We start from the raw sequence: 57671 nt of genomic DNA, 5'->3' as shown, positions 1-57671 counted from the left end.
CTCACCCGAAGACATGATTTCGTCTAGAATCTTTGCGATCCGTTTTTCCGCGTTCTTAATATCCGAACGGGTTTGGCGACTGAATAACCAAGAGAACCGAATGAGGATAGCCCACCCTAAGAATGGAAACTTAAGCTTGGTCTTGAACTTCGGGGAGGGTATTTCCCTCAGCTCGGACTTCGCGTGGACGGTTCCGTCGTAAATATGCTCGGCGGTTCGCCTAGCTCTGGACATGTCGCTGGAAAAACAACGATGCCACTGCGTTCCACCGAGATCCGTAGATCCCATTTCAATATCGGCGAGGTCGTATTCCTGAAACCATTGCGTCACTTCGTCAGCGCTGAATCGTCTCCCCTTCGGATACTCTTTCTTCACTTTAAAATGTCTGACTAAGCCGATTTTCACGATTATCATCCTTTATACAGACATGTGGGGAAGCAGAAGCTCCGAAATCCTACTGAACTGACCGTCCCAGATTTGATATTTGCAGATCACCTTATCCGTATCCGGCGAACAATTGGAATGGATATAACAGCCATCGATCCCTGCCCGACGCGCTCCTTCGATATCGGTTGTGGAGTCGTTTCCTATCATAATCGCCGAAGATAGGTCTGCTCCATATTCACGAACGAGATACTCGTAAAATAACTTGTCCGGCTTGCAGATTCCCGCTTCCGAGGAAATCGCAATCCCATCGAAATAATCATATATCCCTAGTAAACGCAACTCCGCTTCTATGAACGTCTTTTGCCCGTTGGAGAGCAAATACACTTTTTTATGATTAGCTTTCAAACTCTTCAGCAAATCTTCTACGCCATCATACAAAGCTAATCTTCTGATGGACAGCATCCGGAACCACCGCACCGTCTCTTCCGCCCAGGCCGGGGTCGCTGCGCCCCCTCTTCTACGGGCCATCTCCGTAAATGTCTCATGCATGTCGAAATCGGGATGCTCGCATTGGATTCGGGGCGCAGCCATCTGCCGCTTAATCTCTGCCTGAAAATCTTGCGCCAGCTCCTCAGGCTTAGCAGGCATACCGTTGTACTGGAAATGTAAGCTAAGCCGTTCCCACAGCTCCGGTGAATCCTCATCCGTATGGATATCGATCAATGTCCCGTATAAGTCGAAAATATAGGTATTATAGATATTCGATCTTCCTTTCATCTTCCTCATGGTTTCAAGTTAAGGCCTGCAGCCGTATAATCGCCTGAGCCCTATCAACGACCTCTAGCTTACTGTAGAGAGTGCTGATATAGTTCCTCGCCGTCCCCTCGGCAACGTGCAACGTTTCGGCAATTTCGCGGTTATTCAAGCCCTGCATGATCAGCCGAGCGAGTTCCTCTTCTCTATCGGTAAGGTTGATATTGTCCGATTTGGATATATGCCTAATCGCATATTCCTCCGTCATCTTGTTCATCCTCACTGCCAACTTGGCTGCGACGGGAGCCGGAAGAATAAACTGCCCGGACACCGTATCGCGGATGGAGGCGATCATTTTATCCCCATCCATATCCTTTAGCATGTAGCCGTTTGCCCCGTTGGCCATAACCTCTACGATGTAATCGGTATCGATAAAAGTGGTCAGCATCAAAATGGAGGTTTCGGGACAGCTCTGCTTGATTCGTTTCAGTGCGGCAATTCCGTCCATGATAGGCATCTGAATATCCAACAGGACAAGATTGGGGTGGGAAGCTTCCGCCATCTCGCAAGCTTCCAGCCCGTTCTTGGCTACGCCGATCACTTCCATATCGTCTTCCAAATCCAGAATCATTCTGAGACCTTCCCGCGTCAGCATCTGATCGTCGGCGATCACTATCGTGATTTTCTTCATTCCGAATCCCCCATCCTTCGCATCGAATATGGCAAATCGATCCTTAGCAGGAAGCCTTCATTGGGCCGGGAGTCGATCGATAAACTGCCTCCGAGTTGTTCCACGCGGTCTTTCATCGCTTTCAAGCCGAAACCCATCGCAATCTCGTTATTGCTCTCCCCGTTATTCCCTAGCCTGAACCGCAAGATCGTTCCTTCCGAATCCAAGCTGAAGCGAAACTCCGTGCTACCTCCATGTCGTATTCCATTAGTCAGGCCTTCCTGCAAGGCATGGTAGATCGTCTTCTTCTGGGCAGTCGATAATTCGGGCAACCGATCAATCGCTGCATGAATGATTACGCCCGTATTCCGCTCCGTATCTCGAATCAATTGATTCAACATAGCTGCAAGGTCGGTATACTTGTCCTCCTTCAGCATATGGACGGAGCCGCGGATTTCGTTCAGGCTATGGCGGACGAGATCCTGCGCTTCCTGCAGTCGCATTGCGGCACTTTCCGCGTCCTTATGCATCAAGCGCTTCCCCGCTTCAATCTGGATAACCGTCGAAGTAAGCGTATGTCCGACGATGTCGTGGATTTCCTGAGCGATCCGATTCCGTTCCTCATAGACGGAAGCTTCGGCCAAAGCCGTCGACGTCTCGAGCATCGACCGCTCCAGGCTGCGCGTCCTCTCCTCCACCTGGTCTTCCAAACTATTCTTCAGCTCTTGAATGCCCGTGAACAGCTTGGCATTCGCGATAGAGATAGCGGATTGCGCCGCGAGCAGCTTCAAGACGTCCAACCTCTCCGACGTGAACACGTTAGGCGATAGCTTATTCTCCAAATAGAGCATGCAAATCAGCTTATTCTGATGCATGATCGGTAGGCAAAGGATGGATTTCACCCCATTGTTCCTCACGTACGGATTACGGACAAACATCCCTTCTTTGGCCGCATCGTGCAGAACGACTTGCTCTCTCGTTCTGATCGAGTATCCGACAATGGCTGCGGGCATCAAGTCATGTTGTTCAATCGGGATGGACTCGATCGGAATGGACCCGATATTAAGCTCCTCTGCCGTCCCGAACACTTCGACCGACCATCCTCCATCCTGTTCGAACAATAGCGCTCCGAAATCCGCCCCCGCATTATGAAGCATCGTACGCATCATCGTGTCCAGCAAGCTACCCATTTCCATTTCGCCGGACAACACTTGCGCGGACTGGGCCACGGACAAATAATCGATGCGCTCGATCCCCGACTCCCGCTTAATGTTCAGAAGATGGCCGTATTGTCGCTCCATATCGGCCGCTTTCACCGTTGCCCCCCATTGAAGATACGCATCATACGCTTCCGTTAAATAAATTTTCGCCAGATGCAGCTTGCCTTGACGAAGACCGTATTTCCCGCAGCATTCCGCGGCTATGGCTACATCATGGATAAGGCCGTAGGTTCGAGCCGATTCGATCGATTGGGCGTACAATTCTTCCGCTCGCCGGCTTTTCCTCTTTAAGCGGGCCATTTCGGCTAGGATAAGCAGGTATTTATGCCGATAGTTTTCGGGGCAGCGCTTGGCGTATACTTTTGTGATTTTCAGAGCTTTACGCATTCGTGACCAGTACTCCCGTTGTTTCTTGGCAGGAAGCTCCTCATAAAGCTGCGCCCAGACAAGCACCTCGTAGGTGTATTGATGAGCACTATCAAGTGCGTTCGTACGCGATGCCATAATCGCCGCCGACTTCTTCAACGCCTCGTTCGCTTCTTCATACCGACCTAAGATATAACCCGTGATATAGCGATACCCGCAGACCATTTCCTCGATCAATTGGGTGTTATCGCCTTGAACCGATTCACCGTAATCCGGCTTGCTTACATCCTCGATCGGGAACGGATCTCCGGGCGCACGATTTCCCGCGAGCCGCTCATAAATCGCGATGAATACAGTCGCCTGCTTCCATAATAACTCGTTGTTATGGCGGCGAAACTCTCCGGAGTACGCAAGCAATCTTTCGTAGATTTCCCTAAGCGGACGGCCGAACAGAAACATCGAACCGCAACTAATTAGCACGCTCTGATTCCCTTGCCACAGATCGCCCGACTCCAACCCGACTTTACCGGCATGTTCGCTGAACATATCTAGCAACTCCGGTTTATATTTGCGCCAACTGTCGTGACATAGCGAGAACGAGGTAAGCGTCTTAACGTGCAAACCCGGATACGGTCTGGATAAATCATAAGCCAACATGCCCCATTTGAATGCTTCTTCAAAGCGATGGAAGGTAAAGCACTGGTACATGGCATAACCGACAAATCCGATCGAAGCCTCGGGAGTCATCCCCTTATCCAACGTCATCTCGACCATCGCGAACGTAGCCGCGAGCCATTTCTTCTTATCCGTAAAGAACAAAGCATTGCTCGCGTGAACTAAAGTCGACATGGCTATCTTGCTAGCTTCGTTGGTCATGGGGGGCAAGCGGGTGATCGACTCGATCGTATGCTTGCGAAGCTTGCGGTTCAACCGAAGCCCTTGGCGCAGCAACTGAACCGTCTCGCGTTGAAACTTGATATTCAATAAATCCAGCGTTTGAAGTCCCAATGAGATGACTTCCGCGTAATTGTCCTGGCTGGCTTCCAATCGAATCATCAAGTTGTAGACATGCGCTTTGTCCATATCGGAGGTCGCTTTCGTCAGCAACAGTTGAAACAATTCATTCGCCGCCTCGAAATGCGAGCATAGAAACTCCAGTTCCGCCTGCTCTCGGAATGCGCGAAAGGCGAGCGAATAGTCGCTATGCCAATCGACGTCGGCCAACAGATCCGCAGCGCGACGCATATATCCGAGCGCGGTCTCGTATGCGGTAGATTGCTTGGCTTTCAATCCCGCCAGCAAATTCAGGTCAGCCAATTCCAACCTTTGTTCCGGACGTTCAAGCCGATTCAATGCCCTGTTCAGATGGTTAACCACTTCGAACTCGTTAATGTCCCCGACCGTTCTCATACGTTCTGCCAGCGATGTACCTATTTGCAAATGAAAATCGGAACGCTCATCCTTATGAATCAGCGCGTAAGCCGCTTGCTGAATCCGGTCATGCTGAAATTTGTACTGTTTGTCGACCTCGCTAACGACTTGCAAGTATCCTTCGCGTACCGCGTAATCCAGAATGCCCGATAATTCGTCAACGGAGTGTTCGACAAAAGGGAGCAGGCTCTCCAATGCGAACGGGCTTCCTAAGAATGCGGCCCGACTCAGTGCTAGCGCGCTAGGAGCAGGCAGATGCTTAAGCTTCTCCGAAATATAAGCAGCGGCATTATCGGCAACGTTAGTCTCGGCTATACGCAATAAATCCCATTTCCATCGTCCGCTGAATTCATCGAACGCAACCAGTTTGGCCTCGAATAAATCTCGGACAATTTGCTTAAGAAACAGTGGATTTCCATCCGTTTTTTGCAGCAGGACCGAGACAAGATCGTCAGCATCCGCTTCGATGTCTCTCATAGCATCGCTTAGAATCTGCTTCAGATCCGCGGATACAAGCGGGTTTAGATGAATGCGGCTCAGTGTCGCGCCTCGCTCCGTCAATCGAGATTCCATATGGCTAAGCGAATGCGGCACCCTAAATTCCTCTTCCCGATAAGCCGCTATGACAAGCAAATGTTTCGTCTCCCAATCTTCCAACAGATGAACCAAGTATTGGAGCGAGGCTTCATCCGCCCACTGAAGATCGTCAAGAAACAGGACAAGGGGCCGTTCCCGGGACGCGAACAGCTGGAAAAACCGATTCAGAATGAGATGGAATTGACGTTGAGCCTCAAGCGGCGGCAACGCCTGTACCGGCGGTTGCGGTCCGATCAACAATTCCATCTTGGGAACCCGTTCGACCAGGATCTGCGCATAGCCCTCTAATGCGTCCAGAATACGTAACTTCCATACTTCGATCTGCAGCTTGCTCTCCGTCAATAGTTGACCGACCAATTCGCCTATCGCCTGAATCCATACGTCGTACGGTGGCGCAGCACGGTGGGGATCGAATTTCCCCATCGCGAACAACCCTGCGTTAGGCACCGCCTTGCGAAGGGTTTCCATGACGAAGAAGGTTTTTCCGATTCCCCCTCCGCCGCTGACTTCGACCAACTCCACGTTTCCTTCTGCCGATCGTCTCAGCGCGTCGAGAAGGCGTGCCTGCTCGGAGCTTCGACCGTAGAACAACGAAGGAAGGGTCAGTTGATTCGGAATGTCCTGCATGGCAAGCGGGAACGCTTCAACCTTCCCCATTCTTTCCAGCATGGCCAGACAAGTCTCCAGGTCCGACTTGAGTCCGTACGCGCTCGCATACCTAGCATCGGGGCTCTTCTCCATACATTTTCCGATAATGTCGGACACTGCCCTAGGAATGGAGGCATGCTTATCGTGCAGCGATTGAGGTGCGATAGCAAGATGATGGTAGACGATGTTCAATACGTCTTTTTGCTCAAACGGAAGGCTACCCGATAGCCATTCGTATATAGTAACACCTAGCGAATAGAAATCAGAACGATAGTCCTGAGTCACTCCGGTTCTGCCTGTCTGCTCTGGAGAGATATAAGGCAGGAGCGTATCCGGACGATCCGTTAGGGAAGACAACGGGCTCTTATCGGATTCAATAGAACAAAAGCGAATATCGATGAATCTGGCTTCGCAGGTTTCCGGATTGACGAGAATATGACTAGGCGTAATTTCATGGAGCGTAACTTTCTCACGATGAATCTGCATCAGACTGCCGGCAACGGCTATTGCCACGCGAAGAAGCTCGGCTAACCCCGCATCGTCTCCGCGTAAGCGCATAATTTGATCGAGCGTGTTCCCCCCGATATCTTGAAGAAGCAAGATCGGACGATCCGATTCCGTCTCCAGATCGTACGCTTCCAGCGCCCCCCTGCCGTCCAGCTTCCGAAGCATGTCGTACTGATGGCGAAAGGCCGAAACCTGTTTCTCGTCCGGATACGCGTCGCGCGTCGTCATGGCAATGACACTCAGCCGATCCTCGTAACGTTGCAACCGATATAAGCTGATATCCGCTTGGCTTCCGAGCCTCTCTACCGTTCGATAACCCTGCAATTCAAACATCATGTCAAACTCCCCGGCTGCATCGATTGTCGGATCTCTCATGATCAAGTCCTTTCGCTTATTATATCATCGGTACTAGTAAAAACGATCAACCTATTGCTCGATAAAAGAGGCTATTCCTCCGGTGACCGTTACGACACCTTAGAAATAACCTCTTCTATTTAATCCTTTTACTTACTCTCTTGCGCAAGCATCTTCAACAGAACAGTTACAGCCTCTGCTCTCGTCGTGGTGGCGTTAGGATCGAACTTGTTGCCGCCTTTGCCTTGCATAACTTCAAGCTTGGTTAACGCCCCGATTGCGCCTTTTGCCCATGAAGGGATAAGCTTGTCGTCTACAAAGCTTGTTGCTGTGTTCGCTTCAGCAGTCAGCTTAAGCGCACCGGCAACAATTGCTGCCATCTCAGCGCGAGACAGCTCTGCGTTCGGACGGAATGTACCGTCCGTGAAGCCTTTAATGATGTTTGCTTGCACCGCTTGCGCGATCGCTTCGCGAGCCCAAGCACCGATCTTCGCTTTGTCCGCGAAGCTTAGTTCCGCCGCTTGGCCTGTCGGCTTCAGCGCGTTGTTCAGCATGACCGCGAATTCGGCGCGCGTCACGGTCGCGTTCGGCTTGAACGTTCCGTCCGTATAGCCTATTACGATACCTTGCTTCACGGCTTCTTTAATATTCGCTTCCGCCCAGTGGCCGGAGATGTCGCTCAGCTTGACCTCTGCAGTCGGCTCTGTCGTTTCCGTCGACGTCGATTGGTCCGCTACCGGTAATCCCGTTTTCTCATCCACGACAAGCACCGCGAATTTCGTGAAATGATTAACATCAGCGCTGATGCGATCGCCTTTGATCTTGCCGCCTTCAACCTTCACCCACGTTTTCTTCGCTTCATCGTAGTAGAAGATCGCTACCGTTTGGCCGTGCTTTATTTTCGTAGCATCGAATTTCAACGTCAACGTGACCGGCTTGCCGAAATTTTCCGGGAAATTCTTCAGCACTTCATAGATCGCGCTGGCCGTAATTTCTTTATTGCCTAGCAGACCTTGCGCGTTCAGCACTTTTTCGATCGTCAGCTCCAATTGCTTGCTCGACGCATTGGCCGGAACGGAAATTTCGATATCGCCGTCCAGGCTCACCTCGCCCGCTCTACCGGCCGGAATGGTGATTTTACCGTTCTTGGAGGTGACCGGACTGGCTCCGCCACCGCCACCGCCTCCGCTCGAACTAGAAGGAGCAGACGCCCGATTTACCGTGACTGTATAGGTCGTGCCGCTGCCATCAACGGCGATGACGACAATTTCGACTTTATTAATCCCTACGTTAAGCGGAATCGCACTGCTTGTTACTCCGCTTGCCAAGTTAATCGGGCCAGTCACCAGCGTATTCGCGCTATTGTATACGTTCGCGGTCAAGCTGCCGTACTCCGCTTCTAGTACCGTAGCCTTTATGGTGGTGCTAGACACAGAGTAAGGTACGCTTGCCGTATAGGCATAGACGCTTCCGCTCACGGATTCACTTAATGTAACTCCGCTAAGGCTCAACGAACTCAAGCTTACTTTAGAACCTAACGTCGTAAAAGCAACCTCTTGTCCGTAGGTAATTCTGCCTTCGCTAATCGCATACGCCCGAACATGATAAGTCGAATTGGATTGAAGTCCGGTAAGATTAACCGTATAAGCTCCTATTCCCGCCGTTCCGGCTTTCACTTTAACATCACTATAAGTTGGATTAGCGTTCAAGGAATATACGATTCCTCTTTCCTCGATCGTGCCGTTCCCGGTGGAAGTAACATTACCCCCGGCAGTTGCCGTCATCGTAGTAACCGAACTTATATTACCGGTATCGACGGTTACCGTCGATGACGATGACGATGCTGTAATAAATCGATAAGTATTGGAAAAAGTATATTGGTTCCCATTATTGAAAGCGATGACTTTCCAATAATATTTCTTGCCTTCTTCCAACCCGCTCACGCTATAAGAAGTGTCCGTCAATCCTTCGGTATCAAGCTCCAATACCGATTTGAATTCAGCATCCTCTGCGATTAACAAGAAGTAACTGGCCGGATTACTCGAATTGCTCCATTGCAAGGTAACTTGGGTTGACGTGCCGGAACCATCCGCAGGACTTACAAACGTCGAAGGGCTCGGGAAGGAATTAGGGATTAACAATATAGGTTCATATTGAGCGTTCGCTTGTTTGATTAGTTCATAACTACCCGAACCATCCGGGGTAAACCGGATCGCCTGTTTCTCCGCCAAGCTTTTCTTCGAAGAGGAGTACGCAACCTCATCGTCGTCAGTCCACATTCCAATCCATGCACTGGAGCCGAATGCTCGATCGCCGGCGCCTAATGCAATTAAGTGTGGATATTGGAATTGAACGACATTCGTCGTTTCATAGAATATCACTTGGTATGTTCCAACAGGAGCGTCATTTATCGTCATGTTCGTGAATTGAATCACGAATTTCCGATAGGGCTCTGCTCCTACCGTCTTATAGATGACCTTGCTTGCTGAACTAAGTATAGGACCGTAATGAGGGGAGATTCCGCCTTCAGGATAATCACGATCGCCAAACAATAGCTCTCCGCCTGTCGTAGCATAAATCTCATCGTATTCCGTTCCAAAATACTTAAATTTGGAATTTGGACCGAACCCTATCGGAATGCCATCGGAAACATAGTCGCCCCAATCGTCGGATTCATAAAAATTCGCGACTTCCGTCCCGTTATCCAATGTCTCCACAGGCTGGTTCACGGGTTTCGGGCTGTCATCGGAAGGCACTACGAATCGATATGAATTTGAAAAGGTGTAACCATTGTTATTCTCAGCGGCGATCTTCCAATAATAGGGTTGACCTTCTTCCAGTCCGTTAACATCAAATGAATGCTGCTGGATCCCGTCTTGATCTTTCACCGCATGAATAAATTCGGCATCCTCTGCGATCAGCAGACGATAGGAAGTTGCCCCGTTCACGGCGCTCCATTGGAAAGTAATATTCGATGACACAAAAGAGCCATCTGCCGGGCTTACCGGCACCGGAGTTCCCGGATACAAATCGGGAATCAATAAAATCGGTTCATAGACGACGTTAGCATCATAAGCGGCATAGGCTTCTATGCCGGCTCTGTTAGTCGTCTGCGTATAACCATTCGATCCATCAGGCGTGAACCGAATCGCTTGCTTCTCCGCTAGGCTTTGCTCGTATTCGGAGTATTCAATGCTGACCGATGGACCGCTTATTCCAATCCATGCATCGGAACCAAATGCTTCCTCACCGTGAGTTAATCCTACAAGATTCGGATATTGAAATTGAATAGAATTATCCGATTCATTGAGTATGACTTGGAAGGTGCCAAAAGGAGTCGAGCTGTTTCTTTGACTATAGGTCATCATATTCGTATATTGGATCACGAATTTTCGATTATGCCCGTCCCCAATCGTCGTATATAAAACCTTGCTCTTGGTAGTCACATATAAGTCATCGTCGAAAGGAGCAATCTTTGTGGAGTTAGGGGAATCAAATCTTAAACTACCATTCGATGAAACATAAATTTTATTGTAGATATCCCCAAAGAAATTAAACGGAAACGGCAAATCGATCACATCCGCATCTCGATCGTCAGCATAATCAGCCACAGCTCCGCTACCATCTCGGAAAATCGCTTCCGTACCGCCAATCAACGTCTCTACCGGCTGATTCATTGACGTTAAAGATGACCCGCTTGCCGCAGAGACCCTGGATGGATTAACTCCCGTTACCCAGCTTGCCATTAAGACAAAAGATAGAAGTAATAGTAGAATTTTTCTCGAATCGTTTTTTTTCTTCATTGAAGTGTCTCCTTTTGTTTTTTACAGTCCCCTTTTCCAACGATACGTAGGACATCTATCCCACTATAGTTTCTATTGATCTCGGTATGTAGTGAGCGTTGTCATCTCTTTGTCATGTGACAAAGTGGATATTTCTTGCTATTTCGCCCATAAAAAAGAGGCTATTCCTTCGACTGTCTGTTCGACTGCCTTAGGAATAACCCCTTATTATGCAACCGTATTTCACTTCTTCAAATGATAGGGAACGGTTGTTACGATAACATTTTTACGATAGAGCAGGCGAGTACGGATCATTAAGCTGGTCTGGTTATGCAGGATATTATGCCAGCCTTTCTTGGGAATAAACTGCGGAATAATGACCGTAACCTGATAGTTCGACTCGCTCGCTTTGCGCTGTACGGTATCCACGAACTTCAACAAGGGCTGAATCACCGACCGATAGGGTGAATGCAATGTCACCAATCTCACGTCCGGCTTCCAGTTGCTCCACTTTTCTTCGAACAGAACCGCATCTTCTCTCTCGAAAGGGACGTAAACCGCGATAATCTGTTTGGCGGCGAGGGATTGAGCATAGTGAATGGACGACTCGACGACGTGCGTGATTCCGGCTACGGGCAAAATGATCACATTGCCTTCTATCGGGATTATGGGCTCGCAGGTTGTAATGCTTAACTGATCGCCGACGGATTCATAATGCTTCTTAATCCGGTGAAAAACAAAGATAATAAGCGGCAAGAAAACCAAGACCGACCAGATCTGCGCGAATTTCGTTAAGAAGAACATCAAGGTGACGATTAGACTGATCAGCGCCCCGATGGAGTTAATGATTAGCTTCGGAATCCAGCCCTTCGGCTTCTGGCGGATCCATTTGACGATCATGCCCGTCTGGGAGAGCGTGAACGGGATGAACACCCCCACCGCGTACAGCGGAATCAAATGCTCGGTTTGACCCTCGAATGCGATAATGAGAATAATGGATAAAATGCCGAGAATAATGATCCCGTTGGAATAGCCTAGCCGGTCTCCTCTAATCGTGAACATTCTGGGGATGAATTTGTCTTTGGCAAGATTAACCGCTAGCAAAGGGAAGGCCGAATACCCGGTATTGGCGGCAAGAATCAAGATTAAAGCGGTCGTGCCTTGAATGAAATAGTACATGAAGTTTCGTCCGAAGGTGTGCTCGGCGATCTGGGAGACGACCGTGACCTCGACTCTAGGCGTTATCCCGTAATCATAAGCCAGAAATACGATCCCCGAAAATAAGAGGGCCAGCAATCCGCCCATAGCCAGCAAGGTTTTAGCGGCGTTATTGGGGGCCGGGTGCTTAAAGTTCGGAATCGCGTTCGATATCGCTTCCACTCCCGTTAAGGCGGAGCTGCCCGAAGCAAATGCCTTGAGGAGCAAGAACAAGCTGATGCCCGCCACCGGCGTACCGAGCGGCGCATGCAAATCGGCCGGAACGTTGCCCGCGGCAACGTTGTATAGGCCTACCCCGATTAGAATAAACAAGGCCAGGACAAACAAATAAACCGGATAGGCTAATATCGAGGCGGACTCCGTGATTCCTCTTAAGTTCAAGACGGTTATAAGCAGGACAAAAATAACGGCGATCATTACTGTATGCTCATGCAAACTCGGGAAAGCGGAAGTGATAGCATCCGTGCCAGCCGACACGCTAACGGCTACCGTGAGGATATAGTCCACCAACAACGAGCCTCCCGATATCAAACCGGGATATAAACCAAGATTTTCCTTGGATACCACATAAGCTCCGCCTCCATGCGGATAAGCAAATATAATTTGCCGGTAAGACAAAATCAATGCCAATAACAACACCAATACGCCGACGGCAATGGGGATCGAATACCAGAAGGCTACGGCGCCGACCGTGATTAAGACCAATAAAATCTGTTCCGGACCGTAAGCAACGGATGATAACGCATCCGAAGAAAGGATGGCTAGCGCCTTAGCCTTAATCAGCTTCTGCTCGCCTAACTCCGCCGATTTCAACGGTCGCCCGATTAATAATCGTTTTATTAAAGATAGCAATTCTCTCACCGCCAAATCGAATTCCCATTAGTGATACTATTTCCACTTGCCCTGTTTTGAACCGCGCAAAAAAACCGCAGAGATCCCTCCCGCGGTCTGAATTGAACCGAAGTTGTTTCACCTCTCTAATAACGCTTACGAGGTTAGCTGGCGGATTCGGGCTTTTAGAGAATTAGCCCTACCATGACGCTTAGATCAGCATCACGGATTCACCCCAGGCGACGAACGAACGTCCGCCGAAGTTGGGTCCCCCGTTTTCCTTACGGAAACTCAGCGAGTCTTGATATAGGTCTTACAGGTTTGATCATATATCGCCTGATCGAATTGTGTAAAACAGGAAACTGCGCCTAAAAACATCAAAATTGACTATGTTTGAGTCATGAATGCGGATACATAGGGTCGGCTCGCGAGCAATTTGTCTAAATGATTAGTTATCACCGTTTCTTGAGTTATCGTCTCAGAAAAGCGAAAAAACCACACTCCGATGAGTGTGGTTTTACTTGGCAGGGACTATTTCGTAATAACGAGCTTACCGCCTGCAGCTTGGTCTGCGACTTGAATCAGAAGCTCGTCGGTTGACGGGTTATACAGCCAGCCTTCCGCACCGGCAGCTAACTGATCCGCCGTTAGGCGTTGCAATCCCTCTACTAAACTGGCAGTGAATCCACAACGACGGAACGAGAAGCGAAGCAGCTTGCGCGTAGGCTTAAACCCGCTCGCGGCGGCGTAACTCCAGTTCAATTCAATAGTCTTCGGACTTCCGACTACATTAAGGGACAACTCGGAATACGACCCCTGACGATAGTCGAAGCTAACGCCGTCATCTTCATATAGTGTATATGCGGTTTCGAAGCCGGTTGACGCTACGGCTCCGTAGATGTGGAACGTTACCGACTCATCCGACTCGTTATCGGCGCTTTGCTTAAGCGGTCCCTCGGCGAGGATCGCCCCTGCCCGAACGTACATCGGCATGATTTCGAGAGGAGCATGCGCCAGAATCGTCCGGCCTCCCTCGTGAACTTCTCCCGTCCAGTAGTCGATCCATGTTCCCGCTGGCAAATAAACGGAACGGTGATCGGTATCCGGGCGATATACCGGCGCGATCAAAATATCTTTCCCCAGTAGGAATTGATCGCATAGGTTCGTCACTTTCGGATCCGCCGGATACTCGAGCAGCAACGGACGAACGATCGGCAAGCCGGTCGTTGCGGCCTCTTGGAATAGATTATAAAGATGAGGCATGAAGCGGTAGCGCAATCCGATATAGTCGCGTACGATTGCCTCGGCCTTGTCGCCGAACGACCATGGCTCCTGACGAACGGTACCGATCGCGGAGTGGTTGCGGCAATACGGGAAAAACGCGCCCATCTGCGTCCAACGAACGAGCAATTCGCCCGAAGCGTGATGCGCGAATCCGCCGATATCCGGACCGGCGAACGGTATGCCGGACAATCCCATATTCAGCACCATCGGCATCGCCATCGCCATATGCTCCCAGAAGCTGCGATTGTCGCCAGTCCATACCGCAGCATAACGCTGAATGCCGGAATAGCCGGCGCGCGTAAGCACGAATGGCCGTTGTCCATCCAATTGGCGGCTAAGCCCTTCATAGGTTGCCTTGGACATCAGCATCCCGTACAGATTGTGCAGCTCTTCGTGGGTACGCGGCTTGCCATTGTTTCCGTGCATCGCATCTAAATCCATCGTCTTGCTCTCGTTGAACAAAGCCGGCTCGTTCATATCGTTCCAGATGCCTTGAATGCCAAGCTCCGTATAGTAGCGATGCAGATCTCCCCACCACTCCGACGTCCGGTCTTCGGTGAAATCCGGGAAAGCGCTTATGCCCGGCCACACTTCTCCTAGCACGATATCGCCTTCCAGCTTCTTAACGAAGTGGTTCTCCCGAACGCCCTCTTGGTACACTTTATATTTCGGGTCTTTCTTCACGCCCGGATCGACAATAGGGACGATTCGAATGCCTAATGATTTCAGCTCCGCCATCATCGCTTCGGGATCGGGGAAACGCACCGGATCGAAGGTGAATACGCGGTACTCGTCCATATAATGAATATCTAAATAGATGACGTCGCAAGGAATTTGTTTCGCACGGAAAGATCGGGCTAACTCCAGAACCTCTTGCTGATTCATATAGCTGTAACGAGACTGATGATACCCGATTGCCCATTTCGGCGGGAGATCGATCCGTCCGGTCAGTACTGTATAACGGGAGACGACATCTTTCATCTGCGGCCCGTTAATAAAATAGATATCGTATGCTCCTGTTGAACAAGAAATCGAGAATGTCGTGTCCGAAGCACGCATGTCGAAATCCGATCTTCCGGGGTTATCCAGGAAAAGTCCGTAGCTTTGCTCGCCATGCGTATGAATCAATAGAGGAATCGATTGATAGAGCGCTTCGATCTCGGGCACATGCGGCGCATACACATCCGTATTCCAGTTCGTATAACGTTCGCCGCGTTTGTCCAAGAAACCCGTCTTCTCGCCCAAACCGTAGAAATGGGATTCGTTAGGCATCTCGTAAGTGGCGCTTATTTCGCCTCGCGCATCCCAACTGACCGGATTCTGACGTGCAATCGTTTGCGCTTTGAGATCTTCGATCAAGAAGCTGCATTTGCTCTTGTCTACGATCAAGCGAATCGTGGACGTAACGAAGATGAATTTAGTGTCGTTCTCTTGCGTTTTAACTTCCACATCGCTTACTTGCGGCAATACCCCGGGTGTCGTGGAGAGATCCACTTGCTCGCCCTGAAATATTTTTATCCGGAATACATCGTCCGTCAGAAATAGGATGGCCGCATTTCCTTTGTTGCCTCGGCAAATGAACGTGTTCCCGTCCTGCTCGAGCGACTTAAAGTACCCGATGCTTTTCCGTAGCGCTTGTTCTTCCGATGACCCGAACTGATCGGGTCGTATTGCTGAACTTCCTTCCATGTCCTTTACCTCCGTGTGATTATGGAAAGAGGCGACTACCGATTACCCGGCGCGCGCCCCTTTCCATAGTTTACTATATTTGATTATACTTCTTTATTTTGTTTTTAGGCTATCCCATGCTTTTTGCAATCCATCGAACAGCGCATTTTTATCCGATTTACCAGCGACGTAAGCTTGAATTTGATTCCCGAATTCGTTCATGCCGCCATCCGGGAACTTATTGAAGTTCCAGCTAAGCGCTTTACCTTCTTGGCTGTATTTCACGACCTCGGCTCCCAGATCGCCTAAGTCTTCGCTTGTCGCTTCAATGCTCTTGAATGCCGGAATGAATTTGAAATCCTTCGCGATATATTTTTTGCCGATATCGGAAGTGACAAGCCAGTTGAGGAATTCTTTCGCTTCCGGTTTTACCTTGGAGTTCTTGTTCACGACCCAGTTGTTCGGAACGCCAACATACAATTTATCGTTGTCTTCCGCATTGTCGTTGATAGGCATTGGCAGAATTCCGATGTTCAGATCCGGGTTAATGCCGTCGATCTGTACTTGCGTCCAGTTCCCTTGTTGCGTCATCGCGGCTTCGCCGTTCGCGAATAGGGTCATCTCGGTGTTGTAATCCGTCGTTAACGGATTTTTGTTGCCGTATTTCAACGTCAGATCAACCAGCTTCGTCCATTCGTCGAAGGTCGCGTTGCCGGGAATTTTCTCCGTGCCTTCGTTTAGCCCTTTAATGAAAGCATCCGGATCCTTCTGATGCGCGAATGCTACGTTAATCGTGTGGTTCCCAAGAACCCATAGCTCTTGATACCCGTTCGCGAATGGCGTAACGCCGATCGCTTGCAGTTTCTTAGCCGCTTCTTCCAGCTGAGCTAATGTCGTCGGAGTTTCCGTGATGCCTGCTTTGGCGAACAGGTCTTTGTTATAGACGAAGCCGTAACCTTCCAGATTCATCGGTTGGCCGTAGATTTTACCGTCCTTGGTCATCGGCTCTTTCGCAACGTCTACTGTATCCGCCACCCATGGCTGATCGGACAAATCTTCGAGTTTATCGAACCAAGTTCCCAAATCCCTGTAACCGCCGTTGTTGAAAATATCGGGTTCTTCGCCGGAAGCGAATTTCGCTTTTAACGCCGCGCCGTAATCCGCGCCGCCGCCTACCGTTTGAATATCCAGCTTGATGCCGGGATGAGTGCTTTCATATTCCGCTTTAAGCCTGTTAAGCGCTTCGGCGATTTCGACTTTGAATTGGAAAATCTTAATCGTCTTCGTTGCCGCCGTACCGCCGGACTCGGCATTGTTGCCTTTGTTGTCGGCTTCTTTGGATCCGCAAGCGGATAAAATCATCGACAACGCGAGCGTCATCACTAGTGTAAGCTTGATGTTCCTTTTCATGGTGGAGCCTCCCTATTCTTCTGTGTAGTTGCTTAACGAAATCGTTTACTTCTTCATTGTAGAGCGTCTAATTCCGCTATAGTAGGCAGGATATTGATCAAACAGGTAGACGGGAGTGACCTCCTCTTAGCCCTTTACCGCACCCGCCGTAATGCCTTCAATGATGTATCTTTGCATGAACAAGAAGAAAACGATGATCGGCAGAACCCCCATGACAAGCGCAGGTAAAGCTAGATCCCACTGCTTGGTGTACTGTCCGAAGAAAGCAAAGGTAGCGATCGGAATCGTGCTAAGCTTACCCGACTGAAGGATAAGCGACGGCAACAGGTAATCGTTCCAGATCCAGAGCGTGTTCAGGATAAATACGGTTACGAGCATCGGTTTCATGAGCGGGAACACCACGCGATAGAAGACGCCGTAGGCATTCGAGCCATCGACCGTCGCCGCTTCCTCGATCTCTAGCGGAATCGATTTAACGAATCCGTGGAACAGGAAGACGGACATCGGTACGCCGAATCCCAGATAACAGATAATCAATCCCGGGATGCTATCCATAAGACCGATCGTGCTTGTCACCTTCACGAGCGGAATCATGATCGATTGGAACGGAACGACCATAGCGGCTACGAATATGACGAACAAAAATCTATTAAATCGGCTGTTATTCCGCACCATGTAATACGCGGCCATTGCGCAAATGACAACTAACAACACGTTGCTAACTACCGTAATAAGGACGGAATTCCAAAGCGCCGTCGGAAAATTCGTAATGTCGAAAGCGCGGGAGTAGTTGCCCCATTCAATGGATTTCGGCAGAGCGGCGGCGCTTGTGAGCAAATCCCCGAAGGTTTTAACCGAATTGACGAACAAAAAGTAGAACGGAACCAAGAAAACGATTCCCAGCACGATCATGAGGATCTCCGTGACGATCGTTCCCGAGCGATAGCGTTTCGTGATGTCCATTAGGCTTCGACCTCCTTGCTTTTCGTAAATTTCACTTGAAGGCTCGTAATGACAGCCACAATGACGAAGAAAATGATGGCTTTCGCCGTTCCCAGACCATATCTGTTTTTCGAGAAAGCTTCGTTATAGATGTTCATGGCAACCGACTCGGTAGAGCCGAATGGTCCGCCCTTAGTAAGGGACAAGTTCAGATCGAACATCTTGAACGACCAAGAGATCGCCAGGAACAGACAAACCGTGGCGGCCGGCATGATGAGCGGAATAATGATCGAACGCAACACCTGAAATCTGCTAGCTCCGTCGATTTCCGCGGCTTCCAGAATATCTTTGGGTACATTATTGAGCGACGAGATGTAGATGACCATCAGATAACCCGCCGTCTGCCAGACGAAAACGATGACAAGCGCCCAGAAGGCGGTGTTCTCCGTCCCGAGCCAAGGGAGATTAAAGAAGGAAATCCCCGTTGCGCTGCCCAGAGCGGAGAAGCCTTTGACGAATATAAACTGCCAGATAAAGCCGAGCAGCAATCCCCCGATCACGTTCGGCATGAAGAAAACCGTCCGCAGAAAGTTCCGGGTCTTGAGCGGTTTCGTTAGCAAGTACGCCAGAAAGAAGCCCGCTACATTCGTAATGACGACGCCAAGGATCGTAAATTTAGCCGTAAACCAGAACGAGTCGCGAAACGAGCTGTCATGCATGAAAATCTGTTTATAATTATCGAATCCGACACCCGTAGCCTTACCCGATATCCCGTCCCAATCCGTAAAGGAATAATACAATCCCAGCACGAATGGAATCGCGATAATCAGGATGAAGAATAGGATAGCCGGACCCACGAACACAACCTGCTGAGTCAGTCGCGAAGTTTTTTTGTGATTCATCCCGTTTTCCCCTTTGCGCATTTCTTTTTTTGCCTATAATAATTATGCTTAAAGGTAACTGACAAAAAAACGGACGATCGTGAACCAAAAGGAGTACGATATTGATCTTATTGATCTTTGAATCGATCCCTGCGGCTAAGCGATCGAGATACGAGATGGTCCAAGATGAAGTCTCATAGCATACGCAGCAAGCTTATCCGATTCATGTTAATCATTACGGTTATCCCTTTAGTGCTATCCTTGGTAATTACGCTTATCCACACAAGAGAATCCATTAAGGAGCAGTCCGTCAACGAGAACGCCCGGCTTATTTTTCAAGGAAAAACCAATCTCGTCAACTACTTGAACAATATTAACCGCGCTTCCATCGTCGTTTATTCGGATCCGCATTTTCTTAATAATTTGTCCAAGAGCACCGACGATTACCAAGCGATCGCCGAGATCTATACGACCTTGCAGAATCTGCAAGGTTCTCTCCCGGATATCCAACAGGTATACTTGCACTCCCGTCAGACGAACCAATCCACGCTGATTACGAACAGCATTCCAAGACGGGGAATTCGCGATACGCCTTATGAAAGCACCCTGAAATACGATACGGCCTCGACAGGCATCGAACCTCCCCATTTGGTTCACAGCTATGGATTCCCGCCTTCTCCGAACGATTACACGGACAGGCTGGTCTTCACTTTCTATAGACCGATTGTTCGCATCCCGTCCACGACCCAGCTTGCGATTATGGCTATCGACGTGAAGTTGGACGGAATCGCCGCGATCTGTAACCAACTCTACGATTCCGGGGATGAACAGCTATACTTGCTGGATAAGAACGGCACCGTCATCTACAGCGGGAACCTGGAGGAGGTCGGCAAGCCGCTCGCCAATAATGAGTTCAAGGCTATAACCTCCAATAATCAAGCCGGATTCACGGACGGTCCCGATGCGATACAAGTGTATGAGAAGTTGGAGGTTCCTTTTGCGGAATGGACTTTAGTCAAACAGGTTCCCCATAACATCCTCTACCGCAAATCGACCGAGCTGATCACGATTAACGCCATCATCGCCGCCCTTGCTCTCCTTGCGGTTATTCTAGGCACGCTATTCATTTCTTTTCGAATCACTCGGCCCATTAAGCAACTCGCAAGCTACATGAATCAAATTCAGACCGGGCGCTTAGAGGTCGATATCGAGGTAGATAGCCAAGACGAGATCGGCTCCTTATCACGGCGGTTCCGGCAAATGATGGACACGATCAATAATTTGATCCTCCGTAAATACAGGCTCGAATTAGCGAACAAGAACAATCAGCTTCGGGCTTTGCAAGCGCAGATCGATCCTCATTTTCTGTATAACACCTTACAGTCGATCGGTACGGTGGCGCTCCAGAACGACGGACATCGCGTCTATAATCTGCTTGCTTCGCTCTCCGATATGATGCGCTACAAAATGCGCAGCGACGAGGCGATGGTAACTCTACAGGAGGAAATAGACCACCTTAAGCTCTATCTGGATTTGCAAAAAGAGCGGTTCGACGAGCAATTCGATTTCACATGGGACCTAGATCCGGCTAGCTTGTCCGCTACGATTCCCAAGATGACTTTGCAGCCGTTGATCGAGAACTATTTCAAACATGGACTGGATCCTAAGCTGGGCAAGGGACGATTGTCCATTCGCAGCCACGTTACCCCTGCCAACCGTCTCGTCATCGAGATCGAGAATAACGGAGCTTCTATTCCTGATCTTAAGCTCAAACAACTGCAGGAAGAGCTAGCTATGCTGAAGGACGAGAACGAGGAAATCGGCCCGCAGGAGCACGCTTCGATCGGACTGTACAATGTGCTTATGCGACTGCGGCTATACTCCGTGGATACCGCCAACCTCTCGATCGAGAACGTTGAACCGCACGGCGTGAAAATCACCTTAGAATATGCGTGGGAGTGGAGTGATCCGGCTTGAAAGTATTGATCGTGGATGATGAGAAGCACGTAAGGAATGCCATTAATATGCTCGCGGACTGGGATCGGCATGGCATTACCGAAATCTTGCAAGCCTCGGACGGAGAAGACGCGGTGTCCCTTATCCGGGAGAAGGCACCCCAGATTGTCCTTACCGATATGCGCATGCCCCGCAAAGACGGGGCGGAGCTGCTAACTTGGCTACATGCCCATAATCCCGAGATTAAAGTTATCGTCATTAGCGGATATGATGATTTTGAATTGGTTCGACATGCCGTTCGTAACGGCGGAATGGATTATATCCTGAAGCCGGTCAAGGCCGATGCGCTAAACGAAGCTTTAGGCAAAGCAACGGAATACTGGCGCAAAGAGGAAATAAACCGGCAGCGATTCACGCAGAAGAGTATCGAAGTCAACGAAATGAAGCCGCACTACGCGGACAAGCTGTTGACCGATCTCGTTACGGGGCAAGGCCGAAGAGAGATTCTGAATCAACTCCGAGAAGAATTCAAGTTGCCGTCCTCTCTCTCTTCCTGTTCCGTCGCGGTGATTGCGGTCTCGCAGTTGGACCATAAATTACTTGCCAAATTCAATAATCAGATCGCTCTGATCTTCTTTACACTGTGTAACATATGCAATGAACTGTTGAAATCGAAAGGAATTTCCTTTCGCCATCTGAACAGTTCCGGTGAGATCGTGATCCTTTACTGGGACGAGCGAGGTTCATTCAACGCCATGCTGGAGGAAATTAATCAAGGAATCTATTTGACTCTGCGTCGTCATGTTCATTTCGGAATGGCTACCAAACGGACGTTTCCCGACGACATGCCACGCGCATACCATGAGGCTTCTAAAGCTTTGTGGAGACGCAATTTGCTTGAACCCAACCGGATGCATTCCTTTAGCGAAGAAGGAATTCCTTCGAGTCGCCCGCTTCGTCTAACCGCTATCGAGGAACAGCTCCGCCTTACCGCCCTCAGCGGCAATCGTGAACGAATCGAGGCTGTCACCAAGATGTGGTTGGAGGATTTGCAACAGTCGGGATCGGTCACCCCGGAACAGCTCATTCAATGGGATAAAGAGTGGGATTGGATGCATACGCAATGGATTGAGGGGGATAACGACAAGGGCGTAAAAGTCGAAGAGAGCGATGAATTCTATACGGAATTATCTATTCGGTTGCCCTTGAACGAAGAGGGGCTGCTAGCTTGGGAAGACCTTAGAATGGAGATGGAGCACCGCTTGGCAGCCGTCTCCAAGCTTCTCACCCAGCAGCATTCCAAGGATCAATACTTCATTCACGACATTGCCAAGTACATGGAGTCCCATTATCAAGATGAGATCTCGCTTCAAGATATTGCGGCGCGCTTCTTCTTAAGCCGGGAATATATCGCGCGTAAATTCAAGCAAGAATACGGCGTTACTTTACTCGATTACCTCAGTCGCATACGGATCGACAAAGCCAAGCTGCTATTGCACAATCCCCATCTGCGCATTGCCCAAGTGTCGGAGATGGTAGGCTACCACGACGAGAAATATTTCAGCAGGGTGTTCAAGAAGCTGGAGGGGATCAATCCCGGGGAGTATCGCAAAGAGCAGACGCTTGACTAGCTGGAACAAGGGAGATTCCGCGATTTAACCCGACTCGTTAGGGTTATTTCGGCGGAATCTCCCTTTTGCGCGATTTAGCCCCGAGTTACTTCGTTAAGTCTACGAATCCTTCCCCAAACACGTCCCTTACATCGTGAATGGTAATGAACGCTTCTTTGTCGACCGCTCTTACGATTTTCTTAAGCATGCTCACTTCCTGCTTGCTAATAACGATATAGAGCAGCTCCTTGGGCTCATTGGTGTAATAACCCCGTCCATAGATGACGGTTACGCCCCGATCCATGATCGCGTTCACTTGCTCGGCTATTTGATTCTGGTTCTTGGATACAATCGTAACCGCCTTCTTCGGGTTCACGCCTTCAATAATGAAATCCATCGTCTTCGTTGCGATATAGAGCATCGCGATGGTTAACATTAGGCTTTGGGCGCCAATAATGAAATATGAGGCGAAAACAACGATCAAATCGAAAAACAATAGCGCATAGCTAATATTCCAATCCAAATATTTGTTCATGATTCTAGCTAGAATGGTTGACCCCGCGGTTGTTCCGCCAACCCGTATGATCATTCCTATTCCGATCCCCGTAAACACGCCGCCGAATATCGCATTGATCATGAGCTCGTCCGATTCGATGTGCCAGCTTTTCGTAAGATGCAGGAATAGGGAGTTAAATAGTACCGCAATAATCGTATATACCGTCGTGGTCTTATCCAAAAACTTATAACCTACAATTAATAATAGAGAGTTGAGGATCAAGCTTACGAGTCCGGGAGACCATTCATACAAATAGTACGAAATAATCGTTATTCCCGTTACCCCGCCTTCTCCGAACTCATTCGGAATAATAAACAAATTGACGGCCAAAGCGAACATTAACGCCCCTACTATTAGGAGAAGAATATCTAAGATGCGCTTTTTCATAGGATGTGATGCCCTTTCTTGCTGAGTATTGAGGTATTGAGGTCGTACATTCGCGGCGTGGACTGTTAATCTTGCAGGCTTAAGAATATCATTCCTTATAAAAAAGTAAACAGCCTTTTTTATGAAAATGGGGATGCCCGATCTTGCCGGTTCTTCACGCAGTCGCTTTTCGTTCGCGCATGGCCGGACATTGTTTGTTCGGACATCTCGATTCTTCCAACCAATATGTAGGTACCGACCAAGTTAGCGCGGCACAACCCGTAAGAAGACACCTCTCACGTCAAGGTGTCTTCTTACGGGTTATTTGGTTCCCTTAGCGTGTTTAAGAATAAGAGCAATGTCCCGACTATGCGCCTTCGCGGAGGCATTTTTCTCCGATTTGGCTTTAGCTCTCTCCATTGCGGCCAAAGCATCCGGATGGGTAACCGTAAGCACGCGGACTTTACTGCCTACCATCTGCTGAATCCGATGTTTCGCCTTCTCTAACGTATCGTCTTTCTGCCTATGGGAACGAACTGCCGTACTTCCGCTCGTATGCTTATTACTCGTCCCCGAGCTCCCTGCGTTAGGGCTTAACAACTTGCTTTGCAGCGGGTGAATTCCCGTAGCCCTGTCTTTCCGCTTGCCAATGACGATTTTATTCCCGATCTTCAGTATTCTGACTCCTTGAATCCCTTCATTGTAGAGCATGGCTTCCAACCTGTCCGAATATCCGCCGGCATTCAGCCCCGAGCTTCCCAAACGGCTATGGATGGAAGTTCCCATGCCGCTATAGGTCGTACCTTTTCGATTGGTCGTGTTGTATTTGGGTCCGTTATAACTCGGAATAACCGAGCTTTTATGCAAATTCCCATCCTGTACCGTTCTCGGCGCAGTTTTCAATTGCATGGACTTCTGCGTTGTTCCGGATTGCGAGGTTGCACAGCCGGACATCAGGGCAACCGCGCACAAGACCGGAAGCGCCGCCCGTAATCCTGTTTTTACGCTCAATTGAAATCCCTCCTTCGATTCAATTTCTTCCGACATTAGTTTTTCTCCGAGGACCGTCATTATTTATGGAGGTTTAAGGGAATGCTCTAATTGGCGGCAACTCCCTCGAATGAAATTCGAAACATCCGTATATCAGGAGGTAAACCATCATGTCCAATTCCACATCCGATCAATCAGACCGCAAGGAGCAGGCGCCGGCTTCGAGTTCGCGACGAAATTTCCTTAAGGGTACCGGTCTTGCGGTAGGCGGTTTAATTGTCGGCGGAGTCGCCGGCAACCTTATCCGCCCTTCGACTAAGAACGAACCTTCTCCTTCCGCTCCTTCATCGCCGGAAGTCGCGGAGCCTGTAGCCGTGAATTATAACCAAGCGCTGATGTACTTCAGCCAAGAGCAATTCAAGATCGTCGAAGCTGCTACGGAGCGAATATTCCCTAAAGACGATCAAGGACCCGGAGCCCAAGAGCTTGGGGTAGCTTATTTCATCGATCACCAATTAGCGGGTCAATGGGGAACGAACGGACGCGAGTATATGTCCGGTCCCTTCTTCGCGGGTGAGACGACGCAAGGATATCAGGGGCATCTAAGACGGAGAGAAATCTTCGATATCGCCCTGCGGGAAATGCAAAACTACAGCAACGAGAAATACAAGAAAGATTTTCCTAAGCTCACCCCGGAAGAGCAGGACGCCGTATTGAAAGCTTTCGAAAGCGACGAAGTCAAGCTGACGACGATATCGGCCAGCGGCTTCTTGCGGACGCTGATCACGAGCACGATGGAAGGCGTATATGCCGATCCGCTCTATGGCGGCAATACCAGCATGGATGGTTGGAAAATGAAAAATTACCCCGGCACCCAAATGTCGTACACGGATATTATCGAGAAACCGGAATTCGTCAAAATACAACCCGCGAGCCTGCGGGACCATATGGCACAATAAAACAAAAGAGGGATCACAGTGGCCAAAAAATTGCCTAAAGTGGATGTTGTCATTGTCGGGGTCGGTTGGGCGGGCGGCATTATCGCCTCGGAATTAACGAAAGCCGGTCTTAACTGCGTCGGTCTTGAACGCGGCAAAGAACGCAAAACCGAAGACTACTATATGGTGCATGACGAGCTGCGTTATGCCCGCCGTTACGAGATGTTCCAGGATCTGTCCAAAGAAACGATCACATTCCGTCCGAACGAGAAAATCCGGGCTTTGCCTATGCGCTCCTACGGCTCGTTCCTGCTAGGAGACGGACTAGGCGGTGCCGGCGTTCACTGGAACGGCATGACGTTCCGCTTCTTGCCTTACGATTTCGAGATTAGATCCAAAACGATCGAACGATATGGGAAAAACAAGATTCCCGCCGGTATGACCGTACAGGATTGGGGCATCACTTATGACGAACTGGAACCGTACTTCGACAAGTTCGAGAAAATGACAGGCCTCTCCGGTGAAGTCAATCCTCTCGGAGGCAAGCGTTCGAGCGATTACCCGACGCCCCCGATGAAAGTCTCTCCGGTCATGAAGCTGTTCCTCGATGCTTCGAAAAAATTAAATTACCACCCATTCGTCATGCCTTCGGCCAACTTATCGACGGATTATACGAATCCGGACGGTATCGAGCGGGCTGCATGCCAATACTGCGGCTATTGCGAGCGGTTCGGCTGCGAATACGGCGCCAAAGCCGATCCCGTCGTGACCGTCATTCCCGTTGCGAAGAACACCGGCAAGTTCGAGATCCGCACCCATTCCAATGTCAGACGGATTCTACATAAAGACAATAAAGCAACCGGCGTCATGTACATCGACATGACGACCGGAGAAGAAATCGAACAGCCCGCCGACATTGTCGTGGTGACGAGCTACGTGTTCAGCAACGTGAAGCTGCTGCTCACTTCCAAAATCGGCAAACCGTACGATCCGGCAACCGGCAAAGGGGTCGTCGGCAAAAATTACGCCTATCAAGTCGAGGCGGCCGCAGCGGTCGGTTTCTTCGAGAGCAAGGAGTTCAACCTGTATTCCGGAGCAGGCTCCATGGGCGTTACGATCGACGACTTCAACGGCGATAACTTCGACCACTCGAATTACGAGTTTATCCATGGGGCGAGCATATCGTATTCTCAATCGGGGAACCGCCCTATCGCCAACAATACGGTACCGCCAGATACCCCGGGCTGGGGACAAGCGTTCAAGTCGTCATCGCTCAAGTATTACAACCGCAACGTATCCGTGTGGGCGGAAGGCTCTTGCATGCCGTACCAGCATCATTTCCTCGATCTGGACACGACTTACAAAGACTCGTTCGGCGATCCACTCGTGCGGATTACGTTCGACTTCGAGGAACGGGACAAGCACATGGTGAAATTTATGGGCGACAAATGCGGGGAAGTCCTCAAGGGAATGGGGGCGGATCAGGTCGTCGTCTACAACGAACAAGGGCCGTATGAAATCACCAACTATCAATCCACGCACAACACCGGCGGCGTCATTATGGGTGCGAGCCCGGACACTTCGGCAGTAAACTCCTATCTGCAAATGTGGGATATGGAGAACTTGTTCGTGGTAGGTGCCTCCGCATTCGCACATAACAGTGGCTATAACCCTACAGGTACGGTTGGCGCCTTGGCATACCGAGCGGCGGACGGCATTCTGAAGTATAGCAAAAGCGGCGGAAGCCTTGTGTAGCGGACAAAATAAAGCAGCAGACACGGTCGACCCGACGTCTGCTGCTTATTAACGTCTAAAACGCGGAATGTTTCCTCTTCAATAAGACATTTAACTTCTCCGAGAACAGGAACATAGCCGCAGCCGATACCGCGATATACACCGGGAAAATTCCGATTGTCGTATGGGAAGCCAGGAACCCGAGAGTAGGAGGCATAAGCGTGCTTCCGGTATAGGCTACGGCCATTTGATAACCCATTATAGTCTGGGAGTTCTTTTTCCCGAATCGCACCGGAGTTTCATGCAGCATGCACGGGAATATCGGCGCCAAACCTAACCCGATGATCATAAATCCCGCAAGCGAAAATCCCGACGGCAAAGGCAGGACTAGAAGCACCGCCCCGGTTAAAGCAATGATTTGGCCTCCACGAATGAGCATGCGGTTACTCAACTTAAACGTAATAAAGCCGGTAACGAATCTACCGATTGTAATGCCCGCGAAATACAGGGAAACCCATAGTGCGGCTGAAGATGCGGACAAGCTCTTCACATTGACCAGAAAGCTGCTTCCCCATAGGCCTAGGGTTGCTTCCAATCCGCAGTAGAACAAGAAGGATGCCAAAGCAAGCTTGATTCCCTTCATCCGCAAGGGTTTAACAGGATGTCCATCTTCCTCATCATTCGATAAACCATCTGAGTCCTCGTGTTTTTGACTTCCACTAACGTTACTGTTTTTCGCCACTCGATCCCATAAGGGTAGCGTGAGGAACAGGATGACAACCAGTACCAACTGAATACCCGCAACCGTAAGATAGCCATCTCTCCATGAAGATTGCCCCGAGATGAATTGGGCCATGATCATCGGTCCGAGAGTAGCGCCCACTCCCCAGAAACAGTGCAGCCAACTCATGTGGTGCGCTTTGTAATGCGAGGCGACGTAATTGTTCAATCCGGCATCGACGGAACCTCCGCCTAGCCCAAGCGGAATGGCGCAAACGATCAGCCACAACAGCGACGGGGAAACGGAAAATCCTAATAGGGCGCCCGCAGTCATGATGCAACTGACAAGAGTGACTTTTCCCGTGCCGAACCGTTTCAATACGGTGCCGCTCGCTAAGCTGGACACGATCGTACCTGACGCAATGATCATAAACAACAAACCCGCCGTGCCAAGCGACGCGTTAAATTCAGTTTGCATAACGGGCCACGCCGCTCCCAATAAGGAATCTGGCAGTCCCAAGCTGATGAACGCTAAGTAGATAATCAATAAAAAGTAAGTAGCCATTATATTCCCCCGTTTATGTGATTCATTTCATGGAGGGTGCGGAAATCATCAATTGGAGCCCGAGATGCCGCAATCCGTTTAAGTAATCTTGCTCCAATTCGCTCATCGCTAGCTGCGGCAGATGTTCCGCCGGAATATAGGCAGCGCTCCTTGTAGCGATTCGGCTAAGAATGGTTTCGTTCACTTCATCATGACAGAAGATAATCGTGTGAGGGTTAATAATAGCCGTGCACGAAGCAACCAACCGGCTAACGGCATCGATTCCTTGCTCTTGGAAATTTATTTTCTCCAATCCTTTACCTTCGGTTAAAGCTTGTTGAAAATTCCGATCATCATATAACGGAGTGTATGAAACCTCCCCCGAGAAAAAGGTGCTGCCCCTTACCACGAGTCCATTGATTAGAATACCGGCACCCGGACCGTTCTGACCGAAATACAAATAGACCAGTGAAGGATTGTCTTTCGTATTCATATTGTCGTAATAACCTAGAATGGCAGCATTCATATCGTTCTCGACGACGACGGGAATAGAAAATCGTTGTTCGAGCGTTCCCTTCAGGTCGAAATGACGAAACTGTTCGTAATCTGGTATATGAATAATCCGGCCATGATTGACCGAACCTGGTATGCCTATAGCGAGGGAACCGATCTTGGGATATTTAACGATGATCTCTTCAATAAGCTTCGTTAAGCTCCGAATATCGCTTCTTAGGACGCTAGAAGCTTTACCTTGTTCCTTCACTTCTCCCACGCTATTAAAAACCGTGTAATTCGTTTCCGATTTCTCTAAAAATATTGCCAACCCCAGCATGTATTCCGGATTGTACGCATATCTCATTGCTCTTCTCCCGCCGCTGGAATCATCAATGCCGACTAGAATAAGCTCCCCCTCCTTCTCCATTTGGGTCAGAAACTTACTCGTGGTCGGGAAGCTGATCCCCAATTGGCGGCTCAAATCCGCTTTAGTTGCGCTTCCAAGCGTAAGAAGCGCTGCACGTATGCCGCTAAGGATCACTTTCTTCATCTCTTTGGGAGTGGTAGGTAATTCATTCACTTCAGTTCACCCCTTGGGCTTTGCACTTATTAAACGTCTTTAATAAGTTACGACAATCGTAACAGAAAAGATTAGCGATGCCAATACTTTTTCTGAGCCTGTAAGCCATCCCGGGTATGTTTTCATTTCCTTTTGCCTATCCTTGAAGTGACTATTTTAAAAGTCACAGGCTGCTCAGAATAGGGTGATCATTGTGTTTGGAATATTTAATTTCTTGAGGAGAACACCCCATTCCAAATATCGCAAGTCAAATAAACCCCTTGCTTCTCAAGAAAATCCTTCTCTTAGCAACAAGCTCTCCGCTAACCTGCACTACCTTCATCAATTGTTTAATCTGACTCCCGACTTGGTTATCCGGCAGGTTCACTCGGATCAGGGCGCTACTTACGCGGCACTCGTATATTTGGACGGCATGGTCGATAAAGCTTCGATTCACAACAACATATTGCGCGAATTGGCCTACAAAACCCCGGATGAGATCAGCGTAGGAAGTATTCATAAGGCATCCGATTGGAGACAGGTAGAGGACGCTATTTTTCAAGGGAATAGCGTGCTTTTTGTCGATGGGCAGCCGGAGGCCACCGTCTACGGTACGCAAGGGTGGCCTCAACGAGCGGTTGAACAATCTCCCGTCGAAGCCTCGCTTCGCGGGGCACATCAAGGCTTCGTGGAAACCGGGAGTCAGAACGTCGCAATGATCCGCAGGTACATTCCCAACAGGGAGCTGAAGATCAAAGAGCTGACCGTTGGGCGACGAGGGAGAACGAAAATTTCGATTCTCTATTTGGCTGATGTCGCTCGTCCGGAAATTCTCCAGGAGCTCGAAACTCGCATCCGCAAGGTCGATATCGATGCGATCATGAATACAGGAGAATTAGCGGAATTAATCGAGGATAATCCTTTTTCCCCCTTCCCGCAGCTTATTCTGACGGAAAGGCCGGACACTGCGGCATCTCATATCCTCCAAGGAAGGTATATTGTCGTCGTCGATAAATCACCGACCGTCATGGCTGCTCCAGCTCATTTTTTCACTTTTCTAACAAGCGTCGATGATCACAATAGCCGGTGGATGATCGCCTCCTTTACTCGAATCCTCCGTTTTGTAGCCTTATTTATTTCCCTCTTTTTGCCCGCCCTCTACATCGCTTTGATTTCGTTTAATTACGAGGTCATTCCCGTACAACTCATTCTCTCGATTGCCGAGACGAGATCGCGCGTTCCGTTCCCTCCCATCTTGGAGGCCATGCTGATGGAAATCACGATTGAGATGATGAGAGAAGCAGGGATTCGTCTACCCTCGCCGATTGGACAAACCATAGGCATCGTGGGGGGAATCGTAATCGGCCAAGCAGCTGTCCAAGCGGGGATCGTCAGCAACATTATGGTCGTTGTCGTGGCCACTACCGCCATCGCGTCTTTTCTAATGCCCAACTATGACATGGGTGCAGCCATTCGGCTTCTTCGGTTTCCCATGATGCTTCTTGCTTCGATGTTCGGAATTGTCGGAATTGTTACGGGAGCAATAGCCTTAGTTGCGCACCTCGTGTCTCTGGAATCCTTCGGAATGCCTTATGGGAGCCCGCTCGCTCCATGGAGATTTGCCGAGATGAAGGATATGTTCATCCGCGTCCCGATATGGGCGATGCTTAAGCGACCTAAGAGCACGGGTGCCACTCAAACCGTCAGACAGAAAAATCATCGAGGTGACGAGGACTCTTGAAGAAAGATGCCCAGAACGGGATCACGTTCATGCAATATATTTTTATTATTCATGGAAGCCAAGTAGGGACGGGGGTATTTTCTCTTCCGAGAATTCTAGCGGACAAAGCGGGGACGGACGGATGGATATCCCTCTTCCTAGGATGGGGCCTGAGCGTAATTGCTAGCATTCTCATCGTGCTTATTTTTCGCAAATACCCGAATGATACGTTGCCGGAGCTTATGATCCGTCTTTTCGGCAAGATAGTAGGGAAGATTCTAATCCTCCCCGTTATTTTTTATTTCGCCTTCTTTGTCTGGACGATTCTTACTTCGGCGATGTTGTTTATTAAGCAATGGTTTCTACCGATGACGCCGGATTATGTCGTCATGTTTCTATTGATTGCCCCGGGTTATTTGGTTGCTAGCCGTAGCTTGCGCATATTAGGCCGATATTGCGAGCTCGTCTTTTACATGATGATTCTGATGTTCTTTCTGTTTTTGTTCCCTTTAGGAGACAGTCATTGGGTTCACTTGCTTCCGATTATGAAAGAAGGTTGGCTTCCTATCTTTCACGGAGTATTTTCGGCAATCTATTCTTTCCTTGGTTTTGAAATCGTGTTTTTTATATACCCCTATTTGCAGAAAAGGTCTTTGGCGATCCGCGGAGTCATCATTGCCAATACCCTTACGTTGCTCTTCTATTTGGAGGTCACCCTTATTTGCTTCGCCTTCTTCAGTCCCGACGGAATTACGGAATATAACCAGCCCGTATTCAACTTATTGAAAGTCATCGATTTCAATTTTTTAGAACGGATCGACATGCTGTTTTTGGCACTTTATTTGTTTGAACTTTCGACCGCTTGGCTTCCGTTTACGTTCGGAGCGATCTTCAGCCTGGGGTTTCTGTTCGGAACGAAGAATCCTGCTCGGTATGCCTCCCTATTGTTCCTGCTTATCGTCGTGCTTAGCTTCTTCCTTCACCCCTCATGGAATCAGAACGATCAATGGATCATTTTCTCCGGTCAAGCAGGACTATGGTTCGCTTACGTGTTTCCCGCTATTCTATACCTCTATGTTCTTATATACAATCGACTTCGACGGAGTGAATCCTTGTGAAACGCGCTTATCTCATCTGTCTCCTGCTTTCGCTGTGCGCTCTTCCGGGTTGCGTGGATCAGACCTATATCGAAGATATCTCGCTTTCCTTGTTGTTGGGAATGGATCTCGACGAGAAGAACCGGCTTGTCATTTCCTCAACCAGTCCGGTCTTTAGTAAAGAAGCGAAAGAAAAGGAAGAGAACACTATCGTTCATGCTGTCTCGCTTAGACAATCGAGAGAAGAATTCGACTCCATGATTACCACTTTGACGAGTCGCGGCAAAGTACAACTGTTGCTCATCGGGAAACGTATACTTGAGCACCCGGACTGGTTCAAGCTCCTCGATGCTTTGTACAGGGACGGAAAGAACACGACGATGTCTCGGGTCGTTCTTGTAGATGGTTCGGTTGCGGATCTTATTAAGTTCAAGCCTAAAGATAAGCCGATACTCCCTTTATATTTGTTGAAGTTAATCGATACCGCCCATGATCAGAATATTACGGTCAAAACGTCGCTTCAAGAGCTTCATCGCCAATTTACGGAGAAAGGCATGAGCCCTAGCTTCGCAGAACTGAAAAAAGACGGTCAAATCAAAGTAAAAGGTACGGCTCTCTTAGATCGTTCAGGTAAATACAAAATGACGCTCAACGCCGATCAAACCAAATTGTTACGAATCTTGCAGAATGAAACAAGGGGAGTATTCCCTTTTACGATCCACCTTCATGAACAGCCTAACAAGGGGTTTTTTCAGGAAAACATCACGAGTTTCTATCCGAACTTCATTAAAGTCAAAATCAAGGCGGATTATAAGAATGGCGGTTTTGTATTCGATATTAAAATTAAAATGGGAATCAGTATGACCGAGCGGATATTTAACTATAACGTTAGAAAGCAAGCTCCCGAATTGGAAAAGCAAATTCAGGAAGAGCTTCAGAATCAAATTCGACAAATGCTCGAAAAAGTCCAAGCGGCGAAAATCGATCCGTTCGGACTCGGCCTATATGCAAGAGCCTATGAGTATTCCCACTGGAAAAAGGTTCAAGATGCCTGGGGAGTAGCTTTCTCCGATGCGACCGTGAATGTCAAAGTCAAAGTCAGAATACGGGCGATGGGCTCCACCACTTAAACCACTTAAGGGTAGCCTCCATTCCTTGCCCTCCATAGGCAAGAGCTTAAAGGAAACAACGCAATTTATGTCGAATTTCTTAGTATGATGATGCGAATAAAAAATAATGCCACCCTAAAAAATATAACGGCAGTTTTATTAACCGTTCTCGCTCTCCTTGGTCTGCGATGGGCTTGGTCCGATATGTTTACGACATCGGATCAGCCTCGCGTCGTCCATGGAGTACTCGACATGCGCGGCTTGGACTTGAACAGCTCGCCCCCGATCGCGTTAAATGGCGATTGGCAGTTATACCCTTCCCAATTTGTATCTCATCAGGACGTGCAGCAGACCGCGGAGCCTCGTTACGTTCAGGTTCCGGGAGATTGGAGCAGCGGGCTTGCGAATGGCTCGGGTTCCTCGTACGGATATGGTACGTATAGGCTGCGCATTCTCATTGATCCGCTTAAACAGCCCGTCGGCTTCTGGCTCCAAGGCATTCAAGCCTCCTCGGCAGTCGAAATAAACGGGATTACCGCGAATAGTTTCGGCAAGCTCGCTACGAATGCGAAGGAATATACCCCGAAGAATGTCTCCTATACCGCTTCCTACTCTGTTGAAGGAACGACGGAGATCGAATTGCTTATTCGTGCGGCCAACTTCGACGAGCCTTATAACGGCGGGATCACGCGCTCCATTCGCTTCAGCTCTCAAGCCGCGATAGACTATTCCCGTTGGTACTCTATCGGATTTCAATTGGTTGCGTTCGTGGTTCTCCTGCTTCACGGGTTGTACGCTTGTATCCTCTTCGTCTTCAATCGTCGTGAACGGGCTTTATTCACCATGGGGCTGCTAACGCTGTCGGTCGGAATAGCGGTGATTATCGGTCATGATAACCTGCTCTTATTATGGTTGCCTATCAATTATACATGGGCGATAAAGATCCGATTGCTCTCCCTCCTGTGGCAGAACCAATTTATTCTTCTTCTTTTCAGAAGACTCTCTTCTGCTCCTCCGCGAAACGGATGGCTTCGAGCATACACAGCCGCGCTCGTTTCCCTATCGGGAATCCTGCTGGTCGCGCCCGCTTCATGGGTCAATGGAACGGTCGACTTAAAGATCTTTCTCGTCTTCTATTTAATTCCCTTCGCTTGGTTTATCTATATCGTAGGGACGATGATCTTCAAGAAGCAGGCTGACAAGGACGTCGTCTTCTTGCTGATAACCGCATTGGGAATCATGTCCAACTTAACATGGAGTATAGCGGAGTCCGCTGTGGACATTACCACCGTTTACTATCCTATCGATATTATTGTGGCCCTTATCGGTTTTTCTGCTTACTGGTTCAAAAAATACTTCCGTCATTCCAAAGAAAATACCAAGCTCAATGAACAGTTAAAAAAAGCCGATAAGCTCAAAGACCAATTTCTCGCCAATACGTCGCACGAACTGAGAACGCCGCTGCACGGCATTATGAATATCGCTCAGACCGTTGTAACCAAGGAGAAAGAGAAGCTGAATGAGAGCAGCGTTAAGGATATGGAGCTGCTCATTACGATAAGTCGCCGCATGTCGCATATGCTCGGCGATCTTCTCGATGTCGCGCGTCTCCAGGAGCATCGCATTGTGCTGCAGCAAGAACCCTTGCTCATTCAATCGATCGTTCCCGGTGTTATAGGCATGCTTAAATTTATGATTGGGGGCAAGCCAGTCCAACTCCATATGAATATTCCGGAATCGACGCCGCCGGTAATGGCCGATGAGAAAAGGCTCGTTCAAGTGTTGTATAACTTGTTGCATAACGCCTTGAAATACACCGAGGAAGGCACGATTTCCGTATCCGCCGAGACGCGGAACGGACAAGCCATCATTTACGTCTCCGACACCGGGGTCGGCATGAATGAGGAAACAAAAGCGAGGGCCTTTCTTCCCTATGAACAAGGGGCTTACGGGATAAGCGATGGACGAGGGATCGGACTTGGGTTAAGCATTTGCAAGCTGTTGGTACAATTGCATGGGGGGACATTGTCGGTTCGCTCCGAACCGGGCAAAGGCTCCGTATTCAGCTTTGATCTGCCTTTAGCGAAATCGTCGGATCTCCCGTCGATGCCAAACCCGCTTCAGCTTCACCGGCTAACGGATGAAACGGTTACTCCGCCGTCCGGGTTGATCGTTCCGGCCACCGCAATCGACGAGGTGGCTGCCTCCGCACTGATTCCACCGCTTCTGAGTGGCAGGAAGATGAATATTCTGGCGGTCGATGATGACCCCGTTAACCTGAATGTGCTTGTCGGAATTCTCTCGACGGAGCCGTATCGCATCACAACGGTCCATTCCGCCCGTGAGGTATTGGAATTGCTGGACACCGAGCAGTGGGATCTCCTGATCGCCGATGTCATGATGCCGCAGATGTCCGGTTATGAGTTGACGCAGAGGGTAAGGGAGCATTATTCCGTATCCGAGCTTCCGGTTCTGCTGCTGACCGCGCGTAGCCAGCCTGCCGACATCTACACCGGATTCTCGTCGGGAGCCAACGATTACGTGACCAAGCCTGTAGACGCTCTGGAATTAAAATACCGAATCCGGGCGTTGACCACACTGAAACAATCCATCAATGAACGTTTACGTATGGAGGCCGCGTACCTTCAAGCCCAAATCCATCCTCATTTTCTATTCAATACGCTTAATTCCATTATGGCGCTAAGCGATATTGATACGGCGAAGATGCGAAACCTGGGTGATTCTTTTGCATCCTATTTGCGAATCTGCTTTGATTTTTTAAATACAGGGGAGCTGGTTGAGCTTACCCGCGAATTGGAGCTTGCCGAAGCCTACTTGTATATTGAGAAAGTGCGGTTCGAGGACAGACTGTCTATCGTATGGGAAGTTGAACCGGACATCCACTTGCTTCTCCCTCCTCTAACGATACAGCCCCTAATCGAGAATGCCGTCAAGCACGGCCTTCTAAGTAGGCATATTGGCGGTACGGTTCATATTCGGATTTCTCGCCAGCAAAGCTTCGCGCTCATCGAAGTGCGAGATGACGGAAAAGGGATGGACCAAGACAAGATCGATCAACTGTTAAGTCCCACCCTGAAGGGAAAAAGCGGAATTGGACTTTCCAATACGAATCGGCGATTGATGCAATTGTACGGTCACGGCTTGTCTATTCACAGTAAACCCAATGAGGGAACAACCGTTTCCTTTGTTATTCCGTGCGACCCTTAAGTTTATTGGTAGCGGGACAGCAACTCGGACAGTTTCCTCCGGATGGCATCCTTCAATTCCGCCGGCTCCTCCAAATGCGCTTTGTCCCCTAGCTCGATAAAAAACTCCGTATAAAAAGGAAGGTCACCGCGGGGCACTTCCGTATCGATCACGCCGCTTCCGTCTTCACGCACTTGCAACATCGGTGTAAGCCACAGCTCGGCTTCGCAGCGCTGGACAGCGGATCGACTTAGCTCCGCGCGAAGGCGAACAGGCTCTATCGGCTTTACAGACTCACGTCTGTTGAGGTGAACATCGCCTAGGTCGAGCGGCTTTATGCCGGATTCTTCATACGCAGCCTCACGAATTCGGTCACATCGAAACACACGGAAACCTTGGCGCAGAAAGCAGTAGGCCGTACAATACCAAAAACCGTTATTCGCGTAAATGTTAACCGGTTGAATAGGGCGGCTATCTACGCCCTCCCCCTTTGATTCGTACTTGATGGCGAGCACTCTCTGGTGTACGGCCGCATCGAGGAGAATAGCTAGATAAGGAGCATCGCCGCGCCTTGTCGGCGTAATGAAGTCGACCCGGTTCTTCATGCCGTCGATCCGATCTCGGACATCTCCAGGCATATGGAGGTAGAACTTACTAAGCGCAGAGGCGGATTGCGCTTCGAACGGCAATGAGGAGTAATGGCGCAAGGCGTGTACGGCAAAGAACATCGCCACGGCCTCTTCCTCCGTAAATGCGATCGGAGGCAGCACCCTCTCCCTTACGACTTGATACCCTCCATGAGGACCTACCTCCGAATAAAGCGGCACCCCTAGCTCGCTCAACTCCTGCAAATCCCTTAGAATCGTGCGCTTAGAGACGCCGAATTCGTCAGCAAGCTCTTGAACCTTGAAGCGCCGCTTCCGATTGACGGTCATCATCAATTCCATTAATCTCTTCGACTTAGGCATCCGGACGACCTCCTTAGCGATAAATAGCTGAGTTGGTGACATGTTCTGTCACTATTATGACTTATGATCATCTCAGCAAGCAACTTAGCCAATAGGAGTGATCGACCATGCTTAAGTATACCGTTTTATTCTTTCTCATCATGTTCATGATCGGAACCGATACATTCCTCATATCGCCCTTGCTCCCAACGCTGCAGACACAGTTCGGCGTGTCGACGGGAAATGCCGGGTGGATGATTGGTGCCTACACGCTAGGCTCGGCCGTATTCGCCTTGATCGCCGGACCTCTTTCCGACGGATGGAACCGCAGAACCGTTATGCTATGCGGCTTGCTCGGATTCTCCGTCTCGACGATTCTGTGCGGCTTCGCGGACAGCTTCTGGACGATGTGCTTGTTCCGCCTCCTTGCCGGCGTCAGCGCTGCTTTCACCGCTCCCCAAGTATGGGCTTCCATCCCGGCCGTCATGCCGGCGTCCAGCATATCGAAGACGATGGGCATTGCCTTCGGGGGGCTCGCCGCTGCCCAGGCACTTGGCGTGCCGATCGGAAGCTGGCTCGCATCCGGCAATTGGTCCGTACCGTTCTGGACGATTGGAATCGCTTCGTTGCTGTTAGCCGCCGTCGCCTTCATCTTGCTCCCAGACATGAGGCCTAGCGTGCGCAAGGGCGAGCGGACATCGATCCTTCGCCGATATATCCCGCTGATCACGAGTGCCAAGGCACGAAGCGGCTTTCTTGCCTACCTGCTCCTTCACTTAGGGAGCGGTACCGCATTCGCCTTCGTAGGCAAGTGGCTGGCAGATCGCTTCGAGCTCCCCATCGGGCAGATCGGTACCGTTATGATGTTCCTCGGGCTCGGCACTCTAGCTGGAAGCCTGATTAGCTCATATGCGACTCGAAAGCTAGGCAATACAAAGGCGGTTGCAGTAGGGATGTCAATGCTCGTGGTACTATACGCGGTGATGCCCCGTCTGGCGAACCTCCCTCTCGTGACGATCATTTATTTGATCATTTTCACTACGCTTGGGATCATCTTCCCGATCGTCATGGGCGCGCTCACTTCGCTTAACGCCTCTATCCGGGGAACGATTTCTAGCTTAGCCAACTCCACGATGAACGGCGCCAACACGCTCGGCGCGTGGGTAGCCGGCCTGCTCTATGTCCAGCTCGGTGGCTATTCGTCGATCGGCATCTTTTCGGCGGTTTGCCTAGCGCTCTCGATAGGGACATTCCTTTTCAGCGGCGTCTTAGGGAGTAAAGAGGCACGTATAGGTCAGGAGTCGGTATCCGCTTCTTAATCTCAAAAGGCAAGAGCAGTACCTCGACGTTCATGTGCCGTCGAAGATCTGCTCTTGCTTTATTTAAAGTGATTTTACACGTCAGAATTTTCCATTATATGATAGAATATAATAAATGTTTGGGTCTCTATCTATTCCTGGTACATACATGAAAGTAAATCATTTGGAGAGGCGTGTCTATCGATGTCGCTATTGAAGATCAATGTCGACCGCGTCAGGGATGAAAACGGCGATGTTAAGAGAATGTTCATGAAAGTATCCAATATCAAAGGCGGCGCAAGCTCGCTCCGAAGCGGCATCGAGGCCGGCATTGTCGCCCGAAGAAATATCGGGTATAGATTAGTCAAATCCAACCAAGCTCTTGCCGAATTGGAGAGGCGTCTAAGCGAACTGGATTCTTTCGTTCTTCAATCGGCAGAGAGATATTGGGATACGGAGAAGCGATTAGCCGTTCAAGCCTCGTCGATCCGAGGATTGGAATCAAAGGGATCTTCCTTTTTTGGCAAGCTATTTTCCGACCTTGAGTCTTCGGTTAGAGAATCCGATCTCGGCAAACTACTAGCCTATGGGATGTACGAATATACTCATCCTACCTATCGGACTCCCGCGGAGTATATCAAACAAATTGCCGAGTTGTTAAAGCAGGTTGCGATATCGAATGCTGCTACTTACAAAGATCCTAACATTATAGTTAATGATAATATCTCCGCTAGCGGGTTTGTCAAAGTTATCGATAAAGGCGTTACCTATTATGGTGGCGATCAAGGGTGGTTCTCGAGAGAAACCCAGCGATTTGGCGGTTGCGGTCCTACGGCTGCTGCTAATATTCTTGCCTATATGGCTATGAACGATCCCAAGCTCGCTAAGCTGTACGGATATGATCTAACTAATATTACAAAAAGCGACTATCAAAAATTTATGGAAGAGGTTTACGAGTTTGTGACTCCGACAGAAACTCCCTTCGTTAGCGATAGAAGCGACCAGGGTAAATCAAGCTTGGGTTTGCCTCCATCGTTAGGCATTACCAGTTTATCGAAGTTTGCGGGAGGAGTAGAAGATTACGCGCAAAGCAAAGGAGTCAACTTGAAAGCTCACTGGAGCAACGAGGAACCTACTTTCGACAACGCGGTATCTTACATTAGATCCGCATTAGCATGGAACAAGCCGGTTGCGCTTTTGAACATGTTCGACGGCGTGGACATGCAATACACGGACCCTAAGAATAATGCTATAAGATCTACAACCTATGAACAGCACTGGGTAACGATAACAGGAATGACGGAAGATAAGAAGACGGGCGAGGTTACGCTGGAAGTATCCACATGGGGCAGTAAAGGAACCATTAACTTTAACGAGTTATGGGACAGTGACTGGACCTCGAAGTTCTTCCCGGAAGGTATCATCTACTTCGATCTCCTTAAAGAATCATAAAATGGATGCCATTGATGAACAACAGGAGGGCTGACATTTGAACAAGAGAATGAAAACAGGATGGATCATTGCCATAATTGGTCTTGCGTTCATCGCTGCTATCGTCATAAAGTTTATTACCGATGATATAGATGTGGCTGGATGGAGAGATTTTAAGAAAGATATTAAAGGCGAGTATGAGGTATTAGATAACATATCGATTAACAGTTCCACCCCGATTCGCACCTTCATTTCATTTTACTTAAACCATGATTGCAACCTGGAAGAGATCCTACCGATATTCGAGGAAACGAGGAAATACACGGCCTCCAAAGACGTGATTATGGATCTGCAGAAACTGCACAAATCAAAGTTTAAGAATAACTTTGATGAAATCGTTATTGAATACTCTTATTTCGACAAGTCTAGCGACTATTACTCCCAATTTCGATTTTCATCTATGGTGAATAACGATTCCTCCCTCGGCCCTTGGAGCATAGAACGGAATAGCAAACCGCTTGGCGACTATGTTGACGGTAAGTTCATCAAATACGAAGCGCCCTAACTATCCCTTGTGCTATCTCCAGCACAATAAGTTTCGAATAGCCAAGAACCTCTTCGACCCAGTGTCGAGGAGGTTCTTTAACGTTAGGCTCCAGCTCGTCTCTCTGAGTTCGCAGCATACCCAGATTTAGATGATCTCATCATACCACGAATTGGAATTTCATCTTTCATTAAACAATTCCATCCGTTAATTGCGCTTCATGCGCTTCCTCATTCGCCGTGTGCAAAGACAATTTGCCATCTTCCATCCGATATACCTTATCGCAATATTCAAGCATACGTTCATCGTGGGTAACCATTATTGCTGCTTTCCGGCGTGACTTCACCTCATGCGCGATAAGGCTGACCACTTCATGCGCACGCTTGGTATCCAAGCTTGCTGTCGGCTCATCCGCCAATATGACGTTGGGATTGTTTATTAAAGCTCGAGCGATCGCCGTCCGCTGCTTCTCGCCGCCTGACAGCTCTTCCGGAAAGCTCTTTAGCTTTGAGCCAAGCCCCAATTCTTCCAGAAGCTTAAAGGCGAATGCTTTATCCTCCCCTTTAACTTTCCCGGACATCTTTTTCACGATAAGCAATTGATCAAGAACGTTTAAATACGGAACCAAATTCGAAGACTGCATAATAAATCCGATTTCTTGCAGCCTGATATTAGAAAGTTCGCGCGCTGAAAGCTTAGACATATTTTGTCCATTCAGCTGGACATCTCCTTCGGAGGCTTTGAGTAGCGCTCCCGCAATCGATAAGAAAGTACTCTTGCCTGAACCGGACGGTCCGACGACAGCGACAAACTCGCCCGGCTCCACCGTTATGGACACTTGATCGAGTGCCGTTATTCGATTGCTGCCTTCGGCGAAATGCTGTGAGACTCCACTAATTCGCAATCCCTTTGTCATTATTCAACCCTCCCCAGCGCCTTCAGCGGATCAATCTTCATGATTTTACGAACGGATACCAGCGAGCTTAGCACAGCGATAATAAGCAAAATGACGGAATAATTAACGACAAGCCCTGTATCGAGTTTGAATGGCATACCCTTGGGCATAATCGCCGCAGTCCCATAAGTGAGCAAGATTCCGACTACGATACTAGTCAACGACAGCACGAATACTTGGGATATAATCGCTTTACTCAAGAAACCGCTACTCGCACCGATCGCTTTCATAATGCCGAACTGGCTGGTCTTCTGCATCGTAATTACGTAGAAGAATACTCCAAGCACGAATGCGGAGATCGCCAGCAAAAAGGCAAGCATCATCATAATGGAGCCGTTCTCTTCTTTGTAACCAGGCATTCCTTGTACGGCTGCCGCACGGGTAACCGTATCCGTACTCGAGAGCTTGCTATTGATTGTGCTTGGATCGATATCTTTACCTTGCAGCATAATCGCGTTAACGGGATCCGCAACTCCTTTATCCGAACCTGGCGCCGCGAAGGTGATCTTCCGCCATTCAGCCATCGGAGTAAACACCACCGCAACGTGGTTATAGGTCTGATTCTCGACAAACCCGATAATCGTCAACGACTCCGTCGAACCATCTAACTGGAAAGTGTCGCCGAGTCTAAATCCGTCATCCTTCATCGTCACGTTCGCGATGACATCGGTCGGGTGGCCTGAAGATAATCCTTTCCCCTCGACGATAGCTGGCTCCAAGAAGCTGCCCGGGTTAATTCCTATAATCGCGATGTCTACCTTATCTTCATTCTTGGTACTTTGACCCTTAAGTGCCGTCGCCATCGTACTTCCCATTGGCGACGCGGCCCTTACATTCTGCAACCGCTCCGCTTCCGCCACCAAATGTTCGGACAAGAGAGACTTGCTCATCGAAGACTGCGACCCTTGTTCGAAGACGACATAGTCGGCTTTCATGTTCTTGAACGTCGACGCGGCAAGCGTCGATAAGCCATTGCCCAAACCTGATAAGATGAACACCAACCAAGCGATTAGCACGAAAATAATGACGATCATTAAAAATCTCATCTTGCTATGCATCAATTCCTTCATCGCCAGAAACATTCTAATTGCCACTCCTCATCTCCACGTTTTTTTGACACTAGTGTCATTTTAGAAACAACACTATCCCCGCCTCATCTATTAAACAACATAAATGACACTAGTGTCAAATTTGGTGCTAGATTAAAACTAGCTCCGAGCGCCTCCGATCCACATTTCAAACAAGAGCTTGCTCCACTCCGGCGTAGGGACATTCATCATATTCGGGGTATTAATCAGGTTGAAAAAAACACCGATAAGCGCCGGGAGTGGAATATCTCCTCTTAGATTTCCTTCCTGACGTGCGCGTTCAAACAAGCGCGTTAGTTGAACTTTGAGCGTCTTATGCGCTTGCTCGACAAATTCAAGGTCTCTCGCCGCACCGGGGGAATTTGCAGTATTGATTTTATGAGCGTCTCCTAGAAGCTGATGGAGCGTAGATTCTTCTACGTAAATGTGAAGTAACTGCCGGAGAGCGTCCATAGAATCGGCCTCATCGATGGTTGACGCATTTTCTAATACTGTTGCTATCACGCGCTTCATACAAGCGGCAACAATCTCTTCCTTATTGGAATAGTATTGGTAAATCGTGCTTCGGGCTCCGGTCAAATGCTGTGACAGCAATTTAAGATGAAACCCGTCGTAGCCATGTTCCAGCACTAATCTCTTTGTGGTGTCAAGCAACTCTGTTTCGGTAAAAGATTGTTTTCTTCCCATTGGATCGCCTCCTATATCAGTTTAGCATACGTTCATAAGCAGTTGTAAGCTCAGCTTCAATCCCATCCCAAGAGGAATACCGCAAGTGATGTCGAAATGAAGAGTATGATGCCAACAAGAAAAATATGGATAGTATGCGTACTGTTTTTGACAGCTTTGACGGGTTTCCGTTATTTGTGGCTACACCAAAACTCGGCTAGTCCCAATCCGGTTGCAGTTAAGGGCGTATTGGACTTGCGGGGCTGGGACTCTCTGAACGAGCATTCCCTTTCTCTAAACGGAGAATGGGAGTTCTACCCTGGCGAACTCCGTTATCCCAACGGTTCATCCCCGTCCGATATGCCCTCTCCGAGCAGGTTGATCCAAGTTCCGGGCAATTGGACATTCGACGATCATCCTTACGGCAACGATAAGTATGGCTTCGGCACTTACCGCTTAACCATTCTGGTGGATCCCGACAAAGGTAAGTCTTACGGCATCCGCGTACCGAGCAGTAAAAGTTCATCGGAAGTGTATATCAACGAACGGCTTCTAGGCCATTCCGGCCAACCGGCCGCGAGCAAAGAGAACTATACGCCGTTAGACGTTCCTTATACGGCGTACTTTACATTGCATGACGAGAGAGAGATCGAGCTCGTCATCCAAGTGTCGAATTTCGATGACCCCCTCAATGGAGGGATCTTGCGTTCGGTTAATTTCGGACTGGAAAACACGCTAAGAGCCGACTTGAGCTTTTCCAGGGATATGGTGTGGGTCGCTTGCGTCGCTTATGCGATTCACGTTCTGTACGGCTTTATCTTGTACCTGGTGGGAGACCGGGACAAGAAACTGATTTACTTCTCCCTGATGATTGCTTTCATTATTCTCGCGACGCTCATGGACGGCGATAGATTATTGTATTCATGGGTTCCCTTCACGTTGGAGTGGGGGTTGAAGTTCATTTATATTGCTATGCTATCCGGCGGGTACCTGCTGCATCAATTAATCAAAGACAAGCTGCCGATATTGCTGCGAGGCAGGGCTTCTCTTGCTTATGAGCTGTTATGCGGCATTGCGCTATTATCCGTATGGGTTTTGCCTTTACCCGTTGTGCTTTCTCTGCAAGTCTTGTATTTCGTTCTTATGTTCATCCCTTGTCTTTGTATGCCGGTCATCATGTACAGATCGACGACCAGAATAGACGCGAACAATATCTTCTTGCTCTTGGCGGCCATAGCGGCGATCAACAGTTTGATCTGGCTCGTCATTCTTAATGCGTTCAGCATCGAGATGATCTCTTACCCTTTCGATCTTATCATCGCGATGATTTGCTTTTCGGCGTTCTGGTTCAAGCGCTTCTCCCGACTGTCGGAGGAGTCTCGTCAACTGGCGGATACGCTTCAACAAGCGGACAAGAAAAAAGACGATTTCCTGTCGACCGTCGCCCATGAACTGCGCAATCCGCTGCACGGCATTATTAACATCTCGCAATCGGTCTCGGAGAGAGAACAGGACAAGCTCGGAGTGAATAGCGTTAACGACCTGCAGATGCTAGTTCAGGTCGGCCGACGTATGTCCTATATTTTGAACGATCTGCTGGATATGGCCCGATTGAAGGAAAACCGAATAAGCCTGAACCTTACGGATATATCCGTCCACGGCGTAGCTTCAAGCGTCATCGATATGCTTCGTTTTATGACCGAAGGCAAGCCGATCCAACTGATCAACCGTATACCGGCCGGTTTCCCTCTTGTACATGCCGACGAGTACAGACTGAATCAAATCCTGTTCAATCTACTACACAACGCCGTCAAATATTCGAATGCGGGCGAAGTAGCGGTAGAGGCGGAGGTGCAGGCAGGCTGGGCTAGCGTATCCGTTACGGATACGGGTATCGGGATGGATACGGACATGCTGGGCAAGGCATTCGAGCCCTACGAGCAGGCCTCAACGGAAGAGGCTTCGCTCAGGGGCGGATTCGGACTCGGGCTCAGCATCTGCAAACAGCTTGTCGAGATGCATGGAGGAACTCTGACCGTCCGCTCCAAGCCGAATGAGGGGTCCGTATTCACATTTACATTAAAGCTTATCGCGAATGGAACTATTGAAGAGTTGGCGGCACCGCTAATAGCGGCGACCGCTATCGTATCCGAAGGCGACAGTGCGGTTGATAACCTAACGACTGTTTATGTCGAACAATTTAACACCCCGTCTTCAGACCGGATTCGTTTGCTGGCTGTCGATGACGATCCGATTAATCTCAATGTGCTGAGAACGATTTTCGCGGAGGAGGCTTATGAAGTCGTCACTGCGATTAACGGCGATGAAGCGCTCGCGCTGCTGAAATCCGGCCGGTGGGATTTGATCATTTCCGATGTGACGATGCCGATCATGTCCGGTTATGAACTGACCGCGCGAATTCGTGAACGGTTCTCCATCACGGAGCTCCCCATTCTTCTCTTGACGGCGAGCAATCAGGATAGGGACATTGAGGCGGGATTTCTCTCCGGTGCCAACGACTACGTCACGAAACCGGTGAATGCGACGGAGCTGAAGATTAGAGTCCGATCATTAACGAATCTGAAGAGATCGGTCAACGAACGATTGCGGATGGAAGCGGCGATACTGCAAGCCCAGATCAAGCCTCATTTTATGATCAATACGTTTAACTCGGTATCCGCCCTAAGCAAGATAGATACGGCCAAGATGGATAAGCTCGTCCAGGAATTAACTAATTATTTTAGGCTCGGCATCGATTTTCAAAATACCGATCAGTCCATGCCACTTGACCGAGAACTTAATCTTATTCGCTCTTACTTGTATATTCAGAAGGAACGCTTCGAGGAAAGGCTTCAGGCAGTGTTGGAAGTCGACGCTGACGTGAACATCCATATCCCTCCCTTGACCATCCAGCCGCTTGTCGAAAATGCGGTTACGCATGGGGTATTAAAACGAAATGCCGGCGGGGAAGTCCGAATTCGAATTACCGATCTCGGCCGATCCGTCGAGATATGCGTATCCGATAACGGCGTAGGAATCGAAGAAGAAAGGGTCAAGAATATTCTGGATCGGCAGTCGACCGGGCGCTCGGGAATCGGACTGTTGAATACGGATAGGAGATTAAAACAGTTTTCCGGCAGCGGCTTGAGAGTTGAGAGTAAATTGGGTTCAGGAACCTCGGTTTCGTTTATCGTTGCTAAACATTATAAACAGTAGCCCTTTCCAATGAGCTAACCATCAAGCACAGAGCTCGGCGATCAGCCCAGCCCTGTGCTTTACTCTTATCGCTCGCATTATTTGCCGATGCGCCGTATCACGCCTCGTTAACCGGACGCTGCAGCATTTGAGCAATCCCGTTCCCAAACGACCAATCTTCGAATTCCGTATCGACGAGCACAATGAAGACATCTTCTTTTCTCATGTAAAGCGTCGTCGATAATTCCTCAGCCAACGTCGCATAAAAGCTTGATTTCTGCTCCGTTGTTCTGCCGGATTTCAGCGTAATTTGGATATAAAGCAGGCCGCTGCTTCGTTCAATGTTCAAATAGTCGTGACTATAATAAAACTCCCCCGGCTTATGCGCATGGAAAACCTGGAACAAATCATCCTCCGGCACATGGAAGTGCTGAATTAATGCGCTCATGATCGCTTGACTTATCCGTTCGAGCTGGTGGGTCTCGTATTGCTGTTCCAAGTAGCTGACTCTGATGAATGGCATCTCATTTCACTCCTTCTTCGGGATGTCCTCATTGTACGCCTCGAAATTTAATCTGTATAATTGAATAAGATAATGATCTCGATCAATTATACAGATAGAGGTGACATCGATGGATCTGAAAGAACTTACGGCTTTCAAGACCATTCTCCAAGAAGGAACTTTCTCGCGAGCTGCGGAGAAATTGAATTATGCGCAGTCTACCATTACAAGCCAAATTCAACGTCTGGAAAAAGAGCTGGGCATACAGCTCTTCCACAGAGGATGGGATGCGCAACTGACAACTGCCGGGCAAGTCTTCGCGGAGGAAATCGACAAGCTCATTCAGCATTGGAACTACGTAACGGAACTGACCAAAGCTTTGGGGCATGACGAGGTGGGGACGCTTCATATCGGAGGAATCGAATCGATGATGGGCACCGTCTTTCCGAACGCCTTACGCAAATTCCATGAGCATAAACCAAAAATCGAATGTCACTTCGTCATGGGGAACACCGATTCCCTCTCGCAATCCGTCCTGCGGAAGGAGCTGGATTTCGCCATCTGCGGCGAGCCTACCAACCTGTCTTCCTTTCACTTTGAACCGCTTTATCAGGAGAAGATCGCTTTTATCGTTGACCGCAATCATCCTTTAAGCGGACTAAGCCCTATTCCATTCCAAGAGATTCTAGAATATCCGATCATAGCCGGAGGAAGCACTTGCTTGTACTACCTTCGATTAGCCAAACAATTTTCGAGGTTCGAGTCCTCACCGACTCTAAGCACCGTAAGTCAGATTTCTGCCATTCCCCATTTTGTAAGGCAGACCTCTTCGGTCGGAGCGGTACTTGATTCGACACATCTAAATAAGGATGTCGTACAGATCGAAGTTGAAATGAGCGAGCCTTTCATTCAGATTGGACTATTGCAGCCGCGCAGCCGCGAATATCTAGAAGCATCATCGAGAAGGCTGTTCATGCAGTTCGTAAGAGAGGACATTGACGGGAAGAGCAAGCCCGCTAAAGATAAGTAACCCCTAGACGTTCGTTGAAAATAAAGTTTTAGACTGACCCAAAAAAAGGAAACAACGGCAGCCTTGGACGAGAAAAATAAAGTCCTAGACTACCGCTGCTATATTGAGTTATCGTGTCCCGTTAGTTCAATCTAGACTGATGTGGATCTTGTTCATTGCCAAGCCAATCAGGAGTTTTAATCCGAAGATTTTCTTCAGAGCGGTTGATGTGCTCACGAATATCTCTCACGCCTTCCGAACAGAGGGCGAGTAAAATACGTCACAATGCATATGCAGAATTTTGTCCCAGTTGCCGGGATTGGTCGTGTCTGGAGAGCGGTGCTCCAGAATTGCCTGATATAGGTCGGTTTTTTGTTCCAAATGGGCAACGTGCTGTTTGGCTTCTTCGAGCTTAACGAGCGCCGCTTCTTTATGCTCCATCATGAGTGTGCAGCGTTGCGGAATGGTCGAGTCCCCTTCGAGACAGAGATCGACGTACATTTTAATGACTTCAATCGGCATCCCGGATTGCTTGAGGCATTTGACGCCATGCAGCCAGTTGATCGATTCTTCGTCGAACATCCGAATGTTGTTTTGATTGCGTTGTACGCTTGGCACCAGGCCTTTATCCGTGTAAAAGCGCACGGCGTGCTCGGTGAGTCCCGTTATCTGGGCGGCTTCTTTGACCGTATACATGTGAAATCCTCCTTGGAAAATAAATTTTTGAATACGGCTTGACTTCGTGTAACACGAAGGTACTAAGCTTATTGTAATGCAAATCAGCCGTAAGCGGAATCCCCGCTGCAGTACCCGATTCCCGGGATACGCGCCGTTTGCTGTTATACATTTGAACACTGGGAGGAGTTACAATGCAAACCGTAACATTGAACAACGGAGTGAAAATGCCGATCATCGGCTTCGGCGTCTACCAGATTCCCGACGCTGAGGAGTGCGAGAACGCGGTATATGAAGCGCTGATGGCCGGTTACCGCCTGATCGACACGGCCGCCGGTTATCTGAATGAGGAAGCGGTCGGACGCGCGATCAAGCGCAGCGGCGTACCGCGTGAGGAGCTGTTCATCACGACCAAGCTCTGGGTTCAGGATGCCGGCTACGAGAGTGCCAAGCTGGCGTTTGCCAAATCCTTAAAGAAGCTACAGCTCGAATATCTCGATCTATACCTTATTCACCAGCCGTTCGGCGATTACTACGGCTCTTGGCGTGCGATGGAAGACCTGTACCGCGAAGGCAAGATCAAGGCGATCGGTGTCAGCAACTTCCTGCCCGACCGTCTGATGGACCTCATCGTGCATAACGAAATCGTGCCCGCCGTCAACCAGATCGAAACGCACCCGTTCTACCAGCAGACTGAGAGCGCCGCTTTTATGAAAGAGCAGGGAGTTCAACACCAGTCGTGGGCGCCGTTCGCTGAAGGACTTAACAACATGTTCGGCAACGAAGTGCTGGCCTCGATCGCAGAAAAACACAACAAGTCCGTCGCCCAGGTCGTGTTGCGCTGGCTTGTTCAGCGTGAAGTCGTTGTAATTCCAAAATCGGTGAGAAAAGAGCGGATCGTCGAAAACTTCGACATTTTCGATTTTGAGTTGAGCGCGGACGATATCGAACAAATTTCCGCCCTCGATACGCAGAAAAGTCTTTTCCTTTCCTACCACGATCCAAAATTCGCCAAGATGCTGGGCACCTTGAGAGTCGATCTGTAAACCTTGATCGAACGGTAAACTCATCACGCGTTTATCCTCATCTATTAAGAAAGGACAGGACAGGGCGGCCCCCTGTCCTGTCCTTTCTTTAATTGAATTGCAAATTCTAAAATACCCTCAGGACATCGCTATTTGGAATGCGCATAAGTGGCCGTCTTCTTGATTCTTCGGCGCGGCATCGGAAAATTCAATAATAAGAGTCCCGTTACGAAGATCAGCGTACCGCTAATGATGTAGATGGTGATAGGGTCTCGGAAAAATAAATAGGACCACAATATCGCAAAAAGAACGGTGCAATTGCCGACAATCGCGACGACGGCGAACGGCACCCGCTTGATGGCTTCCGCAAACCAGAAAAAGCTGAGGCCTGTAATGACGCCAAGCAGCACCAAAGCCACCCACGCCCACACCGTAATCGGACCGATAAAACCGTGGGATTGGATCGGGATCGGAGCGGCGACGATTATTGTACTCATTAAGAAAACGGATAAGTTCATGTTGCCGTTGTCCATCGTCTTAAGGAGCATCCTCTGGCTTAATACGTGTATGGCAGCACCGATGCCCGCTAGCGTGAACAACAACGTCGTTAGACCGCCACCTTGAGCAAGCTCGTTAAGCGGCGTACCGTTCCAACCGACAACGATGACGCCGGCAACGCAGAATATCGCGGCCATCCAGCCGCGGGTCGATATTTTTTCCTTGAACAGCAGTCCCGCCGCAAGCAAAAGAACGACGGTCTGAACAGGCTGAACGAGAATATTCCCGTAGGAGTATCCGATTTTCAAGGCTATATTCTCAGCCGCATAATTAGCCGCTTTCCCGATTGCGCCAATCCAGATCCATTTCATCCCCAAGCGGACCTGAATTTTACCATCGCGAATAAACAGATAAATACCGAGACAGATCACGCCGAAAAAAAAGCGCGCGAACGAAATAATGGCGCTGTCCACCATCGTCGATGCCGTTTTGACAAGTACCCCGACAAAGCTCCATGCCAATGTCGCTAGCAGGAGCAGAATATAACTCAAGAAGGTACACCTTCTTCGCTGATAGATTTAAGCAAAAAAAGAGATTGACCCTCTCGACCAACCACGAGAACGGGGCAACCTCTTACGAATCGATTATTTGCCGAGCTGCTCGCGCCACTTGTATTTTGGCTCCCAGCCGAGTAATTTCATGGCTTTCTCGCTATTGAGCAGCGCTTCATGCCCTTCAAGCGGAGCGCGGAAGTCGGTCACTTCCGGATAACGCGCGGCCATCAGCTCGCGGCTTGGAACAGCCATGCTTGTCTCATTCGATCCGAGATTAAGCGCAACGGAACCGAGTCCTTCCGCTTCAATCGCAAGACGGCAAGCTTCTGCAGCGTCACGCGTATCGATATAGCTCCACAGAATCCGTTCGCGCTCCTCCGGGTTATTGATCCACGATGGGAACCGTTCATACCACTCCGGTGGAATCACGTTGCCCAGACGTAGCGACACGACTTGAATGCCGGATCTGCGGTAGAACATATCCGCCGTCAACTCGCCCACCACCTTGGACAAACCGTAGCTGTCCTGCGGCAGTTGCGGATGCGCCTCATCCATCGGCACGTATTGCGGACCGAACGGATGAACGGCAAAGCAAATTCCGTACGACGATTCGCTGGAAGCGATAACCGCTTTCTTGATCCCGAGCCCTGAAGCCGCTTCCAAAACATTATATGTAGACATGACGTTGTTGCGGAACGTCGCTTCGGGCGGTACCATACCCGCTCTAGGAATTGCCGCCATATGAACGACCGCATCCGCGCCGGCTAGCGCACCGTAAGTCTGACCTAAATCTTCAAGATCCACGATGAGCGTAGGGCACAGTGGCTCCTCCGGTTGGCGTGTATCGACGTTCAGCACCTCATAGCCATGCTCAACCAAATGCCTAACGACCCATCGGCCCAACATGCCGCTTCCGCCGGTTACGACTACTTTTTTAACTTTATTAGTCATCGAAATCTTCCCCTCCCTATCTCAGATGCTAGAAAGTTGCCACAGACAACAAGTTTAGATTAGCAGACTTTGTTTATGCGGTAAACAATCAAATTCGTTAGTCCTTGAGTATAAACAGTTCCTCCACAGGAACTCCAAATACCCTTGCCAATTTAATGGCTAATTTCGTACTCGGAATAAACTTGCCGTTTTCGATTGTATTGATCGTTTTTCTAGTCACTCCGACCCATTCTGCCAACTGCTCTTGGGTAAGATTCATTCTGGCTCTTTGTACTTTGATTGTATTTTCCAGAACATCTTCATTCATCATATTTAACCTCTTATTATTCTTTATCGAATATCAGGTAGGATACGAGGGCAGCTGTAACTCCAACAATAATTAATATATGCAAAGTAAACTGAGCTTTCAAATCAACAAATAAGCTTAGAACGAATAACGTAACAATGCACGCCAACAAAACCCAGAACGCCGCCGTAAAACTCTTAATTCGAATCGCTTGAATATACTCATCGTTTAACGGACCCGCCAACTCGCGTTTTTTTCGAAGAAGCCGAGAAAATTGTACGAGTCGTACATTGTAATATAACCATACAAAACAACCAATGGCGGAAATCATTGAACTCCAACCGGATACGATCGGGTTGAAATTAAAATATTGAAATAAAAGCGGAAGCTGCCATGCTGTAAAACCAATCAAGCTACCTATCATGATTTTACGCCTTTTCATATCCAATTGCTCTATCTCAGATACCAAGTGTTTCGCCCCCTCAATAATGTAACATATATTACTCATTATATAACCTTAGGGTTACACAAACAAGAAGATATTGTCATTTTATTGTCGGGATATCGCACATACAAAAAGAGCTTCTCCAGCTTTACGTAGCGGAGAAGCTCTTCGACATGTCCTTGCGTTTGTTCCTATTTGTTCCTATTTGTTCCTATACTTCCTCAACCGTTTTTCTTTCCACGACTACACCGGTTGCTTCTTCCTCGGCTTGCCCCGTGCGTTTAATAAAGAAAGAAAGCAACAGACCGACAAGTCCAATTCCAATGATAACAAGATACGCATCATTAATTCCTTGAATAGTCGCCTCCATCTTCATGACTTCCATGGAAGAAGCCGCCGAGCCGCCTGCGGCGACCATATCTTGAAAATGGGATTTGGTACTGGTAGTCATCACCGTGACGAGCAGAGCGGTTCCTATTCCACCGGCCACCTGCTTGATGGTGTTGGAGATCGCCGTACCATGCGCATTCAATCTAGCCGGTAACTGGTTCAAGCCAGCCGTCGTGATCGGCATCAGGAACATCGCCATCCCGAAGCGTCGTCCCGTGGACATCAGAACCAAATAAGTGTAACTCGTGGAATCGGTCAGATTCACGAATCCGATTGTGGTCAAGATCGTAATCGCCATCCCGATAATGGACAGCCACTTCGCTCCGAACCGATCGAACAACTTCCCGGTAATCGGCATCATAAATCCCATCAGAAGCGCGCCTGGAAGCATCAAAAGTCCAGACTCCATTGCTGTGTATCCACGTGCACTTTGCAAATATAGAGGAAGCAGCATCATATCCGCATACATGACCATCGTAACCACAATGTTAATAACGGTCGTCAATGAAAACATATTGTACTTGAACGCCCTGAGATCGAGAAGCGGGCTCTTGGAGACCAATTGTCTCCATGTAAACAAAATCAAAGAGACAACTCCGACAACAATAGACAGTACCACTTCCGCGCTAGACCAGCCTTTGCTTCCGGCACTGCTGAAGCCGTAAAGAACAGCACCGAATCCGATCGTCGAGAGAACGACGCCCCAAACATCGATTTTGGGATAGCTTCGTTCAGATGCATTTTTCAAATAAATAAAGGCGACGGCAATAACGATAATGACAAACGGAATCATTCCGTAGAACATCGTGCGCCAGGAATAATGCTCCATGACATAACCGGCGAGCGTAGGTCCGATAGCCGGGGCGAAAATAATGGCGAAACCGACCATCCCCATAGCCGCTCCCCGTTTGTCGGGAGGGAAAATGGTCAAGACGACATTCATGAGCAGCGGCATGATAATACCGGCGCCGGCTGCTTGAATCAAGCGGCCTGTCAGCAAAATATCGAAGTTGGACGCGACTGCTGAAATAATGGTTCCGACGAGAAAAATAACCATGGAACTCTGGAAAAGCTCACGGGTCGTAAACCGTTGCATGAGGAATGCCGTGATCGGAATAAGAACCCCGTTTACCAACATATAGCCGGTTGTCAGCCATTGCGCCGTAGACGCCGCAATGTCAAAATCGACCATCAACTCCGGCATTGCCACGCTCATAATGGTCTGATTCAGTACGGCGATGAACGCTCCCAGAATCATGACGAACAGCAACGGGCCTTTCTTAATGGTACTGATGTCAAAGCTTGAATTATTACTCATCCTGCTCAACCCCTTTAAATTCGTACAACTAATTAACACATTGTTGTATAATAAACTCAATGTTCAAAATTATAATCAGCTGATCTGTAATTCACAAGCAACAACTTTTTGATAAATGTTTATTAGTTTACGGTTCATCTGTTTCTGTCGTCTATCCGTATAATAATTTACAGATCAGCACAAAATTGTAGTCAAACTCGGGCTTTTCGATCCATGAGAAGGGAAATGAGAGTTCATGTCAACAACATCATCACGTACGGATCCGCGTATACTACGCACGCGCCAATTGATTCGAGATGCCTTTATCGATTTACTTCAGGAGATTGAACTCGAGAAAATAACCGTAAACCGTATTGCGGAACGAGCCACGATCAATCGCGTCACCTTCTATCTTCATTACCGGGATATTCCGGACATGCTGGAGAAGATAGCGGATGACATGATTCATGAAATTCATGTTATCTTGGACGATGCTCCGTATCCCTTCCAAGCTGACGTGGACTGGTCCATATTGGTGAAAGTACTTGAACATATCGGGGACAACTCCAAATTTTACAAGGTGCTGCTCGCTTCCAAACGAATCCCGGTATTTACCGACCGTCTTACGAAGCTGTTCGCGGATATCATCACTAGCAGAGCCGGGAAGAGAGACATGTCCCCGGCTCTAGCGGATTTGAGCATTCCGAGAGATATTGTCATCTGGTACGGCTCCTCCGCCTTCATCGGTACCATTGTGTGCTGGCTTCGCAACGATATGCCTTACACGCCGCTTTATCTTGCCAAGCAGCTTTCTCAACTATTCCGTCTACATCACAATACGACTTAAATTTCTGTAACTACAATCCTTTATTGCTCCACCTCATATAAAGACGAATCCAATGCCTGGATATAGGGTGTCCATTCCCCTGTCGTATAGAGTAGAAGCCGATGCATCGCTCGCGTGCATGCGGTATAGAAGAGCTTGCGTTCGCTTTCCCGATAATACGTCGCCGAAGAAGCATCGTAGATAAGCACGGCGTCGAACTCGACACCTTTGGCGAGATAGGCAGGCATAACGGCCGCCCCCTTCTCAAAGGTGATTGTCTCCTTCGTAATGAGCCGCAGAGTTTCGCAACCCTGTGCCGTCAATTCTTCGTAGGCCTCGCGGCTCTCGGCCGCGGTCTTCGTAATAACGGCGATCGAGTCGAAGCCTTCAGCCTTGAGCGCCGCAAGGTCTTCTATGATTCGCGACGTCCGCTCTTCGCCGTTGCCAACCTTCGAGAGGTACGGTTTCCTGCCGCTCCTATCGAACGGTACGATCTCTCCGCTTGATAACAGCGACTTCGTAAACTCCACGATCTCCCGGGTTGAACGATAACTTCGGACAAGGCGGATCAGGCTCGTTTCGTCTTCGCCGTAAAGCCGGATCAACGGCGAATCCGCCTCGTGCAGATTCGTTGCTTGGGGGAAGATCGCTTGGCCGAAATCGCCGAGTACCGTCATGCGGGCGCGAGGAAACAGACGTTTAAGAAACGCGAATTGGAACGGCGAATAATCCTGGCCTTCGTCGACAAAGAGATGCCTCACCTCCGTGTTCGTCCGAGCGCCCTCGACGAGTTCTTTTAAATACAGGAACGGAGTCGCATCCTCATAAAACAGCTCGAGCCTACTCAGCTTCTCCTTTGTTTGCTTGCAGATTTCCGGCCACAGCTCGGGCACTTCGGTCTCGTTCGTCATTTTCCGATAAGCGGCAGCATCGCCGAACAACTGGCCGTACAGCCCAATCGCGTCTATGAACATGAACCGTTTTGCATCCCGCTTCAGCGGTTTGAAGTGCTCCTTCACGATCATCCGGCGAAGCAGCTCTTCTTCCTGCATGGCATAGTCGAACACATTCTCTTCCCCCTGCTCCTTCCCGCGAAAATCGCCATAGACTTCCACATATTGCTGAGTAAAATCGAAGACCGCCTCTTCCCGCTGGTACTTCTTGAGCAATGCGCCGTAGGCTTCGGCATATTGCTCGTTGTCGAGGTAGTCGAGTTCATCTTGAACCCAGAGCGCCTCCTGCTCCCGACGCTCCAACGAAGCTAGCTCTCGCAGTAACCATTCCCGCAGCAGAACGACGCGATTAACCAGACGAATGGAACTATCGTAGCTGTAAAATTGCGATTTCATTTGCTCCGCGGTAATCAACTCGCGTTCTCGGAAAAGGATACCGCGGAATAGCATGCCTTCCTTCCCCAGCCACAGCGCATAACTTTGGAGAGCTTGCAGGAAAGCTTCGGAAGCCTTATATTGCATTCCGTTCAGCCGCGCTTCATACCCTTGCGAAGATGTCGACGTCAGTACATATTCGATCTGCTCGAACGGGTCCTCTAGACGAAACGCGGAACCAAGCCAGTACGCAAGATATTCCTGAAAGGTCGTCTGCTGCATGTTCTCCTCGCCGAGCTCGGGAAGGACCGTGGATACATAACTGTTAAACATCGGATTAGGCGAGAAAAGAACGATCTGGTCCGCCTTGAGCTTATCGCGGTGTTTATATAACAAGTACGCTACCCGTTGCAGCGCCGCGGAAGTCTTCCCGCTGCCGGCCGCCCCCTGCACAATGAGCATACGGCTCTTGTCGTTGCGGATGATAGCGTTCTGCTCCTTCTGGATGGTGGCCACGATGCTCTTCATTTGCGCATCCGCGCCCTTGCCAAGCACCTGCTGAAGCAATTCGTCGCCGATCGTTACGCTTGTATCGAACACATTCTGGAGCTGACCGTCGCGGATCTGGTATTGCCGCTTCAGCATCATCGTACCCGTGATTTGACCGCCCGGCGTTTCATAGGCGGAGACGCCGGGGGAATAGTCATAGTACATGCTCGCAATCGGCGTTCGCCAGTCATACACCAGGAAGCTCATGCCGTCCGTATCGACGAAGGACGATACGCCGATATAGATTGGCTCGCTGAAGCTCATGCCGTCCTCTTGAAAATCGATTCGTCCGAAGTAGGGAGACGGCAGCAGCCGTTGCATGTTTTTCCAACGCTGCATCCGTTGTCTATGACTGCGCTCCCGTTCGGACAACAATGCTTCTTGCTGTTTTATGCTGTAGAAGGTCTCTTCGAAATCTTCGTCCGTACTCGTATTGACCGTAACTTCCTCCCAAAATCGCTTGCGAAAGTCCGCCACCTGATCGCGCAGCCCGGTCACCTCCGGTTCCAGTTCCGCGATTTCCGATCGCAGTCCCTCCGTAACCAGATCCAGCCGTTCCTGCTCTTGCTGCCAATCCTTCGCGTTTATCATCTTCTGAACACGCTCCTTATCAGTCAAATTTGGAGAAGGAAAAGAACGTTTGACAAACCGTAAAACCATGT

At 49.2% G+C, this 57671-nt stretch carries 41 protein-coding genes and 1 riboswitch (1 of these 42 cut by a window edge); of the genes, 15 read left to right on the top strand and 26 right to left on the bottom strand.

Translation table 11 applies throughout. From position 1 onward, the window contains the following. From L3D05_RS08390 to L3D05_RS08345, 10 genes are all read right to left on the bottom strand, one after another. Window positions 1-414, bottom strand: the 5' portion of a protein-coding gene (locus L3D05_RS08390) for a phosphoglycerate mutase family protein (RefSeq protein ID WP_239615578.1). Its footprint begins 129 nt before the window's first position; 414 of the gene's 543 nt are visible here — the first part of the coding sequence; the start codon lies at window positions 412-414; the stop codon falls past the left edge of the window. A gap of 3 nt (window positions 415-417) precedes the next feature. Continuing rightward, a complete protein-coding gene (locus L3D05_RS08385; RefSeq protein WP_239615577.1) occupies window positions 418-1164 on the bottom strand; it encodes an HAD family hydrolase in 747 nt (248 codons plus the stop codon). Between the two features lie 13 nt (window positions 1165-1177). Then, window positions 1178-1831 carry a response regulator gene (locus tag L3D05_RS08380; RefSeq protein ID WP_239615576.1) on the bottom strand — a complete coding sequence of 218 codons (654 nt, stop codon included), beginning with the start codon at window positions 1829-1831 and terminating at the stop codon, window positions 1178-1180. After that, on the bottom strand, window positions 1828-6954 hold the full coding sequence (locus tag L3D05_RS08375) for an AAA family ATPase (RefSeq protein WP_239615575.1): 5127 nt from the start codon (window positions 6952-6954) through the stop codon (window positions 1828-1830). The genes L3D05_RS08380 and L3D05_RS08375 overlap by 4 nt, the downstream gene beginning before the upstream one ends. Window positions 6955-7082: 128 nt before the next feature. Then, window positions 7083-10736, bottom strand: a complete 3654-nt coding sequence (locus L3D05_RS08370; RefSeq protein WP_239615574.1) for an S-layer homology domain-containing protein — start codon at window positions 10734-10736, stop codon at window positions 7083-7085. A gap of 222 nt (window positions 10737-10958) precedes the next feature. Further along, window positions 10959-12785: a potassium transporter KimA gene (gene kimA, locus L3D05_RS08365; RefSeq protein ID WP_239615573.1), complete on the bottom strand. Its 1827-nt coding sequence runs from the start codon at window positions 12783-12785 to the stop codon at window positions 10959-10961. Window positions 12786-12901: 116 nt separating this feature from the next. Continuing rightward, window positions 12902-13071: riboswitch (cyclic di-AMP (ydaO/yuaA leader) on the bottom strand. 224 nt (window positions 13072-13295) lie between these two features. Then, on the bottom strand, window positions 13296-15737 hold the full coding sequence (locus tag L3D05_RS08360) for a glycoside hydrolase family 31 protein (protein WP_239615572.1): 2442 nt from the start codon (window positions 15735-15737) through the stop codon (window positions 13296-13298). A 93-nt stretch (window positions 15738-15830) separates the two neighbouring features. Next, window positions 15831-17126, bottom strand: coding sequence for an ABC transporter substrate-binding protein (locus L3D05_RS08355; protein ID WP_239615571.1), 1296 nt, complete (start codon window positions 17124-17126; stop codon window positions 15831-15833). A gap of 126 nt (window positions 17127-17252) precedes the next feature. Next, entirely contained in the window at window positions 17253-18089 is an 837-nt protein-coding gene (locus L3D05_RS08350) for a carbohydrate ABC transporter permease (protein WP_239615570.1), read from the bottom strand. Next, window positions 18089-18970 (bottom strand): carbohydrate ABC transporter permease, encoded by an 882-nt coding sequence (locus tag L3D05_RS08345; protein ID WP_239615569.1) that lies wholly within the window; start codon window positions 18968-18970, stop codon window positions 18089-18091. Before L3D05_RS08345 ends, L3D05_RS08350 begins: the two co-directional genes overlap by 1 nt. Window positions 18971-19135: 165 nt before the next feature. Here L3D05_RS08345 and L3D05_RS08340 point away from each other — a divergent pair, with 165 nt between their 5' ends. Both L3D05_RS08340 and L3D05_RS08335 read left to right on the top strand, forming a co-directional pair. Then, window positions 19136-20926 carry a cache domain-containing sensor histidine kinase gene (locus tag L3D05_RS08340; protein WP_239615568.1) on the top strand — a complete coding sequence of 597 codons (1791 nt, stop codon included), beginning with the start codon at window positions 19136-19138 and terminating at the stop codon, window positions 20924-20926. Further along, window positions 20923-22536, top strand: coding sequence for a response regulator transcription factor (locus L3D05_RS08335; protein ID WP_239615567.1), 1614 nt, complete (start codon window positions 20923-20925; stop codon window positions 22534-22536). The genes L3D05_RS08340 and L3D05_RS08335 overlap by 4 nt, the downstream gene beginning before the upstream one ends. A gap of 85 nt (window positions 22537-22621) precedes the next feature. Here the strand turns inward: L3D05_RS08335 and L3D05_RS08330 are convergent, their stop codons facing one another. Together L3D05_RS08330 and L3D05_RS08325 are read right to left on the bottom strand one after the other, a co-directional pair. Further along, window positions 22622-23458, bottom strand: coding sequence for a YitT family protein (locus L3D05_RS08330; RefSeq protein ID WP_239615566.1), 837 nt, complete (start codon window positions 23456-23458; stop codon window positions 22622-22624). 300 nt (window positions 23459-23758) lie between these two features. Further along, complete coding sequence (locus L3D05_RS08325) at window positions 23759-24448, bottom strand: hypothetical protein (protein ID WP_239615565.1); 690 nt, start codon at window positions 24446-24448, stop codon at window positions 23759-23761. 149 nt (window positions 24449-24597) lie between these two features. On the opposite strand from L3D05_RS08325, the gene L3D05_RS08320 reads away from it, so the two are divergent. Further along, complete coding sequence (locus L3D05_RS08320) at window positions 24598-25386, top strand: gluconate 2-dehydrogenase subunit 3 family protein (protein WP_239615564.1); 789 nt, start codon at window positions 24598-24600, stop codon at window positions 25384-25386. Window positions 25387-25404: 18 nt separating this feature from the next. Then, complete coding sequence (locus L3D05_RS08315) at window positions 25405-27120, top strand: GMC family oxidoreductase (RefSeq protein WP_239615563.1); 1716 nt, start codon at window positions 25405-25407, stop codon at window positions 27118-27120. Between the two features lie 55 nt (window positions 27121-27175). Here the strand turns inward: L3D05_RS08315 and L3D05_RS08310 are convergent, their stop codons facing one another. Both L3D05_RS08310 and L3D05_RS08305 read right to left on the bottom strand, forming a co-directional pair. Continuing rightward, window positions 27176-28384 (bottom strand): MFS transporter, encoded by a 1209-nt coding sequence (locus tag L3D05_RS08310; RefSeq protein WP_239615562.1) that lies wholly within the window; start codon window positions 28382-28384, stop codon window positions 27176-27178. A gap of 22 nt (window positions 28385-28406) precedes the next feature. Next, on the bottom strand, window positions 28407-29438 hold the full coding sequence (locus L3D05_RS08305) for an ROK family protein (protein WP_239615561.1): 1032 nt from the start codon (window positions 29436-29438) through the stop codon (window positions 28407-28409). A gap of 193 nt (window positions 29439-29631) precedes the next feature. On the opposite strand from L3D05_RS08305, the gene L3D05_RS08300 reads away from it, so the two are divergent. The 4 genes from L3D05_RS08300 to L3D05_RS08285 all read left to right on the top strand — a co-directional run bounded on the left by L3D05_RS08300 (window position 29632) and on the right by L3D05_RS08285 (window position 36571). Next, complete coding sequence (locus L3D05_RS08300; protein ID WP_439647935.1) at window positions 29632-31158, top strand: spore germination protein; 1527 nt, start codon at window positions 29632-29634, stop codon at window positions 31156-31158. Further along, complete coding sequence (locus tag L3D05_RS08295) at window positions 31155-32255, top strand: GerAB/ArcD/ProY family transporter (protein WP_239615559.1); 1101 nt, start codon at window positions 31155-31157, stop codon at window positions 32253-32255. The genes L3D05_RS08300 and L3D05_RS08295 overlap by 4 nt, the downstream gene beginning before the upstream one ends. Then, a complete protein-coding gene (locus L3D05_RS08290) occupies window positions 32252-33364 on the top strand; it encodes a Ger(x)C family spore germination protein (RefSeq protein WP_239615558.1) in 1113 nt (370 codons plus the stop codon). The genes L3D05_RS08295 and L3D05_RS08290 overlap by 4 nt, the downstream gene beginning before the upstream one ends. A 183-nt stretch (window positions 33365-33547) precedes the next feature. Continuing rightward, window positions 33548-36571, top strand: coding sequence for a hybrid sensor histidine kinase/response regulator (locus tag L3D05_RS08285; RefSeq protein ID WP_239615557.1), 3024 nt, complete (start codon window positions 33548-33550; stop codon window positions 36569-36571). A gap of 2 nt (window positions 36572-36573) precedes the next feature. Here the strand turns inward: L3D05_RS08285 and L3D05_RS08280 are convergent, their stop codons facing one another. After that, complete coding sequence (locus L3D05_RS08280) at window positions 36574-37518, bottom strand: helix-turn-helix transcriptional regulator (protein ID WP_239615556.1); 945 nt, start codon at window positions 37516-37518, stop codon at window positions 36574-36576. A gap of 107 nt (window positions 37519-37625) precedes the next feature. Here L3D05_RS08280 and L3D05_RS08275 point away from each other — a divergent pair, with 107 nt between their 5' ends. From L3D05_RS08275 to L3D05_RS08265, 3 genes are all read left to right on the top strand, one after another. Next, window positions 37626-38816, top strand: coding sequence for an MFS transporter (locus L3D05_RS08275; protein WP_239615555.1), 1191 nt, complete (start codon window positions 37626-37628; stop codon window positions 38814-38816). 183 nt (window positions 38817-38999) lie between these two features. Beyond that, complete coding sequence (locus L3D05_RS08270) at window positions 39000-40247, top strand: hypothetical protein (protein WP_239615554.1); 1248 nt, start codon at window positions 39000-39002, stop codon at window positions 40245-40247. A gap of 37 nt (window positions 40248-40284) precedes the next feature. Continuing rightward, on the top strand, window positions 40285-40791 hold the full coding sequence (locus L3D05_RS08265) for a hypothetical protein (protein ID WP_239615553.1): 507 nt from the start codon (window positions 40285-40287) through the stop codon (window positions 40789-40791). Window positions 40792-40960: 169 nt separating this feature from the next. Here the strand turns inward: L3D05_RS08265 and L3D05_RS08260 are convergent, their stop codons facing one another. The 3 genes from L3D05_RS08260 to L3D05_RS08250 form a co-directional block, all read right to left on the bottom strand. After that, on the bottom strand, window positions 40961-41686 hold the full coding sequence (locus tag L3D05_RS08260; protein WP_239615552.1) for an ABC transporter ATP-binding protein: 726 nt from the start codon (window positions 41684-41686) through the stop codon (window positions 40961-40963). Next, on the bottom strand, window positions 41686-42807 hold the full coding sequence (locus tag L3D05_RS08255) for an ABC transporter permease (protein WP_239615943.1): 1122 nt from the start codon (window positions 42805-42807) through the stop codon (window positions 41686-41688). Before L3D05_RS08255 ends, L3D05_RS08260 begins: the two co-directional genes overlap by 1 nt. Before the next feature lie 126 nt (window positions 42808-42933). After that, window positions 42934-43500: a TetR/AcrR family transcriptional regulator gene (locus L3D05_RS08250; protein ID WP_239615551.1), complete on the bottom strand. Its 567-nt coding sequence runs from the start codon at window positions 43498-43500 to the stop codon at window positions 42934-42936. 96 nt (window positions 43501-43596) lie between these two features. On the opposite strand from L3D05_RS08250, the gene L3D05_RS08245 reads away from it, so the two are divergent. Further along, complete coding sequence (locus tag L3D05_RS08245) at window positions 43597-46695, top strand: hybrid sensor histidine kinase/response regulator (protein WP_239615550.1); 3099 nt, start codon at window positions 43597-43599, stop codon at window positions 46693-46695. A 97-nt stretch (window positions 46696-46792) separates the two neighbouring features. On the opposite strand, the gene L3D05_RS08240 is transcribed toward L3D05_RS08245, so the two are convergent. Beyond that, entirely contained in the window at window positions 46793-47197 is a 405-nt protein-coding gene (locus L3D05_RS08240; protein WP_239615549.1) for a tautomerase family protein, read from the bottom strand. A 109-nt stretch (window positions 47198-47306) separates the two neighbouring features. Here L3D05_RS08240 and L3D05_RS08235 point away from each other — a divergent pair, with 109 nt between their 5' ends. Next, window positions 47307-48206, top strand: a complete 900-nt coding sequence (locus L3D05_RS08235) for a LysR family transcriptional regulator (RefSeq protein WP_239615548.1) — start codon at window positions 47307-47309, stop codon at window positions 48204-48206. A gap of 225 nt (window positions 48207-48431) precedes the next feature. On the opposite strand, the gene L3D05_RS08230 is transcribed toward L3D05_RS08235, so the two are convergent. Continuing rightward, the gene (locus L3D05_RS08230) at window positions 48432-48881 is read right to left on the bottom strand and encodes a MerR family transcriptional regulator (RefSeq protein WP_239615547.1); all 450 of its coding nucleotides are present in this window, start codon (window positions 48879-48881) and stop codon (window positions 48432-48434) included. Between the two features lie 173 nt (window positions 48882-49054). Here L3D05_RS08230 and L3D05_RS08225 point away from each other — a divergent pair, with 173 nt between their 5' ends. Then, window positions 49055-49906: an aldo/keto reductase gene (locus tag L3D05_RS08225; protein ID WP_239615546.1), complete on the top strand. Its 852-nt coding sequence runs from the start codon at window positions 49055-49057 to the stop codon at window positions 49904-49906. Window positions 49907-50034: 128 nt separating this feature from the next. Here L3D05_RS08225 and L3D05_RS08220 read toward each other — a convergent pair whose 3' ends face one another. From L3D05_RS08220 to L3D05_RS08200, 5 genes are all read right to left on the bottom strand, one after another. Beyond that, a complete protein-coding gene (locus L3D05_RS08220) occupies window positions 50035-50934 on the bottom strand; it encodes a DMT family transporter (protein WP_239615545.1) in 900 nt (299 codons plus the stop codon). A gap of 93 nt (window positions 50935-51027) precedes the next feature. After that, on the bottom strand, window positions 51028-51888 hold the full coding sequence (locus L3D05_RS08215) for an NAD-dependent epimerase/dehydratase family protein (protein WP_239615544.1): 861 nt from the start codon (window positions 51886-51888) through the stop codon (window positions 51028-51030). 97 nt (window positions 51889-51985) lie between these two features. Further along, window positions 51986-52198 carry a helix-turn-helix transcriptional regulator gene (locus L3D05_RS08210; RefSeq protein ID WP_239615543.1) on the bottom strand — a complete coding sequence of 71 codons (213 nt, stop codon included), beginning with the start codon at window positions 52196-52198 and terminating at the stop codon, window positions 51986-51988. A 13-nt stretch (window positions 52199-52211) separates the two neighbouring features. After that, on the bottom strand, window positions 52212-52643 hold the full coding sequence (locus L3D05_RS08205) for a hypothetical protein (protein ID WP_239615542.1): 432 nt from the start codon (window positions 52641-52643) through the stop codon (window positions 52212-52214). Window positions 52644-52830: 187 nt separating this feature from the next. Continuing rightward, the gene (locus L3D05_RS08200; protein WP_239615541.1) at window positions 52831-54327 is read right to left on the bottom strand and encodes a DHA2 family efflux MFS transporter permease subunit; all 1497 of its coding nucleotides are present in this window, start codon (window positions 54325-54327) and stop codon (window positions 52831-52833) included. Between the two features lie 235 nt (window positions 54328-54562). Between L3D05_RS08200 and L3D05_RS08195 the strand changes: the two genes are divergently transcribed. Then, on the top strand, window positions 54563-55153 hold the full coding sequence (locus tag L3D05_RS08195) for a TetR/AcrR family transcriptional regulator (protein ID WP_239615540.1): 591 nt from the start codon (window positions 54563-54565) through the stop codon (window positions 55151-55153). 20 nt (window positions 55154-55173) lie between these two features. Here the strand turns inward: L3D05_RS08195 and helD are convergent, their stop codons facing one another. Continuing rightward, window positions 55174-57600 carry an RNA polymerase recycling motor HelD gene (gene helD, locus L3D05_RS08190; protein WP_239615539.1) on the bottom strand — a complete coding sequence of 809 codons (2427 nt, stop codon included), beginning with the start codon at window positions 57598-57600 and terminating at the stop codon, window positions 55174-55176. Window positions 57601-57671: the final 71 nt, after the last annotated feature.

The sequence above is a fragment of the Cohnella mopanensis genome (assembly GCF_022352055.1).
Classification (GTDB): Bacteria; Bacillota; Bacilli; order Paenibacillales; family Paenibacillaceae; genus Cohnella; species Cohnella mopanensis.
Note: the sequence above shows the minus strand (reverse complement) of the source record. Positions and strands in the feature narration are given on the sequence as shown.

What these genes read in the sequence shown, in the direction of transcription:
- L3D05_RS08385 (WP_239615577.1), bottom strand. Translation starts at nt 1,164, where the DNA reads ATGAAAGGAAGATCGAATATCTATAATACCTATATTTTCGACTTATAC.
- L3D05_RS08380 (WP_239615576.1), bottom strand. Translation starts at nt 1,831, where the DNA reads ATGAAGAAAATCACGATAGTGATCGCCGACGATCAGATGCTGACGCGG.
- L3D05_RS08375 (WP_239615575.1), bottom strand. Translation starts at nt 6,954, where the DNA reads ATGAGAGATCCGACAATCGATGCAGCCGGGGAGTTTGACATGATGTTT.
- L3D05_RS08370 (WP_239615574.1), bottom strand. Translation starts at nt 10,736, where the DNA reads ATGAAGAAAAAAAACGATTCGAGAAAAATTCTACTATTACTTCTATCT.
- L3D05_RS08360 (WP_239615572.1), bottom strand. Translation starts at nt 15,737, where the DNA reads ATGGAAGGAAGTTCAGCAATACGACCCGATCAGTTCGGGTCATCGGAA.
- L3D05_RS08355 (WP_239615571.1), bottom strand. Translation starts at nt 17,126, where the DNA reads ATGAAAAGGAACATCAAGCTTACACTAGTGATGACGCTCGCGTTGTCG.
- L3D05_RS08350 (WP_239615570.1), bottom strand. Translation starts at nt 18,089, where the DNA reads ATGGACATCACGAAACGCTATCGCTCGGGAACGATCGTCACGGAGATC.
- L3D05_RS08345 (WP_239615569.1), bottom strand. Translation starts at nt 18,970, where the DNA reads ATGAATCACAAAAAAACTTCGCGACTGACTCAGCAGGTTGTGTTCGTG.
- L3D05_RS08340 (WP_239615568.1), top strand. Translation starts at nt 19,136, where the DNA reads ATGAAGTCTCATAGCATACGCAGCAAGCTTATCCGATTCATGTTAATC.
- L3D05_RS08330 (WP_239615566.1), bottom strand. Translation starts at nt 23,458, where the DNA reads ATGAAAAAGCGCATCTTAGATATTCTTCTCCTAATAGTAGGGGCGTTA.
- L3D05_RS08320 (WP_239615564.1), top strand. Translation starts at nt 24,598, where the DNA reads ATGTCCAATTCCACATCCGATCAATCAGACCGCAAGGAGCAGGCGCCG.
- L3D05_RS08310 (WP_239615562.1), bottom strand. Translation starts at nt 28,384, where the DNA reads ATGGCTACTTACTTTTTATTGATTATCTACTTAGCGTTCATCAGCTTG.
- L3D05_RS08285 (WP_239615557.1), top strand. Translation starts at nt 33,548, where the DNA reads ATGTTTACGACATCGGATCAGCCTCGCGTCGTCCATGGAGTACTCGAC.
- L3D05_RS08280 (WP_239615556.1), bottom strand. Translation starts at nt 37,518, where the DNA reads ATGCCTAAGTCGAAGAGATTAATGGAATTGATGATGACCGTCAATCGG.
- L3D05_RS08275 (WP_239615555.1), top strand. Translation starts at nt 37,626, where the DNA reads ATGCTTAAGTATACCGTTTTATTCTTTCTCATCATGTTCATGATCGGA.
- L3D05_RS08270 (WP_239615554.1), top strand. Translation starts at nt 39,000, where the DNA reads ATGTCGCTATTGAAGATCAATGTCGACCGCGTCAGGGATGAAAACGGC.
- L3D05_RS08260 (WP_239615552.1), bottom strand. Translation starts at nt 41,686, where the DNA reads ATGACAAAGGGATTGCGAATTAGTGGAGTCTCACAGCATTTCGCCGAA.
- L3D05_RS08255 (WP_239615943.1), bottom strand. Translation starts at nt 42,807, where the DNA reads ATGTTTCTGGCGATGAAGGAATTGATGCATAGCAAGATGAGATTTTTA.
- L3D05_RS08250 (WP_239615551.1), bottom strand. Translation starts at nt 43,500, where the DNA reads ATGGGAAGAAAACAATCTTTTACCGAAACAGAGTTGCTTGACACCACA.
- L3D05_RS08245 (WP_239615550.1), top strand. Translation starts at nt 43,597, where the DNA reads ATGAAGAGTATGATGCCAACAAGAAAAATATGGATAGTATGCGTACTG.
- L3D05_RS08240 (WP_239615549.1), bottom strand. Translation starts at nt 47,197, where the DNA reads ATGCCATTCATCAGAGTCAGCTACTTGGAACAGCAATACGAGACCCAC.
- L3D05_RS08235 (WP_239615548.1), top strand. Translation starts at nt 47,307, where the DNA reads ATGGATCTGAAAGAACTTACGGCTTTCAAGACCATTCTCCAAGAAGGA.
- L3D05_RS08230 (WP_239615547.1), bottom strand. Translation starts at nt 48,881, where the DNA reads ATGTATACGGTCAAAGAAGCCGCCCAGATAACGGGACTCACCGAGCAC.
- L3D05_RS08225 (WP_239615546.1), top strand. Translation starts at nt 49,055, where the DNA reads ATGCAAACCGTAACATTGAACAACGGAGTGAAAATGCCGATCATCGGC.
- L3D05_RS08215 (WP_239615544.1), bottom strand. Translation starts at nt 51,888, where the DNA reads ATGACTAATAAAGTTAAAAAAGTAGTCGTAACCGGCGGAAGCGGCATG.
- L3D05_RS08210 (WP_239615543.1), bottom strand. Translation starts at nt 52,198, where the DNA reads ATGATGAATGAAGATGTTCTGGAAAATACAATCAAAGTACAAAGAGCC.
- L3D05_RS08200 (WP_239615541.1), bottom strand. Translation starts at nt 54,327, where the DNA reads ATGAGTAATAATTCAAGCTTTGACATCAGTACCATTAAGAAAGGCCCG.
- L3D05_RS08195 (WP_239615540.1), top strand. Translation starts at nt 54,563, where the DNA reads ATGTCAACAACATCATCACGTACGGATCCGCGTATACTACGCACGCGC.
- helD (WP_239615539.1), bottom strand. Translation starts at nt 57,600, where the DNA reads ATGATAAACGCGAAGGATTGGCAGCAAGAGCAGGAACGGCTGGATCTG.